Consider the following 56744-nt stretch of genomic DNA (forward strand, 5'->3'; position numbering starts at 1 on the left):
ACCACGCGGTCGTCGGGGAAGAGCACGTAGACCTCGGTGACCTTGGAGCCCTTGTTCTCGACGGCCAGCTCGACGTGCCCGGCCGGGAACTCCTTCTTCGACACCTGGCACTTGTCGTCGGTCGCCGTCACGTTGATCACGTGGTCGCCGTCCTTGCCGTCGCTCTTCTCCGTGCACCCGGTGACGGCGGCCAGCGCCGCGGCCACGGCGATCGCGCTGGCGGCGTGGAGAGGTCTGACGGGTCGCATACGGGCTCCAAGGCGTGGCCGAAAACAGTTCGTGGTGCACCCTAATACAGGGTAGGTGAGGCTCACCTAACGCCCATAAGGATGACCTAAGTAGGGCAAAAGCAATGCCATGAATTGGTCAAGGAGGGGTCAAGGGGTGGCGTGTGCGCGCGCCTCCCCAGCGATGTTTGAATTTCCCCCGTGACTGACTACGACGTGCTGCGCGTCTTCTGCGGGCCGAACGGCGGGTACGGCAACGAGCTCGGGGTCGTGCGCGAAGGGTCCGTGATGCCCGAGCGGGACGAACGGCAGGCGTTCGCCGCGAAGGTCGGGTTCAGCGAGACGGTGTTCGTCGACGACCCCGAGCGCGGGGTGATCGACATCTACACGCCCACCCTGAGGCTGCCCTTCGCCGGGCACCCCTGTGTCGGGGCGGCCTGGCTGCTCGACGTGCCCGAGCTGGTCGCGCCCGCCGGCGTGATCGGGGCCCGGCAGGACGGGGAGTTCTGCTGGATCGAGGCCCGGGCGGAGTGGGTGCCGCCGCGGACGCTGCGGCAGTACGGCAGCGCCGCCGAGGTCGACGACCTGGTGGTGCCGCCGCCGGGGGAGTGGGTGTACGCCTGGGCGTGGGAGGACGAGCCCGCTGGGCGGATCCGGGCCCGGGCCTTCCCCGGCCGGGGCGACGGCGTCGACGAGGACGAGGCGACCGGGGCCGCCGCACTGCTGCTCACCGACCGGCTGGGCCGGGCCCTCAACATCACGCAGGGGGCGGGGTCCCAGATCCTCACCGCCCCCCAGCCGGGCGGATGGACCGAGGTCGGCGGCCGGGTGCGTCTGGAACGCTGAGCCGGGCGGCGCACGCCCATCGGGTGGGGCGTCGCGGCACGGCGGGCCGTCGTCGTCGGCGGAGTGGGTGGAGTCGGCGGAGCGCCCGGGGCCCCTGGTCGCGGGCGAGGGAGCCCCGTCCGTTCACGCCGTCAGGGGGAACTCCCCACCCAGCGCCTCGAACATCCCGTTGTTCAGCCCGTAGGCCCGCTTGCACTCGGCCACGGTCCGCTGCCGCTCCAGCTCGTCACCGGGCAGCGCGTCCAGCAGCTCGCAGTAGGTCCGCTTGAAGGCGGCAGGGTTGGGGATGTCCTCGAAGACGTAGAAGCGGACACCGTCGCCCTTCTTCGGGAAGCCCCACGTCTTCTCGGCCGTGTCCCGGATGATCTGCCCGCCGGAGAGGTCGCCCATGTAGCGGGTGTAGTGGTGGGCGACGTACCCGGCAGGCCAGGTGCGGGCGCACGCACTGATCCGCTCCGCGTACTCCAGGGTGGCCGGCAGCGCACTGACCGTCGTCCGCCAGCCGGGGCCGCGCAGATGCTCCAGGTCCCGCTCCAGCGCCGCCATGCGGAACAGCTCCGGGCGGACGAAGGGGCCGGCCACCGGGTCCGCGGCCAGGTGCCGGGCGCCGGACTCCAGCGCCCCGTACACGAACCACAGCTGCTCCGTGTAGCGCGCGAACGCCTCCACCCCCAGCTTGCGCCCCAGCAGGTCGCCGATGAAGGACGAGCCCCTGACCTCCTCGTGCTGCTCGCGGGAAGCCGTCCGAAGAAGCGTCGAGAAGGATTCCATGGGCCCACTTTTCCCGACGGGATGTCGGTAAAAACCCCCGTGCCGAAACTAGGGCGGCCCGCCCTCGAAGGAGAGCGGGCCGTGCGGGAGTGTGCCCGGGGTGCGGCTACGGGAGAGTGAGGATCTCCGCGCCCGAGTCCGTGACCACCAGCGTGTGCTCGAACTGGGCCGTCCGCTTCCGGTCCTTCGTGACGACCGTCCAGCCGTCGTCCCACATGTCGTACTCGTGCGTGCCGAGCGTCAGCATCGGCTCGATGGTGAAGGTCATGCCGGGCTGGATGACCGTCGTCGCGTGCGGGCTGTCGTAGTGCGGGATGATCAGGCCCGAGTGGAAGGACGAGTTGATGCCGTGCCCGGTGAAGTCCCGGACGACCCCGTAGCCGAAGCGCTTGGCGTACGACTCGATGACCCGCCCGATGATGTTGATCTGCCGGCCCGGCTTGACCGCCTTGATCGCCCGTTCCAGCGACTCCCGGGTCCGCTCGACCAGCAGCCGCGACTCCTCGTCGACGTCACCCACCAGGTAGGTGGCGTTGTTGTCGCCGTGCACCCCACCGATGTACGCCGTCACGTCGAGGTTGACGATGTCGCCGTCGCGCAGGACCGTCGAGTCCGGGATGCCGTGGCAGATGACCTCGTTGACGCTCGTGCACAGCGACTTCGGGAAGCCGCGGTAGCCCAGCGTCGAGGGGTAGGCGCCGTGGTCGCACATGTACTCGTGCGCCACCTTGTCCAGCTCGTCCGTGGTCACCCCGGGTGCGATCAGCTTCGCCGCCTCCGCCATCGCCCGGGCCGCGATCCGGCCGGCGAGCCGCATCGCCTCGACCGTCTCGGGCGTCTGCACCTCCGGTCCGGTGTACGGCGTCGGCGCGGGCTTGCCGACGTACTCGGGGCGGCGGATGTTTCCGGGCACGGAACGGATGGGGGACAGCTCCCCCGGTACGAGCAGCGACTGGCCAGACATGCCAGCGAGTCTAACCAGCGGGCATGGGGGAACATGACGATGGCGAGAGGAGCTGGTCATGGCCCTGTTCAAGAAGCGCACGGTCGGCAAACCGGGTGAGTGGTACTACTGCCTGGAGCACAAGAAGGTCGAAGAGGGGCCGGAGTGCCCCAACAAGGACCGGTTCGGGCCGTACGCCTCCCGCACGGAGGCCGAACACGCGATGGCTACCGCCCGCGAGCGCAACCTCCAGTGGGAGAACGACCCCAAGTGGCACGACGCTCCGGCGGGCAGCCGGGACGAGGAGAACTGATCGCCACGGATGCCCCGGGCCGCGACCGCGCGGCCCGGGGCATCCGTGCCGTCCGGGAGCCGGCGTTCCCGACCGCACGCCCCGGTGTCACCAGCGGGCCGGTGGCGGTGCCGTCAGATGCTCCGCCAGCCGCGCCACCCGGTCCCGCAGCCGGCGCCGCCCGCGCGGGGCCGGCAGGAAGTTCTCCCCGGCCGCCGCGCTGACCAGGTGCTGCACCGTGTCGAGGTCCAGTTCCGAGCCGTCGGGGACGGCCAGGGTCTCGTGCGCCATGGACGGGAGCTCACCCTCGCCCGGTCCGAGGGCCAGGACCGTCGCTCCCGCCCGCCGGGCGTCGGACACCCGTTCCAGGAGTGGCGGCGCCGGCCCCTCGGGGGCGACCACCAGCAGCGTCTCGCCCCGCCGTGCCGCCTCCAGCCGGCCCAGGCCGACCGCCAGATGCGCCGGATCGGAAGGGCGCGCATCGTGCCGTACCAGCGTCGGGGCCAGCTCCGGCGTGCCCGACCACGCGGCCTCGTCCACCAGGTGCGCGGCCAGGTGCCACGGCTCGTACTCCCGCGTGCCGACGAGCAGCAGTCCGCCGCCGTGCGACACAGCCGAGCCGCGCAGCGCCCCGGCGAACCGCCGCGTGGCGCCCAGCCACTCCGTCCCGGCGAGCACTTCCCGCAGCAGCGCGACCCGTACCGCATCCATGGGATCGCATCCTGCCCCGAGCGCTCCCCGGTGACGCGGGGTTCGCCGCGCGTTCGCCCGGCCCGGGGAGGCCGACCGGTCACCTGTGCCGCCGTCGAACGACCGGCCGGTCCCGGCACGACGGCGCGGCCGTAGAGTCGGGGCCATGACCTCTACCGACAGTGCTGCCACCGACAACACCCAGAAGGCGCCCGCCAAGGACCCCTGGGACCTGCCCGACGTCTCCGGACTCGTGGTCGGGGTGCTCGGCGGAACCGGGCCGCAGGGCAAGGGCCTGGCCTACCGGCTCGCCAAGGCCGGCCAGAAGGTGATCATCGGCTCGCGGGCGGCCGAGCGCGCGCAGGCCGCCGCGGAGGAACTCGGCCACGGAGTCGAGGGCGCCGACAACGCCGAGACCGCGCGCCGCAGCGACATCGTGATCGTCGCCGTGCCGTGGGACGGCCACGGCAAGACCCTCGAGTCCCTGCGCGAGGAACTGACGGGCAAGCTCGTCGTCGACTGCGTCAACCCGCTCGGCTTCGACAAGAAGGGCGCCTACGCCCTCAAGCCGGAGGAGGGCAGCGCCGCCGAGCAGGCCGCCGCCCTGCTGCCGGACTCCCGGGTCACGGCCGCCTTCCACCATCTGTCGGCCGTCCTGCTCCAGGACCCGGAGATCGACGCGATCGACACCGACGTGATGGTGCTCGGCGAGGCCCGGGCGGACGTGGAGATCGTCCAGGCCCTGGCCGGCCGCATCCCCGGCATGCGCGGCGTCTTCGCCGGACGACTGCGCAACGCCCACCAGGTGGAGTCGCTGGTGGCCAACCTGATCTCCGTGAACCGCCGGTACAAGGCGCACGCGGGACTCCGCGTCACCGACGTGTGAGCCGCTGAGACAGATGGGGGACACTGGACGGCACCAGCAGTGCCAGCAGTGTCCCCCGGACAGGAGCCGACCCCCATGCCCCGCCTCGCCGTCTACGCCCTGATCGTCTGCGTCCTCTCCGTGGCCGCTGCCGTGGTCTCCTTCGTGCGCGGAAGCTTCCTCGGGGTCGTCTGGGTGCTGCTCGCCGGGTTGTCGTCGAACATGGCCTGGTACTACCTCAAGCGCGCCAAGGCGCAGAGGTCGGCCACGCCCTGACCGCTTCCGTCACGGTGCCGCCTGGCAGAACTCGTTCGAACCCTGCCAGAAGCGATACAGCTCCTGACCGCAGTACGTCTCGAAGTCACTGATCCCGAGAGACTTCAGGATCGTGTCGATCACGTCGAAGAAGACGCCGTTGACCGCCGGCAGCCACAGCAGCGCGAACACGAACAGCAGGCCGAACGGCGCGAACGGCTCCACCTGGCGCCGGATGTCGTACGACAGCCACGGCTCGATCACGCCGTAGCCGTCCAGGCCCGGCACCGGCAGGAAGTTCAGCAGCGCGGCCGTCACCTGGAGCAGCGCGAGGAAGGCGAGGGCGAACCGGAAGTCGTTCGGCACGCCGTCCAGCGCGCCCAGCCAGAACGGGGCGGTGCAGACCACGGCGAACAGCACGTTCGTCAGCGGGCCCGCCGCCGAGATCAGACTGTGCTTCCAGCGGCCCCGGATCCGTCCCCGCTCGATGAACACGGCCCCGCCGGGCAGGCCGATGCCACCCATGATCACGAAGATCACCGGGAGCACGATGCTGAGCAGCGCGTGCGTGTACTTCAGCGGATTCAGGGTCAGATAGCCCTTCGCGCCGACCGAGATGTCGCCGCTGTGCAGGGCGGTGCGCGCGTGCGCGTACTCGTGCAGGCACAGGGAGACGATCCACGCCGCCGTCACGAACAGGAACACGGCGACGCCGGGCTGCTCGGCGAACCCGGTCCAGGTCGCCCAGCCCGTGACCGCCGTCACGGCGAGGATCCCGACGAACACGGGACTGATCCGCCGCTCGCTGTGGCGGGTGGTGGCGGTGGTCATGGGGCTCCCTGTACTCGTCGACACGGGGTGGGACGGCCCGACGGTACCGGGCGCAGGTGAAAAACGTCTCGCGCGGGGCGGTCGGTTCCGGGGAGGGTGGGGGAATGGGGCTGTGGCACGTGATCTACGAAGACTGGCAGATGGAGTGCTGCGGCACGCCGTTCTCGGTGGGGGACGAGGTGAGCTGGCCCCTGCTCCTGGAGGACGCCGACCAGGTGTTCGGCGGCGGCTGGCACGACCAGCTCAGCAAGGTGTGCGGGCCGGTGGAGGACATCGGCGGCGTCCGGGTCGTGCGGGAGGAGACCGGCCTCACGGTCGCCCTGGGCGGGGACCCCGACGACGAGGAGGACCGGCGACCGCAGCCGGGTGACCGGATCCGGTCGGTCGGGCTGCTGTCCGTCGAGCGGCACGGCGCACGGTGGCAGGAGACCGGCGGGTGGGTGCGGGCCGTGCAGGTGCTCAGGCAGGCCTACGCGGAGACCGTGCCCGGCTCGCGCACGTGGCAGCCGGTGGCGGGGGAGCGGCGGCTGCGCCCGGTGGAGCGGTGCCCCAAGCGGTTCACCGAGGGACCAAAGGAACAGGGGCGGCAGTGGAGGGAGTCGGGCGTGGTGGTGACCCTGGAGGTGCCGGGCACGGACTCCTGGCTCTCCCACGCCCTGCGCGAGGCGCGGGGCATCCCGCACCGGGGAGCCTCGCCCGGCACGGAGACGGAGGGCCTGCCCGCCGCGGAGCTGGCGCTCCTGCTGGAGAAACTGAGCACGGCGGCGACCCCGCCGAAGCACCGCGACCGGCCCCGGCGCCGGCATGGGTGAACACGCCGTTCCGTCGTCTCCCGTCGCTCCCGGCGCCCCCGCCGGCCGGACCCGCCCACCCCTGCACTCCGGCCAACGGCCGTCCGCCGCACGCCCCCACCAGCCGTCGCCGCACCGTCGGGTCGTCGTGACCGGCCTCATGTCACCGGAGACAATGGACCCCGTGCGCTACCGCATCCTCGGCACCACGCAAGCGCTCCGCAGTGACGGGACGGCCGCTCCGGTCGGCGGGGCGCGGTTGCGTGCGCTGCTGACCGTGCTCGCGCTGCGGGCCGGACGGACCGTGCCCGCGGCGCTGCTCGTCGACGAGGTGTGGGGCGGGCAGCCGCCCGCCGACGCACCGGGAGCGCTGCAAGCGCTCGTCGGGCGGCTGCGCAGGGCGCTCGGCGCCGACGCGGTCGCCTCCGTCGAGGGCGGATACCGGCTCACCGCCGCGCCCGACGACGTGGACCTGCACCGGTTCGAGCGGCTGGCCGCCGAGGGACTGCGGACGCTGGCCGACGGCGACCCCGCCAAGGCGGCCGAGGTCCTCGACGGCGCCCTCGCCCTCTGGCACGGCCCGGCCCTCGCCGACCTGCCCGACCGCACCGCCGAGGCGGCCCGCAGAGACACCCGCCGCCTGGACGTGCTGCGCGCCCGTCACACCGCCGCCCTCGCCCTCGGCCAGGCCGAGCAGTCGCTGCCGGAACTGACCGCCCTGTGCGACCTCCACCCCCTGGACGAGCCCCTCCAGACCCTGCGGCTGCGCGCCCTGCGGGACGCCGGCCGTACGGCGGAGGCGCTGGACGCCTACGAGGACGTGCGGCGCCTCCTCGCCGACCGTCTCGGCGCCGACCCGGGGCCGGAACTGCGTTCCCTGTACGCGGATTTGCTCCGTCTCGGCGACACTCCGGCGCCTGGGCCCGCCGCCCCGGGGCGCGGCGGCCCCACCGGGAACCTCCGGGCCCGCCTCACCTCGTTCATCGGTCGGGAGACCGACATCGAGACCATCCGCGGGGATCTCGCGGCGGCCCGGCTGGTCACCCTGCTGGGGCCCGGCGGAGCCGGGAAGACCCGCCTGTCGCAGGAGGCCGCCGAGTCCGTGCGCGAGACCATGCCCGGCGGCGTGTGGCTGGCCGAACTCGCCCCGGTCGACGACCCCGACGCGGTTCCCGAGGCCGTACTCACCGCCCTCGGCGCCCGCGAGACCGTGCTGTACGGAGCCGGTGCCGAGGGCATCCGCGCCGCCGTCGCCGACCGGCTGGACGACCCCGTCGAGCGGCTCACCGAACACTGCTCCCGGCCCCGCATGCTGCTGATCCTCGACAACTGCGAGCACGTCGCCGACGCCGCCGCCCGCCTCGCCGAGGAACTGCTGGCGCGCTGCCCCGACCTCACCGTCCTGGCCACCAGCCGTGAACCCCTCGGCGTTCCCGGGGAGTTGCTGCGCCCGGTGGATCCGCTGCCCGAGCCGGTCGCGCTGCGGCTGCTCGCCGACCGGGGCGCGGCGGCCCGGCCCGGCTTCCGGACCGAGGAGGACCCGGGGGCGTGCGCCGAGATCTGCCGGCGTCTCGACGGCCTGCCGCTGGCCATCGAACTCGCCGCCGCTCGGCTGCGGATGCTGACCCCCCGCCAGATCGCCGACCGGCTCGACGACCGCTTCCGCCTCCTCACCTCAGGCAGCCGTACCGTCCTGCCCCGCCAGCAGACCCTCAGAGCCGTCGTCGACTGGTCCTGGGAGCTGCTCGACGAGGACGAACGGGACGTCCTGCGGCGGCTGTCGGTGTTCGCCGGCGGCTGCGACCTGCCCGCCGCCGAGGCCGTGTGCGGACCGGCCGCGCTTCAGGCGCTCGGCTCCCTCGTCGACCGCTCCCTGGTCGTGGCCGCCCCGCCCCGCGAGTCCGCCGACGGGGAGATGCGCTACCGGCTCCTGGAGACCGTCGCCGAGTACGCCGCCGAACGGCTGGACGAGTCCGGGCAGCGCGCCGACACCGAGCGCGCCCATCTGACGTACTACCGCGAACTCGCCCGCACCACAGACCCCTTGCTGCGCGGCCGGGACCAGCTCACCGCCATCCGCCGGCTGGAGCGCGAGTACGAGAACCTGCGCACCGCGCTGCGCCACGCCGTCGTCCTGCGCGACGAGCAGGAGGCGCTGTGCCTGGCGCTGTCCCTCGTCTGGTACTGGCAGATGCGCGACCTGCGCATCGAGGCCCGCAACTGGTGCCGCGAGGTCATGGCGCTCGGCCCCGACCCCTTCACCGAGCCCGTCCGCCCCGCCGCCGCGGTGTGGCAGCGCTGCACCGACGCCCCGCCCCCGATGACCGGCGAGGTCCTCGCGGAGGCCCGGCGCGGCGTCCACCTGGCCCATCTGGCCTGCATGGACACCGAGCTGGACGCCTGGCAGAACGACCGGTCCCAGCAGAAGCTACGGACGATCGCCGCCACGTACGAGCCCGGCCTGCCGCAGAACTGCCGCATGCCCGGCCTGCTCTGGTTCTTCGCCGTGATGCTGACCGGAGACATGGACCGGCTGCGCGTCATCATGGATGCCTCCATCCGGACCTGCCGGCAGGCCCCGGGCTTCGACTGGGAGCTGGCCTCCGGCCTCCAGATGCGGGCCAACTTCCTCGCCAACCGATCCGACTGGGCGGGCGACGCCGCCCGGGACGCCGACGAGGCGCTGGAGATCCACCGGCGCCTCGGAGACGCCTGGGGCACCGCCGAGGCGCTCTCCGCCCGCGCCGAGGCCCGCGAACGCAAGGGCCACTACGCGATGGCCGCCGCCGACTACGAGGCGGCCATCGCGCACGCGGAGCAGCTGGGCGCCCGCGCCCAGGTGGCGGTGCTCAGCGCGAGGCTGGGCAGCGCGCTGCTGGAGGCGGGTGAGGGCGAACGCGGCGAGCGGCTGCTGCGCGAGGTGATCGCCCAGCGGGAGGACTCACACAGCGAGGCCATGCCCGCCGCCCGGCTGTTCCTCGCGGGCCGGCTCGGCACAACAGGCCGCTTCGCCGAGGCCCGCGAGCAACTGAGGCGGCTGCGCCAGGACTTCCGTATCGCCAACTTCGTCGTCTTCGACGCGTTCATCCTCGGTGCGGAGGCCTGGCTGGACGCCGCCGAGGAACGCTACGACGCGTGCCTGGACCGGGTTCGCCGGGCGCTGGAGCGTGCCGCCGACCCGATGTCCGCGGCCATCGCACCCTATATGCGCGCCGTGTACCTGACCGTCGGGGCCGGAGCACTGGCCGCCGTCGAGGGCGGGCGCCGCGCCGCGGACGCGGCCCGCTGCCTCGGCGCCGCCGACGCCCTGCTGCCTCCCGGCCACGTCGCCCCGCTCCAGGAGCGCGAGGCCCGCGAGCGGGCGGAACGAAGGGCGCGTGCCGTCCTCGGCGACCCGGCGTACGAGACCGCGTACGCGCAGGGCGGCGGCCTCTCCCCCGAGGAGGCCGCCGCCCTGCTGTGACGCGCACCGGGCGCGTCCGGTCAGCTCTTGGTCCGGAACTTGTGGATCGCGACGGGCGCCATCACCGCCGTGATGGCCACCGACCAGCCGAGCGTCACCCACAGGTCGTGGGCGACCGGCCCGCCCACCATCAGTCCGCGCGCGGCGTCCGCGAGCGTGGACAGCGGGTTGTAGTCGGTGAACGTCTGCAGCCAGCCCGGCATCGACGTCGTCGGAGCGAAGATCGACGAGCCGAACTGGAGCGGGAACAGCACCAGGAAGCCCATCGCCTGAACGGACTGGGCGCTCTTCATCATCACGCCCAGGGTGAGGAACACCCACATGATCGACGAGGCGAACGCCGTGGACAGCGCGACGGCAGCGAACAGCCCGGGCCAGTTGGTGATCTCGAATCCGACCGCCACGGAGACGATCATCAGGACCGCGGTCGCGAACAGCATCCGCAGCAGTTCCACGGAGATCTTCGCGAACAGCACCGAGCCGCGCCCGATGGGCAGGGACCGGAAGCGGTCCATGACACCGGAGTTGAAGTCCTGGCTGAAGCCGGTGCCGACGCCCTGGGACAGCGTCATGCTCATCATCGCGATCATGCCGGGGATCACGTACTGCACGTACCGGTCCTGCCCGCCGCCCAGGGCCTGCCCGATCGAGCCGCCGAAGACGAACACGAACAGCAGGGTGAAGATGACCGGCATCAGCAGCGCGTCGGCCATCGACTCCGGGTCCTGGCGGATCCACAGCAGGTTGCGGCGGACGAGGGCACTGGTGTGCCGCAGGTGCCCGCGCAGCGAGATGCGCGCGTCGTCGGTGGTCGCGGGGCTGGGAAGGGTGGTGGTGGCGCTCATACGGCGACCTCCTCGCGGTCCTCGGTGGGCGTGGTGTCCTGCGGGGCACTGGCACGGTGGCCGGTGAGGGACAGGAACACCTCGTCCAGGCTGGGCAGTTCGGTGGTGACGGCGGCGAGCGTGATGCCGCGGGCGGTGACGGCGCCGACGACGGCGGTCAGTTGCTCGTCGCTGAGGATCGGGACGAGGAGGGTGCCGGAGTCGATGTCCACGGTGGTGGCCGCGAGTCCGGTGATGCCGAGATCGTCGAGGTGCGCGGCGAGCGGCCGCAGGTGGAGGGCGTCGGCCGGCCGGATCCGCAGGGTCCGCCCGCCGACCCTGGCCTTGAGCTCCTCGATGCCGCCGCCCGCGACGACCCTGCCCTTGTCCACGACCGTGAGCTCGGAGGCGAGCTGCTCGGCCTCCTCCATGTACTGCGTGGTCAGCAGGACGGTCACACCGTCGCCGACCATGGCCTTGACCTCGTCCCACACCTCGTTGCGGGTGCGCGGGTCGAGCCCGGTGGTCGGTTCGTCGAGGAACAGCACGTCGGGCCGCCCGATCATGGAGGCCGCCAGGTCGAGGCGGCGTCGCATGCCGCCGGAGTAGGTACTGGCGGGCCGTTTGGCGGCCTCGGTCAGCGAGAACCGCTCCAGCAGTTCGTCGGCCCGCGCGCGGGCCTCCTTGCGGGGCAGGTCGAGCAGCCGGCCGATCATGTACAGGTTCTCCCAGCCGGGCAGCTTCTCGTCGACGGAGGCGTACTGGCCGGTGAGCCCTATCACCCGCCGCAGCTGCCGCGGCTGCCGCACGACGTCGTACCCGGCCACCGTGGCCTGCCCCGCGTCGGGCGCGAGCAGTGTGGACAGGATCCGCACGAGGGTGGTCTTCCCGGCCCCGTTCGGCCCGAGCACCCCCATCACGGTGCCTTCCCGCACGTCAAGGTCGACCCCGTCCAGGGCCTTGGTCTCCCCGTAGTGCTTCACCAGCCCCCGCACGGTGACTGCGGCGCCGCCGGTTCGTGTGTCGATTCGCGTCATGGGACAGACGGTCCCAGTGCCCACCGACAAATCACCGACAGCCCGCCGACACCTCGACGACACACCGCAACCATCGATTGAGCAACCACGACGACGAGCAACCACGTCCGCGAGAGCGGCGCCGGCTCAGGCGTACAAAGGGGACAGCCCGTCGGCTGGGGGAAGGCCGACGGGCTGTCGTGGTACCGCTGTGGCTCTCTAGTGGACGGAGTTCTCCTCCTGCGGGAACGTTCCGCCGACGACCTCGTCCGCGAACGCCTTCACCGCGTCGCCCATGACCTCACGCAGGTTGGCGTACTGCTGCACGAACTTCGGCACCCGCCCGCCGGTCAGGCCCAGCATGTCGGTCCACACCAGCACCTGCGCGTCGGTCTCGGGGCCCGCCCCGATGCCGACGGTCGGGATGTGCAGCACCCGTGTCACCTCGGCGGCCAGCTCCGCGGGAACCAGCTCCAGCACCACCGCGAACGCCCCCGCGTCCTGCACGGCCTTCGCGTCCCGCAGCAGCTGCTGTGCGGCCTCCTCGCCCCGCCCCTGCACGCGGTAGCCCATGGCGTTGACCGACTGCGGGGTCAGCCCGATGTGGGCCATGACCGGGATGCCGGACTCGACGAGCAGCCGGATCTGCTCGTGGGACCGCTCGCCCCCTTCCAGCTTCACGGCCTGCACGCCCGCCTCCTTCACCAGCCGGGTCGCCGAGCGCAGCGCCTGCACCGGACCTTCCTGGTAGGAACCGAAGGGCAGGTCGCCGACGATCAGGGCCCGGGAGGTGCCCCGTACGACCGCCGCCGACAGCATCGTCATCTCGTCGAGGGTGACGGGCACGGTCGTCTCGTACCCGAGGTGGCAGTTGCCCGCCGAGTCGCCGACGAGCATCACCGGGATGCCGGCCTCGTCGAACACGGAGGCGGTCATCGCGTCGTACGCGGTGAGCATGGGCCACTTCTCGCCGCGCTCCTTGGCGGCGGCGATGTCGCGCACGGTGATGCGGCGCGTGCCCTTGCCCCCGTACAGCGCCTTGCCGCTGTCGGAGGACTTCTTCTGAGCAGTCTGGGCAGCCGGAAGCTGCGTCATTGCACGGCTCCTATCACGTCATCTCGAGGCGCCCTGACGGCGTCCCCGGACCACGTCCATGGTGGCACCTCGTGCCACCGAGGGCTAGGGGAGCCCTTGTGAGTTCCGCCCCGGGCACGGACGGGACGGGGTCGGATCACGCCCCGGGCGCGCGGGGCCGCGATCCGGGCCGCGGTCCTCCGGAGCCCGCGACGCGTGAGCAGCGTAAGATCTCGGTAAGAGAATTCCGATACGAGACGGTCTCGTATCGAAAAGGTTCTAGGCTCGCCCCCATGACTAATCCTGCCGATCCGGCCGCCCCCACCGGCCCGCGCGTACCGGAAGCGGTGCACCGGCGCCGCTGGGCGATCCTCGGCGTGCTGATGCTGAGCCTGCTGATCGTCGTGCTCGACAACTCGATCCTGAACGTCGCCATCAAGACGATCTCCACCCCGGCCCCCACCGGCCTGGGCGCCACGCAGAGCGAACTTGAATGGGCGATCAACGCCTACACCCTCGTCTTCGCGGGGCTGCTCTTCACCGCCGGGCTCCTCGGTGACCGGCTGGGCCGCAAGAAGGTCCTGCTCGGCGGTCTCGCCGTGTTCGGCCTCGGCTCGGCGTTCGCCGCGTTCTCCGGCTCGCCGGGCGAGCTGATCACCTTCCGGGCGGTGATGGGCCTGGGTGCGGCGTTCGTGATGCCCGCCACCCTCGCCGTCCTCATGAACGTCTTCGAACGCGAGGAGCAGCCCAAGGCCATCGGCATCTGGGCGGGCGGCGTCGGACTCGCCATCGCCATCGGCCCGATCACCGGCGGTGTACTGCTCGACCACTTCTGGTGGGGCTCGGTCTTCCTCATCAATGTGCCGATCGTGCTGCTCGCGCTCGCGCTGATGCTCTGGCTGGTGCCCGACTCGCGCGACCCGCACCCCGGCCGGGTCGACCCCGTCGGCGTGGTGCTGTCGGTCGTCGGCCTGGTCCTGCTCGTCTACGGCATCATCAAGGGCGGCCAGCTCGCCGACTTCACCGACGTCACCGTGCTGTCCACCGTCGGTGCCGGTCTCGCCGTGCTCGTCGCGTTCGTCGTCTTCGAGAAGCGCAGCGACCACCCGTCGATAGACGTCACGTACTTCAGGAACAAGGTCTTCTCGGCCGCCATCGCCGCCATCGCGCTGGTCTTCTTCGCCCTGATGGGCGTGACCTTCTTCTCCGTCTTCTACACCCAGAGCGTGCGCGGCTACTCGCCGCTGCAGACCGGTCTGCTGATGCTGCCGCTGGCCGCCGCCCAGATGATCTTCGCGCCGCGTGCCCGGCTGGTCGTGGACCGCTTCGGCAACAAGGCCACGACCACGGCCGGTCTGCTCGTCATCGCCGCCATGCTGGCCGCCTTCGCCGCCCTGGACGCGGACACCCCCATCTGGATCCTGGAAGTGATCTTCTTCCTGATGGGCACCGGCATGGCCCACATCATGACGCCGGTCAGCGTCGTCATCATGCAGGCCCTGCCCCGCGAGAAGGCCGGCTCCGCCTCCGCGCTCAGCAACACCTTCCGGCAGCTCGGCGGCGCCCTCGGTATCGCCGTCCTCGGCTCGGTGCTGTCCACGGCGTACCGCACGGGCATCGACGACAAGCTCGGCGCGCTCCCCCCGGGGCTGCGGCACACCGCGGGCGAGTCCATCGAGGCCACCCTCGGCATCGCGGACAAGCTGGGCCCGCGGGGCGCGTCCCTGGTCGCCCCGGCGCACGACGCGTTCCTGCACGCCATGCACATCACGGCCCTGTGGGGCGCGGGTGTCGCCGTGCTCGGCGCTGTCGTCGTGGCGCTGTTCCTCCCGGGCAGGCCCCCGGCGGCCCAGGGGACGCAGGACGACCAGGAGTTGTCGCACACCAGATCGTAGGCCTGGGGGACGATGGACCTCCCGCCCGTCTGGGACGGCCGACACGGTTCAGGAAAGGAAGCAGCGACGTGAGCCTCGCCGAACGGCAGCCCCACGAGGGTCCCGCCAGGGGACGTCCCAGAAGCGAGGCCGTCGAGCGCGCCATCATCGAGGGCGTGATGAAGCTCCTGGAGGAGGGCGTGCCCCTCGCGGAGCTGTCCATCGAGCGCATCGCCCGCACCGCGGGCGTCGGCAAGGCCACCATCTACCGCCGCTGGAGCGGCAAGGAGGAACTCTTCGTCGACGTCGTGCGCGCCGCCGAGCCCGAGGACCCGCCGCTGCCCGGCACCTCCATGCGCGACGACCTCGTCGTCCTGCTGGAACAGGTGCGCCGGCGCGGCCTGGCCAACCGCTCCTCGGCGATCCTGCACAGCGTCCAGGCCCAGATGAAGACCAGTCCGAAACTCTGGGCGGCGTACCACGCCACCGTCGTCGCGCCGCGACGGCGGCTCGGTCTGGAGGTCCTCCGCCGCGGCCGGCAGAACGGCGAACTGCGCACGGACCTCGACCTGGAACTGCTCAACGACCTGTTCGTCGGCCCGATGCTGGTGCGGGCCGTGCTGCGCACCGACGCCGACCTCCCCGACGACCTCGCCGAACAGGTCGTCGACACCCTGCTCGAAGGGCTCCGGCCCACCGGCTCACCCTCTGTCAGTTCGGCACCGCACGGCCTCTAGTGTGCGCGTTTCGTCACAGAGGGCGCTTTCGCCGCGGGTGATCGGAACTCGTCGCGGGGACTCGAACGTCATCGCCCCCGTACGGCCGTCGAAGGACGGCGGGAACGGAACGGATCATCCCCTAGGGTCGTAAGGACACGGGGGCGATGGTGTGCACGGCAGGCAGTGAGGCGACGGTATGGCGCAGCAGGCGTACATGACGGAGACGGACAACGGCGGCTCGGGGCCCGAGCACCGGGGGACCCGGCTTCGGCGCCTGTTCGACCGGCTGGCGGGCCCCTGGCGGGGCGACCCACGGATCTGGCGGCGCGGACTGGTCGTCGCGACGTGCGCGGTGCTGCTGGCCCTGGTCATGGTGCTGCACTCGCACATCCCGAACACCATCGGCAACCTGGGCAGCCTCACCGAGACGTTCCTGCCCTGGCTGGGCCTCCTCGTCCCGGTGCTGCTCGCCCTCGCCCTGGTCCGCAGGTCCGCGACCGCGCTGATCGCGGTGGTGCTGCCGTCCGTGGTCTGGCTGAACCTCTTCGGCGGCCAGCTCAGCGACAAGACCGCGGCCGGCGGCGACCTCACGGTGGTCACGCACAACGTCAACGCCGAGAACCCGGACCCGTCCGGCACCGCCCGTGACGTGGCCGCCTCCGGGGCGGACGTGCTGGCGCTGGAGGAGCTGACGCCGGCCGCCGTGCCCACCTACGAGAGGGCGCTGGCGTCGACGTACCGCTACCACTCGGTGCAGGGCACGGTCGGGGTCTGGAGCAAGTACCCGCTGACCGGGGTGCGCGACGTCGACCTCGACATGGGCTGGACCCGCGCGATGCGCGCCACCGTGACCGCCCCGTCCGGGCAGGTCGCCGTCTACGTCGCCCATCTGCCGTCGGTGCGCGTGAAGATGGAGGCCGGCTTCACGGCCCGGCAGCGCGACCGCAGCGCCGACTACCTGGGCGAGGCCATCGCCCGTGAACCGCTCAAGAACGTCGTCCTGCTGGGCGACCTGAACGGCACGATGAACGACCGCGCGCTCAACGCCGTCACCTCACAGATGCGTTCCACGCAGGGTGCGGCCGGCAGCGGCTTCGGCTTCAGCTGGCCCGCGTCGTTCCCGATGGCCCGCATCGACCAGATCATGGTGCGGGGCCTGAAGCCGGAGAGCTCGTGGACCCTCCCACAGACGGGAAGCGACCATCTGCCGGTCGCGGCCCGTGTGAGTGTCACCACAAGCGGTTCCTGAAACCCCCTGGTCACAGCCCTGCCGCCAGAAAGGCGCGCCGGAGGCGGCAGGGCGTGGAATAGTGCGCCTGAGAGACTTTGTTCCGTACTTGAACATACGCGTACGGATCTCCAAGCAAGTCTCGAAAGGCTCACTCATGCCCCTGGCCCTGCTCGCCCTTGCCGTGGGCGCCTTCGGCATCGGTACGACCGAGTTCGTGATGATGGGGCTGCTGCCCGACGTCGCGGACGACCTGAACATCTCGATACCCGGTGCCGGCCATCTGGTGTCGGCGTACGCGCTGGGCGTCGTCATCGGCGCCCCGCTGCTGGCCGCGGTCACCGCCAAGATGTCCCGGCGCACGGTCCTGATCGGCCTGATGGGACTGTTCGTCGTGGGCAACGCCCTGTCGGCCCTCGCGCCCGACAACGGCTGGCTGCTGGCCGCCCGCTTCCTGAGCGGCCTGCCGCACGGCGCCTTCTTCGGTGTGGGCGCCGTCGTCGCGACGAACATGGTCGCCCCCGAACGCAAGGCGCGCTCGGTCTCCCTGATGTTCCTCGGCCTGACGGTCGCGAACGTGGCGGGTGTGCCGGTCGCGACCCTGATGGGCCAGCACCTCGGCTGGAGGGCGACCTTCCTCGGCGTCAGCGCCATCGGCCTGGCGGCCATCGCCGCGCTCGCGTTCCTCATCCCGCACGACCACGAGCACACCACCGCCAAGGGCCTGCGCGGCGAACTCGCCGCCCTGCGCTCGCTGCCGGTCTGGCTGTCGCTCGGCACGACCGTGGCGGGCTTCGGTGCCCTCTTCGCGGCCTACAGCTACATCACGCCGATGCTCACGGACGCCGCCGGTTACGCCGACGCCAGCGTCACCCTGCTGCTGGCGCTGTTCGGCGTCGGCGCGACCGCGGGGAACCTGCTGGGCGGCCGCCTGGCCGACCACTCCCTGCGCGGCACGCTGTTCGGCGGCCTGACCTCGCTGGTGGCGGTCCTGGCGTTGTTCCCGCTGCTGATGCGCACGGAGGTCACGGCCGCGGTGGCCGTGATCCTGCTCGGCATGGCGGCCTTCGCCACCGGCTCCCCGCTCCAGCTGATGGTCATGGAGAAGGCGTCCTCGGCCCCGTCCCTGGCCTCCTCGGCCAACCAGGCCGCCTTCAACCTGGCCAACGCGGGCGGCGCCTGGATCGGCGGCCTCGCCCTGGCCGCGGGCTTCGGCGTCACCTCCCCGGCCCTGGCCGGTGTGGCCCTGGCCGTCCTCGGCCTGGCCGTGGCGTCGCTCGCCTACGCGGTGGACCGGCGCCGGGCTCCCGTGGGCGGGCACGAGCGGATCGTCGCGAGCCATGTCCCGCAGGAGGCGGAAGCGGTGCGCCACTGACGCGTTCCGGCATGCGGCAGCCCGTGGGTCACCGACCCGCGGGCTGCCGTTCTTTCGTCCACCGGGGCCCCTGGCGCCGCGCCGCGACGACCGCCGAACTGGTGGGCGCGGTGAGGACCTCGGACGCGTCCAGGTCCGGATGGGTCAGGTAGAACAGGCGCAGCTCGTCCACCTCGCCCTCGAACCGGGGCGGCCACTCGGCCGAGGGGGTGAAGTCGTCCAGGACGAGGATCCCGCCGGGGGCGAGCAGTTCGACGACCCGGCGCGGATCGTCCCGCTTGCCGCCGCCGTCGCAGAAGAACACGTCGAAGGGGGCGTGCCGTTCGAGCAGCCGCCAGTCCCCGGTCAGCACGCTGACGCGACCGTCGTCGGCGAAGATCCCGGCCACGCGACGGGCCAGCTCCTCGTCCCGCTCGACCGTGATCAGCCGCGCACCGTCCCCGAGGCCGCTGTGCAGCCAGGCGGTCCCCACCCCCGACCCGGTGCCGCTCTCGGCGACGACCCCACCGGGCTTGGCGGCGGCGGCCGTCCTCAGCAGCCTGCCGACCTCGGCGATGCAGCTCTTCTCGAACCCCGTCTCGACGGCGAGGCGTTCGGCGGCGAGAACACGCGCCGGAACAACGCGCTCACTCATGATCAACCCCCTCCACGGTGGGCCCGACGCTATCTGACCACCCGTCAGTACGTCAGCGGATTGATCGAGTCCGCGCAACCGCCGAGCGCGCGGCCTACTCCCTCGGCTGGGTCGCCAGCTGGATCAGGTTGCCGCAGGTGTCGTCGAAGACGGCCGTGGTCACCGGGCCCATGTCCACGGGCTCCTGGGTGAAGCGGACGCCGAGGCCGCTCAGGCGCCGGTACTCCGCGCGGACGTCGTCGACGGCGAACTGGGCCACCGGGATGCCGTCGGCGGCGAGTGCGTCGCGGTAGGGCTTGACGGCCGGGTGACCGGCGGGCTCCAGGAGCAGCTCCGTACCGCCCGGGTTCTCGGGGGAGACGACGGTCAGCCAGCGGTCCGTCTCGCCCACCGGGACGTCGTACTTCTTCACGAAGCCGAGGATCTCGGTGTAGAAGCGAAGGGCCTTGGCCTGGTCGTCGACGAAGACACTGGTCAGGTGGATCCTCATGGCGGGCTCCCGGGTAGCGGTCGTGGAGGCCGGGGCCCGGCGAGCGCGGCGGTCCCCCGCACCGTGAGGCGCGGGGGACCGCCGGAGGGGCATGCCGGGCCGGTGGCCGTCACTGACGACCCTGGCCCGTCAGAGCGACTCGCGCCACCCGTTCGTGATCGGCAGCCGCCGGTCCTTGCCGAAGCCCTTCGGGGAGATCTTCGTGCCCGGCGGGTACTGGCGCCGCTTGTACTCGGCCGTGTCGACCATGCGCAGCGTCCTGGCGACCAGCTCCGCGTCGAACCCGGCCGCCACGATCTCGTCCGCGCCGCGGTCCCGGTCGACGTACAGCTCCAGGATCGCGTCCAGCACGGGGTAGTCGGGCAGCGAGTCCGTGTCGACCTGGCCCGGGCGCAGTTCCGCGCTCGGGGGCTTGGTGATGGAGTTCTCCGGGATCGGCGGGGTCTGGCCCCGTTCCCGGGCGGCCCGGTTGCGCCACTCGGAGAGGCGGAAGACCGACGTCTTGTACACGTCCTTGATGGGCCCGTACGCCCCGACCGAGTCGCCGTACAGCGTCGAGTAGCCGACCGCCAGTTCCGACTTGTTGCCCGGGGCCAGGACGATGTGGCCCTCCTGGTTGGAGATCGCCATGAGCAGTGTGCCGCGCAGACGCGACTGGAGGTTCTCCTCCGCCAGGCCGGTCAGGCCCAGCGCGCCCATGTACGCGTCGAACATCGGCTCGATCGCCACGGTCCGGTAGTTCAGACCCGTACGGCGGGCCAGTTCGGCCGCGTCGTCCTTGGAGTGGTCCGAGGAGTACTTCGAGGGCATCGACACGCCGTACACGTTCTGCGCGCCCACCGCGTCACACGCGATCGCCGCCACCAGCGAGGAGTCGATGCCGCCCGACAGGCCGATCAGGACCGACGAGAAGCCGTTCTTCGCGACGTACGCCCGCAGGCCCACGACCAGCGCCGAGTAGACCTCCTCGTCGTCGTCCAGCCGGTCCGCGTAGCCGCCCGTGAGCTCGGGCTCGTACGCGGGCAGCGGTTCCTCCGACAGCACCACGCGGTCGATGCGCAGCCCGTCGTCGACCACGCCGGTGGGGGCGTCCGGCGACGCCGCCGGCAGGTCCAGGTCCAGGACCACGCAGCCCTCGGAGAACTGCGGGGCCCGCGCCACGACCTCGCCGTCCTTGTCGACCACGATCGAGTCTCCGTCGAACACCAGCTCGTCCTGGCCGCCGATCATGGCCAGGTACGCCGTGGTGCAGCCGGCCTCCTGGGCCCGCTTGCGGACCAGCTCCAGGCGCGTGTCGTCCTTGTTGCGCTCGTAGGGTGAGGCGTTGATCGAGACCAGCAGGCCCGCCTGCGCCGAACGGGCGGCGGGGACGCGGCCCCCGTCCTGCCAGAGGTCCTCGCAGATGGCCAGGGCGACGTCCACGCCGTGCACCCGCAGCACCGGCATGCTGTCGCCGGGCACGAAGTAGCGGAACTCGTCGAAGACGCCGTAGTTCGGCAGGTGGTGCTTGGCGAAGTTCAGGACCACCTCGCCGCGGTGCAGCACCGCCCCGGCGTTCTGCGGCGCACCGGCCGGCTGGCCGTACTTCGGCTGGGCCGTGGCGCTGCGGTCGAGATAGCCGACGATCACCGGCAGTTCTCCGAAGCCCTCCGCGGCCAGACGCTCGGCGAGAGCGCGCAGCGCCGCGCGGGAGGCCTCCACGAAGGACGACCTGAGCGCCAGGTCCTCGACGGGATACCCGGTCAGCACCATCTCCGGGAACGCCACGAGATGCGCTCCCTGTTCGGCGGAGTGCCGGGTCCAGCGGACGATCGACTCGGTGTTGCCGGCGAGGTCGCCGACGCCGGCGTCGATCTGGTTCAGGGCGAGACGTAGTTGAGGCACGCCCCCCAGTGTAATCGTCAGTGCGACACAATGGGGTGGTGTGGGTCACCCCACACCACCCCCTGTCCCCTTGCGGAGGTCAGCGGCGCCGGTACGACTCGACGTAGCCGTTCGCGGGCGATCCCACGCCGGTGACGTCGTCATAGCCCTTCACGGCCGCGAGCGAGCTGTCCTTGCCGAGGCTGCGCACGGACGTGGACAGACCGCCGGTGGCGTCGTAGCCGTTCACGAAGTCGACCCGGGCCACGGCGAGGCCGGAGCCCGTCGGGTCGTCGGTGACGTCGTGGTAGACCTTCGAGCCGTACTTCGCGTAGATCGCCGGGTTGGCGAAGCCGAGCGCCCTGCCCCGGGCCTCCTGGGCCAGGGCCTGGACGGCCGCGATCGTCGGGGCCGCGAGCGAGGTGCCGCCGATGCGGTACTCGCCGTACGCCTGCGTCTTCCCGTCCGGCTGGGTCTGCGTCTGGCCGACCAGGAAACCGGTGTTCGGGTCGGCGATCGCCGCGATGTCCGGGACGACCCGGTTGCCGTCCGCGCCGTTGGCCTTCGCCAGCGTGTCCGGCACGACGCCCCGCTGGTAGGAGGGCTCGGCGACGGTCCTGCTGGTACCGCCGCCCGCGCCGGAGGTGAAGGCACCGGGGAAGTCGGTCCAGCTCTTGCCGTCGGCCGACAGGTTCGCCTTGTCGGTGCCCCAGCCGGTCTCCCACAGGTACGTGTCGTTCTTGCCGACGGCCAGCGAGGTGCCGCCGACCGCGGTCACCCATGCCGAGTCGGCCGGGGAGTCGACCTGCTTCGTCCCGGAGCTCGCGACCTCGTCACCGTCGTCGCCGGAGGAGAAGTAGAAGCCGATGCCCTCGACCGCGCCCAGCTGGAAGACCTGGTCGTAGGCGGCCGCGAGGTCGGGGGTCTGCGCGGCCTCGACCTCGCCCCACGAGTCGGAGACGATGTCGGCCAGGTGCTGGTCGACGACCTTGCCGAGCGCGTCGAGCAGATCGTCGTCCGCGCAGGAGGCGGCCCCGACGTACGTGACGTCCGCCGCGGGTGCGACCGCGTGCACGGCCTCGACGTCCAGGGTCTCCTCGCCGTACCAGCCGGAGGCCTGGCAGTCCTCGGTGTTCGTGTACTTCTCGGGCAGCACCTGGTGCAGCTGCCCCGTCTTCCACGCGGCGTCGCCCTGCCGCTTGGCGTAGGTGCCCGCGTCGTAGGCGATCGTCGGGGAGGCGTACGCGTCCGTGATGGCGACCCGGACACCCTTGCCGGTGCGCGTGCCCGCGCCGTAGGCGGCCCGCAGCTGCCTGCCCGTGTAGCCCTTCACGGCGTACGGGATCTTCCGGCCGTAGGCGCTCGGGAGTGTGCTCGCGGTGTCGGAGCCGTAGTACGAGGAGAACGGCCCGGCGTTGCGGAACACGGTGTCCGGCGGCGGCAGTCGATCGTCGTGCGTGGCCATGTGCGGCGCGTTGTCCAGCCCGGTCACGGTCAGGACGGCGTCCGCCAGGTTCTGCGGGACGGAGGCGGTGCTCGCCGGGGCGCGGTAGGTGTTCGAGCCCTTGGCGAAGTTGTGCAGCCGGGTGCCGAACGCCTTCTCCACGGCTGCCGCGTCACCGCTGACGGAGACGTAGTGCGCCGAGACGCCGGTGACCTTCAGACCGGCCGCCGTCAGCCAGGACTTCACGGCCGCCACCTGGGCCGCGGTCGCACCGAAACGGGCTCGCGCCTGCCTGGCCGTCAGGTACCTGCCGTACGACGCCGAGTCCGGGTCGGAGACGGCCTTGGCGTAGGCGGCGAGGCCCGCGGCGTCCCGGCCGGCGAGGTAGACCCGGGCCGAGACGCGGGTGGCGTCGGAGGTGGCGCCCTTGTCCGCCTTGGCCGTGGCCCATGCGGGCCGGGTCCCGGCCAGCGGGTCGCGGCCCGGGTGGTCGGCGGCGTGTGCCGCCGGTATGCCGAGCGCCAGCACACCGGCGAGCATCGGCAGTGCCGCCGCCAAGCTCACCCCGGCGCGCACGGTGGCGCGGTTCGATCTCATGGAACCCCCTGTGCGGTTCGTCGCGAGTGGATCACTCGACGGTCGCCACTCTCGCGATGAACCGTTCATGCCAGGGAATGGCGCAGCCCAAGAACCGCCCCACGCAGGCCAAGAAGAGCCCAAGAACAAGGTGAGCAGGGCGATTTGAGGCTTACGCGCCGGGTGTCCTCAGGGGTGCGGGCCGGGTGTCACCAGGGGACGTCCGCACAGTCGCGGGGCAGGCGGGACCGTGCGGATCCTGCCTAGGACCGCGGCGTCGCGCCCCGCTCCTTGAGCATGTCCGCCATCAAGGAGATCTCCGACTGCTGAGCGTCCACCATGCCCTGGGCCAGCCGCTTCTCGACGCCGACCGTGCACCTGTCCACACACCCCTCGGCCATGTGGATGCCGCCTTGGTGATGGTCCGTCATCAATTGGAGGTAGAAGACCTCCGCCCGCTTCCCGCTGAGCTCGCCGAGCTTCTTCATCTCGGAGTTGGTCGCCATGCCCGGCATCAGCGCGCCGTCCTTGCCGGAGGCCATGCCGCCCATGTCCATCCAGGTCATCGGCGGTTCGGAGGAAACCTTGGGCAGGCCCCACAGGTCGAGCCAGCCGAGCAGCATGCCGCGCTGGTTGGCCTGTGTCTGTGCGATGTCGTACGCGAGGCGCCGGACCGCCTCGTCCTTCGTGCGGTCGCGCACGACGTACGACATCTCCACGGCCTGCTGGTGGTGCACCGCCATGTCCCGCGCGAAACCGGCGTCCGCGGACTCGGCGGACGGCGTCCTGCCGCCGCCGTCGTCCCCCGCGACGGCGTAGGTGATCGCACCGGCGGCGGCCAGCGCCGCCGCCGCGGCCCCGGCGATCAGGCCGACATGCCTCACTTGGACAGCCCGTTCGTGCAGGCGGCCCCCGGCTCGGGGGTCTGCGCGCCCTGGACGAACTTCTCGAAGAACGCGTCCACGTTCGGGTCCTTCGCACCCGTCACCGAGCGCTGGTGGCCCCACGCCGACAGCATGATCGGCTCCTTCTGGTCGTCCATCGGGCTCATCAGCGTGTACGGCGTCTTCTTGACCTTCGCCGCGAGCGCGTCGACGTCGGACTTCTTCGCGTCGGCGTTGTACGTCACCCACACCGCGCCGTGCTCCAGCGAGTGCACGGCGTTGGTATTCTTCAGCGGCTCGGTGTAGACGTCGCCGTTGCAGTTCATCCAGACCGGGTTGTGGTCCCCGCCGACCGGCGGTTCGGAGGCGTACTTCACGGCCTTGGTGACGTGGTTGCGGGCCAGCTTGCCCTCCCACGTCCGCACGCCGTCCTTGCCCGTCACGAACTTGCCCTTGCCCGAGGAGTCGCTCGCCGCGGTGGTACTGCCCTTGTCGTCCTGGGACCGCACCAGCACGACGCCGCCGGCCACGAGTCCGGCGACGACCACCACACTCGCCCCGATGACGAGAACCCGGTTGCGGCGCTCACGGGCCTGCTCGGCACGCCGCATCTCCTCTATCCGCGCCTTGCGTGCCGTGCTGCTCTTGTTGGCAGAGCCCATGAGGTGTCCTTCGTGGGAAAGGTGACGGTCGGGTGAGCTGATCGTAATGGGGGAGACGGGGCGCCTCGTAGAGCAGGAGAGGAATGGACCGAATCGATACGGCACCGACGGCTCGACGACAGCTCAGGCGGCCCCGGCGCCGGTCTCCGACCCGGCGGCCCGCTTCTCCATCAGCGATCAATGGCCCGCTTCTCGATCAGTGATAGCCGGCCCGCTTCTCGATCAGTGACGAATGGCCGGCTCCGCGATCAGCACTGAACGGCCCGCTTCTCGATCAGCGATAATTTGAACCCCGCATGCGCATTATCTACGCTGCCCGCATGCGGCTGCTGCGCTCCACCGACCTCGCCCTGCGGGTCCTGATGCGGCTCGCCGTCGCGGGCGGGCCGAGTCCGACGACCCGGGACGTCGCGGACGGCATGGACGTGCCGTACACCCACCTGGCGAAGGTCGTCGCCGAGCTTCAGCGCATGGGCCTGCTGGAGGCCCGCCGAGGACGCGGCGGCGGCCTCACGCTCACCGAGCAGGGCCGTACGGCCTCGGTGGGTGCCGTGGTCCGCGCCTTCGAGGGCGGCGGCGACGTCGTCGACTGCGAGGGCCCGACGCCCTGCCCCCTCAACTCCGCCTGCCGCCTGCGCGGCGCCCTGCGCCGGGCCCAGGAGGCCTTCTTCAGCTCACTGGACCCGGTGACGGTGGAGGACATCGTCGCGGAACCGACCGGTGCGCTGCTCCTGGGGATCTCCCGGCCCCCCGGTCGCCCCGCTCCCTAGTCCTGCCCCGCCAGCCACAGGTCCGGGCCGAACACCTCGTAGTGGACGTCGGCGGGGGCCACGCCCTTCGCGATCAGCTGGGTCCGTACCGCCCGCATGAACGGGAGCGGGCCGCACAGATACGCGTGCGTGCCCGGGGCGACCGCGACGCCGGTCAGGTCGACCAGCCCGGAGTGCGCGTCCGCCGGGGCGTCGTGCTCGTACCAGAAGTGGACGGCCGCGTCGGGCAGCTTGCCGGCGTAGGCCTGGTGGTCCGCGCGCAGGGCGTGCGCGGCGGGTGAGCGGTCGCCGTGCACGACGGTGACCGGGGCGCGGTGCCCGGAGTCGGCCAGGTGCGCGAGCATCGCGGTCATCGGGGTCACGCCGATACCGGCCGAGGCCAGCAGCAGCGGCGTGTCGGAAGCGGCGTCCAGAACCAGGTCGCCGTACGGCTCGGACAGCTCCAGGACGTCACCCACCCGCACGTGCGCGTGCAGGTGGTTCGAGACCTCGCCGGCGGGGGCGCCGGACTCGCGTACGCGCTTGACGCTGATCTGCCGCAGGCCCGGGCCGGGCACCCCGGACAGGCTGTACTGCCGTATCTGCCGGGCGCCGTCGGCGAGGGCGACGCGGACGGAGACGTACTGCCCGGCGAGGAACTCGCGCACCGGGCCGCCGTCGGCCGGCCGCAGCCGGAACGTCGCGACGTCCTCGGTCTCGGCGACCCGCTCGACGACCTCCCAGGTCCGCCAGGTGTGCCCGCCGCGCTCCTCGCGCAGCCGCTGCTCCACGGCGATCAGGGCGTTCGCCATCAGCCAGTAGACCTCGTCCCAGGCGGCGGCGACCTCGGGCGTGACGGCGTCCCCGAGCACCTCGGCGATCGCGGCGAACAGGTGCTCGTGGACGACGGCGTACTGCTCCGGCGCGACCCCGAGCGAGGCGTGCTTGTGGGCGATGCGCCGCAGCATCGCGTCCGGCCGCTGCCCGGGGTGCTCCAGCAGGTGGGTCGCGAACGCGGCGACGGACCCGGCGAGCGCCTGGCGCTGGGTGCCGGCGGCCTGGTTGCCCCGGTTGAACAGGTCCCGCAGCAGCTCCGGGTGGGCCGCGAACAGCCCGGCGTAGAAGCGCTCGGTGATCGTGCCGAGGGCACCCCCGACGGCGGGGAGCGTGGCACGGACGGTGGCGGTGGACTGCTCGGACAGCATCAGGCCTCCTCAAGGCTCGGCTGCGCGCACGTTATTAAAACTTGCATTTGAGATGCAAATTAAGTGGCGGGCGACGCCGGGGAACCGGCCGTTACGGATGTCGGTGCGAGCAGGCACTATGGGCGGCAGAGCAGTTCACCCGCCGGACGCGAGGCGTTCGACCCCGGATCAGCCGGGCGATCATGGTCCGCAACGCGTTCGAAACGGTGGTGTGGTGGGATGCTCAGGTGCCCGACCGCCTCCCGTGGTACGGAAGACAGGCGGCCTGACCAGCAAGGATGGGGAAGCGGAAGATGGACAAGCAGCAGGAGTTCGTGCTCCGGACATTGGAGGAGCGCGACATCCGGTTCGTACGCCTGTGGTTCACGGACGTGCTGGGCTTCCTCAAGTCCGTCGCCGTGGCCCCGGCCGAGCTGGAGCAGGCCTTCGACGAGGGCATCGGCTTCGACGGCTCCGCGATCGAGGGCTTCGCCCGGGTCTACGAGTCCGACATGATCGCCAAGCCGGACCCGTCGACCTTCCAGATCCTGCCGTGGCGCGCGGAGGCCCCGGGCACGGCCCGGATGTTCTGCGACATCCTCATGCCGGACGGCTCCCCGTCCTTCGCGGACCCGCGCTACGTCCTGAAGCGCGCCCTGGCCCGTACGAGCGACCTGGGCTTCACCTTCTACACGCACCCGGAGATCGAGTTCTTCCTGCTGAAGGACCGGCCGCTCGACGGCAGCCGCCCGACGCCCGCGGACAACTCCGGCTACTTCGACCACACCCCGACCAACGTCGGCATGGACTTCCGCCGCCAGGCGATCACCATGCTGGAGTCGATGGGCATCTCGGTGGAGTTCTCCCACCACGAGGGCGCGCCGGGCCAGCAGGAGATCGACCTCCGCTACGCCGACGCGCTCTCCACGGCCGACAACGTCATGACGTTCCGCCTCGTCATGAAGCAGGTGGCCCTGGAGCAGGGCGTGCACGCCACGTTCATGCCGAAGCCCTTCTCCGAGCACCCGGGCAGCGGCATGCACACCCACCTCTCCCTCTTCGAGGGCGACCGCAACGCCTTCTACGAGTCGGGCTCGGAGTACCAGCTCTCCAAGGTGGGCCGCTCCTTCATCGCGGGCCTGCTGCGGCACGCGGCGGAGATCTCCGCGGTCACCAACCAGTGGGTCAACTCCTACAAGCGCATCTGGGGCGGCGCGGAGCGCACGGCGGGCGCGGGCGGCGAGGCCCCCTCCTACATCTGCTGGGGCCACAACAACCGCTCGGCGCTGGTCCGCGTCCCGATGTACAAGCCCGGCAAGACGGGCTCCGCACGGGTCGAGGTCCGCTCCCTCGACTCCGGCGCGAACCCCTACCTCGCGTACGCGCTCCTCCTCGCCGCCGGCCTCAAGGGCATCGAGGAGGGCTACGAACTCCCTCCGGGTGCCGAGGACGACGTCTGGGCCCTCTCCGACGCGGAGCGCCGCGCGATGGGCATCGAACCCCTCCCGCAGAACCTGGGCGAGGCCCTGACCCTGATGGAACGCAGCGACCTGGTGGCCGAGACCCTCGGCGAGCACGTCTTCGACTTCTTCCTGCGCAACAAGCGCCAGGAGTGGGAGGAGTACCGCTCGGAGGTCACGGCGTTCGAGCTGCGGAAGAACCTGCCGGCGCTGTAAGGGCAGATGGGAGGGGTTCCCCGTCCCGCCATTGCGTGAGGGTCGACGATGACGGCTGTCGACCCTCACGGCATCTGCTGGATGCTTCGCTGCCGTGCTCAAGGCGTTCCGTGAGTCGTGCCGCTGGGCAGGGAACGCGAGTGAGGGCATCCGGAAACCGGTTGTGGCCTTCGTATGCCAGTGCGACAGGATGTGCGCATGATGCGAACCACGCGTGCGCTGCTCCCCCTCCTCCTGCTGCCCGTGCTCCTCACAGGATGCGACGCGGACGAGAACGGCGGGGCGCAAGGGGCGGCAGCGGACAGTGCCGACCTGGACGCCGCCGCGCGTGCCTGGGGAGTGGCGCCGGACCTCGTCCGTGTCACCGAGATCCCCGGTTACACCGTGCTCCAGCAGTCGGTCGGCGAGTACAACGGTGAGTTCGCCGCCGCGTATGAATCCGGGAAGGGCGCCTCCAAATTCGGCCTGTTCGTAGGCCGCGGCACGATGACAGCGGAGAACTGCCCCAAGCAGCCGTTGGGCGAGGTGTCGGACAAACAGGTCGTTTGCGAGCACGACGGCGACGCCTGGTACCGCAAGGCCGGTGGCAGTCACGAATACGCCGTGCCCGACGACGGCGTGGTGATTCATCTGATCGCCGACGCGGACAAGGTCGACCGGGCCGTTCTGCGTCATGCGGCCGAGGCGGCCCATCGTCCGGATGACGCCGAACTGGCTGCACTCCTGCCGGCGGCGGGCGGTACGGACACCTGAGCGGATGACACGAAGGTCCGTTTGACGGACTGAGGCTCCTCGCCGGCGGGTCTCAGGAAGCGGGTGGAGCCCCAAGCAGCGGCTTGATGATGAGCGCATCGCCTCTAGGGTTACCGGCCGCACCTGAGGCGCAGTCCGGGCAGTCGGCTCGGCAGCCGGTGCACAGCGGCCGCCCTCGCGACGAAGCTGCCTGGGGTCACGAGGAATGCGCCCGGGCAGAGATGGTTCACCCAGCACGGCTGCCACTCGCAGAGGACGGCTCCCGCCCGGAGTGTACGTTCGTACCTTCCGGAGCGTACGATCGTACGCATGGCCACCGACCACTTCGCCGACGACCCCCGGACCAACATCGAGCGCATGCTCGCCGGTGATCTCTACATCGCCGACGATCCCGAGATCGCCCGGCGGCAGCAGCGGGCGATGCGGCTTGCCGCGCGGTATCTGGCCGCCTATACCGAGGACGCCGAGTCGGCGCGCGCGATGCTGCACGAGCTGTTCGGTGCCGTGGGGGAGGGGGTCGACCTGCGGCCGCCGGTGTACGTCGACTACGGGAGCAACATCTCCATCGGCGCCCGGACCTTCGTCAACTACAACCTGACCGCGCTGGACGTCGCCCGGATCACCATCGGCGAGGACTGCCAGATCGGGCCCAACGTCCAACTCCTCACGCCCACCCACCCGGTGGAGCCGGAGCCCCGCCGGGACAAGCTGGAGGCCGCGCGGCCGATCGTGATCGGGGACAACGTCTGGCTGGGAGGCGGGGTCATCGTGTGTCCGGGCGTCACCATCGGCGCCAACGCCGTCGTCGGCGCGGGCGCTGTCGTCACCAGGGACGTCCCCGCCGACGTCGTGGCCGTCGGCAATCCCGCCAAGCCCGTCCGCAACCTCTGACCCGCCGGAGAAGTCCGCCATGGCCACCGGGCATGCCGATCCGCAGCGCCGCGAGCGCATTCTCGCCGCCACGCTCGACCACATCGCCGACGAGGGAGTCGCCGGTGTCTCCCACCGCAGGGTCGCCGCCCGGGCCGGGGTGCCGCTCGGCTCGATGACCTACCACTTCAGCGGCATCGACGAGCTGCTGCGGGAGGCCTTCACCCGGTTCGCCGATCACATCGTGGCCGAGTTCGAGCGCTACCTCGGCCGTGCCGAGACACCCGAGCAGGTCGGTGAAGCCGTCACGGACCTCGTCCACGCCCTGTCCGAGGGACCCCGGCGTGACCTCGTCCTGGCCCACGAGCTGTACACCCTGGCCGCCAGGCGGCCCGAGTACCGCGAGCTGACACAGGCCTGGATGCGCCGCAGCCGCCTGCTCCTGGAGCAGCACTTCGACCCGGTCACGGCACGTCAGCTGGACGCGCTGATCGAAGGGCTGACCCTGCACCGCTCCCTCGACGGCGAGCCGCACAGCCGCGAGCTGACGCGGCTGGCGGTGACCCGCCTGACGGCGGTGCCGTCCTGAGGCCCGCCTCCGTCACACCGACGCGCTCTGCGAAGCGGTCGTCCATGTGAAGCCGTCCGGGTCGGTGAACGGCCCGGCGTCGCCGTCGACGGTGAGGCGGTGGGAGCCCGTGCCGTCGGGAGCGACGCCCGCGACCTTGGCGAGGCCGCGGCGCTTGTACAGGGCCAGTTTGACGGGGCCGTCGGCGGCGAACTCCACGTACTTGGAGCCGAAGCTCTTGCCCACGGCCAAGCCGTGATCGACGTAGAACTGCTTGCTGGCCTTCACGTCCTCCACGCCGAGCAGGAGCACGAAGTCGTCGACCCGCCCGGTCGCCGGGCCGGTGTTCTTCTTCGACGACGACGCCAGTTGCCAGATCGTGCCGTCAGGGGCCTGCACGACACCCCCGTAGCCCCACAGCGACTTGGCGGCGGGCTTCAGCGTCGTCGCGCCCGCCCGTACCGCCGCCTCCACGAGGGCGTCCACGTCGGCCGGCTGGGGGACCACGAGCGACAGCGTGAACCCGCGGAAGCCGGAGGTCGGTGCCTCCGACGCCCGCAGGCGCAGCCGGTCGCCCAGACCGAAGGCGGCGGAGTAGAAGCGGTCGGCGGCTGCGGGGTCGGCCACCTCGAGGGTGACGGATGCGATGGAAGTCATGACAACGACGCTAATCGCGCCCCGCGAGACGTGCTTCTTGATTCCTGACCGGGTTCTCTGCTGGCCCTCAGGCCTGCTTCCGCTTCAGGTCCGCCAGCAGCTGGTGCAGCGGCTCGGTGGCCCGGCGCCGGTACTCCTGCACGGCCCAGCCGTTGCCGTCCGGGTCCTGGAAGTGCATGAACGTGGCACCGTCGTCGGGGGAGTACTGGACCGGCTCCGAGACGTCGAGCCCGCGGGCGACCAGCTCCGCGTGGGCCGCCTTGATGTCGGCGACGCACAGCTGCAGGCCCTGATAGGTACCGGGTGCCGGGGTGGGGCCGGGCGTCATCTCCCAGATCGACGCGCCCAGGGCGATCGAGCAGCCGGAGCCCGGAGGGGTCAGCTGCACGATCCGCATCCCGGGCATGACCTCCTGGTCGATGTCCACGTGGAAGCCGACCTTGTCCCGGTAGAAGTCCCGGGCACGGTCGATGTCGGAGACGGGCAGCGGGATGACTTCGAGGGTGATGTCCATGGCATGACTCCTTCGTCCGGCCTGATGAGAACCGCCACCTCGTCCGGCCGCAGCCGACGGACCCGCTTGACGCCGGGCTCGTCGACCGATGCCGGACGGTAGATGGCGACCGAGGCCGGCCGAAGGCGACGGGCGCCGGCCGAAGCCGGCTGAACGGCTCCCCCTCACCGAAGCCGAAAACGCCCGGCGGCGCCACCGAGTAGACGGCTGCCGGACCCGTGCCGTGGCGGAAATGGCCCTCGCGTCCCCGAGCACGCCGCCAATCGCCGTACCCGCGCCACCCCCAGCGGCCGGCCCACGTAGCCACGCCCGTCCCCGCCCGCCCCCTGCGCCCCGCCGCGCAGCCGCACCCGCCACACACCCGGCCGGCCCAAGGCAGCCACGCGCCCGCCCCGTCCGTCCGCCGTACCCCCGGCACGCCTCAGCGCCGGCCCCGTCCGCCCGCCGTCCCCCCGGCCCCGTCCACCCGTCGTACCCGGGCACGCCTCAGCCCCAGCCCCGTCCGCACCTCCGAGCCCCCCCCCGCATCGCCCAGCCCGCGCGACCCGGTCCGCACCCCCGTCCGCCTGCCGAACTCCCCGGCGCTTCCCCCGGCCCGGGCGGTTAGGCTCAAAGCCGTACGACCTTGATCCGATGCATGTCCGAGGAACAGTGCGAGGGAGGCCCGGATGACGGCGGTGCCGGGGCGCAGGAGCAGCACCTTCACACGACTGCTGCGGCACGGCTTCACCGACGCCTCCGCCGCCGAGCGGCTCCTGGACAGCCCCGAGCTGGCCCCCCTGCGCGACGACCCGGTCCTCCTGGAGGCGCTGGGCGCCACCGCCGACCCCGATCTCGCCCTGCTCGGACTGGTCCGGCTGCTGGAGGCCCAGCAGGGCTCCGGCGCCCGCCGGGAACTGCTCGACACGCTGATCTCCTCCAAGCCGCTGCGCGACCGTCTCCTCGGTGTCCTCGGCGCCTCCACCGCCCTGGCCGACCACCTCGCCCGGCACCCGGACGACTGGCAGGCCCTCGTCATGTACGAGGCGTACGACCTGCACCCCGGGGTGGAGGAGTTCGAAGCCGGGCTCGCGGAGGCCACCGACCCGGTCTCCCTGCGCGTCGCCTACCGGCGCTGCCTGCTGTCCATCGCCGCCCGGGACGTGTGCGGCACCACCGGCGTCGCCGAATCCGCCGCCGAGCTGGCCGACCTCGCCACCGCCACGCTGCGCGCCGCCCTAGGGATCGCCGAGGCGGCCGCGCCCGAGGACGCCGCCCTGTGCCGCCTGGCGGTCATCGCCATGGGCAAGTGCGGCGGCCACGAGCTGAACTACGTCTCGGACGTGGACGTCATCTTCGTCGGGGAGGCCATCGAAGGGGCCGACGAGACCAAGGCCGTACGCGCCGCGACCCGGCTCGCCTCGCACATGATGCGGATCTGCTCCGAGACCACCGTCGAGGGCTCCATCTGGCCCGTCGACGCCAACCTCCGGCCCGAGGGCCGCAACGGCCCCCTCGTACGGACCCTCTCCAGTCACCTCGCCTACTACCAGCGCTGGGCCAAGACCTGGGAGTTCCAGGCGCTGCTCAAGGCCCGCCCGGTGGCCGGCGACCTCGACCTCGGCGAGGAGTACGTCGCCGCCGTCCAGCCCCTGGTGTGGAAGGCCGCCGAGCGCGAGAACTTCGTCCCCGACGTGCAGAAGATGCGCCGCCGGGTCGTGGAGAACATTCCCGCCGGCGAGGTCGACCGCCAGCTGAAACTGGGACCGGGCGGCCTCAGGGACGTCGAGTTCGCCGTGCAGCTGCTCCAGCTGGTGCACGGCCGGGCCGACACCTCGCTGCGCAGCGGCACCACCCTGGACGCGCTCGAGGCCCTCGCCGCCGGGGGCTACGTCGGCCGGGCCGACGCGGCCCAGCTCGACGACGCCTACCGGTTCCTGCGCTCGATGGAGCACCGCATCCAGCTGTTCCGGCTGCGCCGCACCCACCTCGTCCCCGAGGACGAGGCCGAGCTGCGCCGGATCGGCCGTTCCCTCGGCATGCGCAAGGACCCGGTCGCCGACCTGCACCGCGAGTGGCGGCGGCACGCGGGCGTCGTGCGCCGTCTGCACGAGAAGCTCTTCTACCGGCCGCTGCTCGACGCGGTCGCCCAGCTCGCCACCGGGGAGGCCCGGCTGAGCACCGAGGCGGCCCGGGAACGCATGGTCGCCCTCGGCTACGCCGACCCCGCCTCCGCGCTGCGCCACCTGGAGGCCCTGGCCTCCGGCGTCACCCGCAAGGCCGCCATCCAGCGCACCCTGCTCCCGGTGCTGCTCGGCTGGTTCGCCGACTCGGCCGACCCGGACGCGGGCCTGCTGGGCTTCCGCAAGGTCTCGGACGCGCTCGGCAAGACCCCCTGGTACCTGCGGCTGCTGCGGGACGAGGGCGCCGCCGCGCAGAACCTCGCCCGGGTGCTGTCCGCCGGCCGGCTCGCGCCCGACCTGCTGATGCGCGCACCGGAGGCGGTGGCGCTGCTCGGCGACGGGGACGGCGGCGGACTGGAGCCCCGGCCGCGCGACCACCTGGAGCAGGAGATACTCGCCGCGGTGCGGCGCGCCGACGGTGTCACCCAGGCGGTCACGGCCGCCCGCGGCGTGCGCCGCCGCGAGCTGTTCCGCACGGCCGCCGCGGACATCGTCGGCTCCTACGGCACCGAGGAGCAGCCCGCGGAGGCCGACCAGGGCGCCCTGGTGGACCGGGTCGGCGGCGCGATCTCGGACCTGACAGCCGCGACCCTGGCCGGCACGCTCCGCGCGGTCGTGCGGGACGGCTGGGGCGACGACCTGCCCACCCGCTTCGCGATCATCGGCATGGGCCGGTTCGGCGGCCACGAGCTGGGCTACGGCTCCGACGCGGACGTGCTGTTCGTGCACGAACCGCGCGACGGCGTCGACGAGCGGGAAGCGTCCCGGGCGGCCAACAAGGTCGTCTCCGAGATGCGCCGCCTGCTGCAGATCCCCAGCGCCGACCCGCCCCTGCTCATCGACGCCGACCTGCGCCCCGAGGGCAAGTCGGGGGCGCTGGTGCGCACCCTCACCTCGTACGAGGCCTACTACCGCCGGTGGGCCCAGACCTGGGAGTCACAGGCGCTGCTGCGGGCCGAGCCCGTCGCCGGCGACGAGGACCTGGGCCGTCGCTTCATCGAGCTGATCGACCCGCTGCGCTATCCGGCGGCCGGGCTGGCCGACGAGGCCGTGCGCGAGATCCGGCGGCTGAAGGCCCGTATGGAGTCCGAGCGGCTGCCGCGCGGCGCCGACCCCAAGCTGCACGCCAAGCTCGGGCCGGGTGGCCTGTCCGACGTGGAGTGGACCGTGCAGCTCATGCAGCTGCGGCACGGCTCGTCGGAGCCGGGTCTGCGCACCACCCGCACCCGTGAGGCCCTGGCCGCCGCCCGTGCCGCCGGGCTCATCACGGACGAGGACGCGGCGACCCTGGACGAGGCCTGGGTCCTCGCGACCCGGGTCCGCAACGCGGTGATGCTGGTCCGCGGCCGGGCCGGCGACACCTTCCCGACGGAGCCCCGGGAGCTGGCCGCCGTCGGCAGGTACCTGGGGTTCGGCCCGGGGCACGCGGGCGACATGCTGGACGCGTACCGGCGCACGGCCCGCCGGGCGCGTGCCGTGGTGGAGGAACGGTTCTACGGCACCAGCGAGCGCTAGGGGGTTTCTGACCGTCGAGACGCCCGGCAGAAGCCCCAGGCCCCCGAGGGGCCGGAGGCTCATGCCCTGGCCGGGGACTTGGACCGGCCGCGCCCGCGCTCCGGTGCCGTCCTCGGCAGCGCGTACGGCTGCCGCCCGTACCAGAGCCGTGCGACCGCGAACCCGAAGGCCAGGCACAGCACACCGCCCACCGCGTCCAGCCAGAAGTGGTTGGCCGTCGCGACGATGACCACCAGCGTCAGCGCCGGGTACAGCAGGCCCAGCACCCGCACCCAGGGGACGGTGGCCAGGGCGAAGATCGTCAGGCCGCACCACACGGACCAGCCGATGTGCATCGAGGGCATCGCGGCGTACTGGTTGGACATGTGCTTCAGGTCGCCCGATGCCATCGAGCCCCAGGTCTGGTGGACCATGACCGTGTCGACGAAGTCGCCGCCGTTCATCAGCCGCGGGGGCGCCAGCGGGTACAGGTAGTAGCCGAGCAGGGCGACCGCGGTCGTCGCGAACAGCACCAGGCGCGTCGCCGCGTAACGCCCCGGGTGGCGACGGAAAAGCCACACCAGCACACTCAGCGTCACCACGAAGTGCAGCGTCGCGTAGTAGTAGTTCATCCCGACGATGAGCCAATGCACCGAGTTCACCGTGTGGTTGACGGTCTCCTCGACGGCGATGCCCAGCTGGTGCTCGACCCGCCAGATCCAGTCGGCGTTGTGCAGCGCCTCGGCCTTCTGCTCGGGGACGGCGTTGCGGATGAGCGAGTACGTCCAGTAACTCACCGCGATCAGCAGGATCTCGAACCAGAACCGGGGCCGGCGCGGAGTGCGCAGCCGGCGCAGCGGGCCACTCCCCGCATCGGCCGCAACGGGGTCCGGGAGGGCCGCTTCCAGGCCCTCCGGCTGCGTTACGGTCGTTTCACCCATAGGCGCAAAGTCTGCCAGAAAAGGACTTCTCCACCGATCATCCCGCGGCTCCGTCCGGGCCGCATGTCCTACGGCGACTTCAGGCCGCGAACCTCAGAAACGACCACGTTCCCCGGGGGCCGAAGCGGTCGAACCGCGCACCACCAGTTCGGGCATGAACACGAACTCGCTGTGCGGCGCGGGCGTCCCGCCGATCTCCTCCAGCAGCGTGCGCACGGCCGCCTGCCCCATGGCCGGGACCGGCTTGCGGATCGTGGTGAGGGGCGGGTCGGTGAAGGCGATCAGCGGGGAGTCGTCGAAGCCGACCACGGAGATGTCCTTCGGCACGTCCAGGCCGAGCTGCCGGGCCGCCCGAATCGCGCCCAGCGCCATCATGTCGCTGGCGCACACCACGGCCGTGCAGCGGCGGTCGATCAACGCCGTGGCCGCCGCCTGACCACCCTCAAGGGTGTACAGCGAGTGCTGCACCAGCTCCGACTCGACGGTCTCGGCGCTCAGACCCAACTGGTCCTGCATCGTGCGCACGAACCCCTCGATCTTGCGCTGCACCGGCACGAACCGCTTGGGTCCGAGGGCCAGACCGATGCGGGTGTGCCCCAGGGACGCCAGGTGCGTGACCGCCAGGCTCATCGCCGCGCGGTCGTCGGGGGAGATGAACGGCGCCTGCACCTTCGGCGAGAAGCCGTCGACCAGCACGTAGGGCACGCCCTGGGCGCGCAGCCGGTCGTAGCGCTGCATGTCGGCGGTGGTGTCGGCGTGCAGCCCGGAGACGTAGATGATGCCGGCGACCCCGCGGTCGACGAGCATCTCGGTGAGTTCGTCCTCGGTCGAGCCGCCCGGGGTCTGGGTGGCCAGCACGGGCGTGTAGCCCTGCCGTGTCAGCGCCTGGCCGATGACCTGCGCCAGGGCCGGGAAGATCGGGTTCTCCAGCTCCGGGGTGATCAGGCCGACCAGGCCCTCGCTGCGCTGGCGCAGGCGCACCGGGCGTTCGTAGCCCAGGACGTCGAGAGCGGCCAGTACGGACTGGCGGGTGGTGGCGGCGACGCCCGGCTTCCCGTTGAGGACGCGGCTGACGGTCGCTTCGCTCACCCCCGCCTGCAACGCGATGTCCGCAAGCCGTGTGGTCACAGCACTGGACTGTAGCGGCCGGGGTTGCCCTTGCACACCGACGGGACGCCTGATGCGCGCCGTCGCACGGCCCGCTGCGGGTGGCTTGGTCATCGCGGTCCCTCAAAACTCGTGGTCGGCGTCCGATCCGCAACGGATGATCCCCCCGGCGGATACGGATGGCAAGTGCTTGCAGAGTCTTGCACAGCCGTCCGACTGCCCGCCCGGCAGGCGGAAATCAAGGCCTCGGGCCGGTCGAGGGGAGGTCACGGCGGGATAACCATCCGCACCCCTTGCAACTTTTTGCTGCAAGGTCTTTCGCAACTCGTTGCAGCGCGGCTAATGTCACCGACGCCCGGCGGCCAACGGCGCAGTCGGCAGCACGAAACGGGCTTCACCCTCAAGGAGAACTCATGCGGCGTGGCATAGCGGCCACCGCGCTGGTGGCGTCCCTCGCCCTGGCAGCGACGGCGTGCGGCGGAAGCGACAGCGGCGACAAGGCCGACGGTCCCGTCACCATCACCTGGTGGGACACCTCCAACGCCACCAACGAGGCGCCGACCTACAAGGCCCTCGTCAAGGAGTTCGAGGCCGCCAACAAGGACGTCAAGGTCAAGTACGTCAACGTCCCCTTCGACCAGGCGCAGAACAAGTTCGACACCGCCGCCGGTTCCAAGGGTGCTCCCGACGTGCTGCGCTCCGAGGTCGGCTGGACGCCCGCCTTCGCCAAGAAGGGCTTCTTCCTGCCGCTGGACGGCACCGACGCCCTCGCCGAGCAGGACAAGTTCAAGCCGAACCTGATCAAGCAGGCCCAGTACGAGGGCAAGACCTACGGCGCGCCGTTCACCACGGACACCCTCGCCCTGGTCTACAACAAGGCCCTGTTCAAGAAGGCCGGCGTCGAGGCTCCCAAGACCTGGGGCGACCTGAAGAAGGCCGCGGCCACCATCAAGAGCAAGACCGGCGTCGACGGCTACTGGGGTTCGACCCAGTCCTACTACGCCCACTCCTTCCTCTACGGCGAGGGCGCCGACACCGTCGACGTCGACGCCAAGAAGATCACGGTCACCTCGCCCGCGGCCAAGAAGGCCTACGGCACCTGGCTGAGCCTGTTCAAGGGCAAGGGCCTGCACAAGGCCGACACCACCGCCGACGCCTACGCCCACATCCAGGAGGCGTTCGTCAGCGGCAAGGTGGCCTCGATCATCCAGGGGCCGTGGGAGATCACGAACTTCTACAAGGGCTCGGCCTTCAAGGACAAGGCCAACCTGGGCATCGCCACCGTCCCGGCCGGCTCCTCCGGCAAGGCGGGCGCCCCGACCGGCGGCCACAACCTCTCGGTGTACGCGGGCTCGGACAAGGCCCACCAGGAGGCCTCGCTGAAGTTCGTGAAGTTCATGACCTCGGCCAAGGCCCAGGAGACCATCGCGCTGAAGAACAACACGCTGCCGACGCGCGACGACGCCTACACCGGCCAGGTCAAGGCCGACCCGGGCATCGCCGGCTACCAGGGCGTGCTCGCCGCCGCCCAGCCGCGGCCGGAGCTGCCCGAGTACAGCTCGCTGTGGACGCCGCTGGACGACGAGCTGCTCGCGATCGCCGGTGGCAAGAAGTCCCTGGACCAGGGGCTGAGCAGCGCCGAGACCTCCATCGCCAAGCTGCTCCCGGACTACAGCAAGTAGGCCCGTGTGGCCGCCGGATCCTCCAGTACAGAGGGGGAAGGATCCGGCGGCCATCGGCCTGTGTGCCGTACCCCCTGATCTCCAGCTGATCTCCAGTTCGCGAAGAAGGTTGTCGAACATGACAGTCGCCATCGACCGAGCGACCGGCAAGCGGAGCGGTGACCGCGGTCCCCGGTCCGGGCTGGGCCGGCGTCTCAAGCACAGCTACCAGAAGCACTGGTACGCCTACGCGATGATCGCGCCCGTGGCCGTCGTGCTCGGCGTCCTCGTGCTGTACCCCCTGGCCTACGGCCTCTATCTGACGCTGACCGACGCGACCAGCCTCAACACGGCCCGGACGATCGGCGTCAACGAGATCGAGGCCACCTACAAGTTCATCGGCTTCGACAACTACGCCGACATTCTGTGGGGCGAGACCGCCTACGACCGCTTCTGGTCGCACTTCATCTGGACGATCGTGTGGACGGCCCTGTGCGTCGCCCTGCACTACTCCATCGGCCTGGGCCTGGCGCTGCTGCTCAACCAGAAGCTGCGCGGGCGCACCTTCTACCGGCTGATCCTCATCCTGCCGTGGGCCGTGCCGACCTTCGTCACCGTCTTCGGCTGGCGCTTCATGCTCGCCGACTCCGGCATCATCAACTCCGGCCTGGAGATGCTGCACCTGCCCAGCCCGGCGTGGCTGGAGGACACCTTCTGGCAGCGCTTCGCCGCGATCATGGTCAACACCTGGTGCGGTGTGCCGTTCATGATGGTCTCCCTGCTCGGCGGTCTGCAGTCCATCGACTCCTCCCTCTACGAGGCCGCCGAGATGGACGGCGCCAGCCGCTGGCAGCAGTTCCGCTACGTCACCCTGCCGGGCCTGAGGTCGGTCAGCTCCACCGTGGTGCTGCTCGGCGTGATCTGGACGTTCAACCAGTTCGCCATCATCTTCCTGCTGTTCGGCAACACCGCCCCGGACGCGCAGATCCTCGTCACCTGGGCCTACCAGCTCGGCTTCGGGCAGCAGCCGCGTGACTTCGCGCAGTCGGCCGCCTACGGGATCCTGCTGCTCGGCATCCTGATCGTCTTCACCTCCTTCTACCGCCGCTGGCTGAACCGCGATGAGCAGCAGCTCGCGATCTGAGGCAGGAGTCCCCATGAGCACCACGACCGTCCAGCAGACCGCGGGCGGGGCTCCGGCCCCCGCCGCCGCCCCCGCGTCCGCCCCCGCGCGCCGCCGCAACCGGCGCGGCGCGGCCGGGAGCATCGTCTCCCATGGCCTGCTGATCCTCGCGAGCCTGATCGCGCTCTTCCCGATCGCCTGGCTGATCTTCCTGTCCCTCGGCCCGGACAAGGACGACTACCTGCACCCCGGTGGCATCTGGTCGAAGATGACCCTGGACAACTACAGCTTCGTGCTCCAGGAGACCGCCTTCTTCCACTGGCTGCAGAGCACGCTGATCGTGTCCCTGGGGACCACGGTCGTCGGAGTGGTCATCGCCGCCACGACCGGGTACGCGGTGTCCCGCATGCGCTTCCCGGGCTACAAGAAGTTCATGTGGGTGCTGCTGTGCACGCAGATGTTCCCCATCGCCGTGCTGATCGTGCCGATGTACCAGATCCTGTCGAGCCTGCAGCTCGTCGACACCTACGTCGGCCTGATCCTGGTCTACTGCTCGACCGCGGTGCCCTACTGCGCCTGGCTGCTGAAGGGCTACTTCGACACCATCCCGTTCGAGATCGACGAGGCCGGCCGCGTCGACGGACTGACGCCCTTCGGCACGTTCTTCCGGCTGATCCTGCCGCTCGCCCGGCCGGGTCTGGCGGTGGCTGCCTTCTACAGTTTCATCACCGCCTTCGGCGAGGTCGCCTTCGCCACCGTTTTCATGCTGGACGACGAGAAGTACACCTTCGCCGTCGGCCTGCAGAGTTTCATCAGCGAGCACGACGCCCAGCGCAACCTGATGGCCGCGACCGCGGTGCTCATCGCGATACCCGTCTCCGTGTTCTTCTACCTGGTGCAGAAGAACCTGGTGACCGGGCTCACCGCCGGTGGCACGAAGGGCTGACCCTCGCCGGGCGAACGGCCGCGGCGCCGCCGTGGTCGCTCGCGCCACGCGGCTCAGCCGCAGATCGATAGAGTCCCGCGCCCCTCGGGGCGCGGGTGTGGCGGCCGCGGTGCCCATCCGACCCCGCTGTACCGCGGCCGCCGCCATCTCCCCACCCACGCTTCCATGACCGACATCCTGTTACGCATCAAGGACGACATGAGCCAGCACTCAGCTGCACCTGCCCCCACCCCCGCGTCCGCCGTCGCCGTCGCCAAGCGCCGCGACTGGTGGCGGGACGCGGTGATCTACCAGGTGTACCCGCGCAGCTTCGCCGACAGCAACGGCGACGGCATGGGCGACCTGGAGGGTGTCCGCACCCGTCTTCCGTACCTGCGCGACCTCGGCGTGGACGCCGTGTGGCTCAGCCCCTTCTACGCTTCGCCGCAGGCCGACGCCGGCTACGACGTCGCCGACTACCGTGCCGTCGACCCCATGTTCGGCAACCTCCTGGACGCCGACGCGCTGATCCGCGACGCCCACACGCTGGGCCTGCGCATCATCGTGGACCTGGTGCCCAACCACTCCTCCGACCAGCACGAATGGTTCAAGCGGGCCGTCGCCGAGGGCCCGGGCTCCTCGCTGCGGGACCGCTACCACTTCCGCCCCGGCAAGGGCGAGAACGGCGAACTGCCGCCCAACGACTGGGAGTCGATCTTCGGCGGCCCGGCCTGGACCCGCGTGACCGAACCCGACGGCACGCCCGGCGAGTGGTACCTGCACCTCTTCGCCCCCGAGCAGCCCGACTTCAACTGGGAGCACCCGGCGGTCGGCGACGAGTTCCGCTCGATCCTGCGCTTCTGGCTGGACATGGGCGTCGACGGCTTCCGCATCGACGTCGCCCACGGCCTGGTGAAGGCCGAGGGGCTGCCCGACCTTGGATCCCACGACCAGGTGAAGCTGCTGGGCAACGATGTCATGCCGTTCTTCGACCAGGACGGCGTGCACGAGATCTACCGGCAGTGGCGGCTGATCCTCGACGAGTACGCGGGCGAAAGGATCTTCGTCGCCGAGGCCTGGACCCCGACCATCGAGCGCACCGCGCACTACGTGCGTCCCGACGAGCTGCACCAGGCCTTCAACTTCCAGTACCTCAGCACCCACTGGGACGCCGAGGAGATGCGCGAGGTCATCGACCGCACCCTGGAGGCCATGCGGCCGGTCGGCGCCCCCGCCACCTGGGTGCTGTCCAACCACGACGTGACCCGCCACGCCACTCGCTTCGCCAACCCGGCCGGCCTCGGCACTCAGATCCGCCTGGCCGGCGACCGCGAACTGGGGCTGCGCAGGGCCCGGGCCGCGAGCCTGCTCATGCTGGCGCTGCCCGGCTCGGCATACGTCTACCAGGGCGAGGAGCTCGGCTTGCCCGACGTCGTCGACCTGCCGGACGAGGTGCGCCAGGACCCGGCGTACTTCCGGGGCGCCGGCCAGGACGGCTTCCGCGACGGGTGCCGGGTGCCGATCCCGTGGACCCGGACGGGGTCGTCGTACGGCTTCGGCGACGGCGGCAGCTGGCTGCCGCAGCCCGAGGGCTGGGGCGAGCTGAGCGTCGAAGCGCAGAGCGGCGAGGCCGGTTCGACCCTGGAGCTGTACCGGGCCGCGCTCCGCGTGCGGCGCGAGCAGCCCGACCTCGGCGCCGGCACCTCCGTGGAGTGGCTGCGCGCGCCCGAGGGCGTGCTCGCCTTCCGCCGCGGGGAGTTCGTGTGCGTCGCCAACACCACCGGGGAGTCGGTGGCGATGCCGGCGTACGGCCGGATGCTGGTCGCGAGCGGCGAGATCGTGCTGGTCGACGACGAGGCGAAGGTGCCGGCCGACACCACGGTGTGGTGGACCACCGCGACCGCGGAGGCCCGCGCCTGACTTTCCTTTGAATTTCGTACGGCCCGCTGCCCATTCGGGCGGCGGGCCTCTACTATCTGCGTCACCGCAAGGTTTCTGAACCTTGCAGCAAGAACCTTCAACGAAGAAGGAAACCCCACATGGCACGCAGATACCTCGCCACCGCCGCGGCGCTCGCCGCGGCTTCGATTGTCATGAACCCGACCGGTGCGCAGGCCTCCCCACCTGGCACCAAGGACGTCACCGCCGTCCTCTTCGAATGGAACTTCGCCTCGGTCGCCCGCGAGTGCACCACCACCCTCGGACCCGCCGGGTACGGCTACGTCCAGGTCTCCCCGCCCGCCGAGCACATACAGGGCCCGCAGTGGTGGACCTCGTATCAGCCGGTCAGCTACAAGATCGCAGGGCGGCTCGGTGACCGGACGGCCTTCCGGAACATGGTGAACACCTGCCACGCGGCCGGGGTGAAGGTCGTCGTCGACACCGTCGTCAACCACATGGCGGCCGGCGGCGGCACCGGCACCGGCGGCTCGTCGTACACGAAGTACAACTATCCGGGCCTCTACTCCGCCCCCGACTTCGACGACTGTACGGGCCAGATCAGCAACTACCAGGACCGCTGGAACGTCCAGCACTGCGAACTGGTCGGGCTCTCCGACCTCGACACGGGCGAGAACTACGTCCGCGGCGCGATCGCCGGGTACATGAACGACCTGCTCTCCCTCGGCGTCGACGGCTTCCGCATCGACGCGGCCAAGCACATCGACACCGCCGACCTCGCCAACATCAAGTCCCGGCTGAGCAGCCCGTCGGTGTACTGGAAGCAGGAGGTCATCCACGGCTCCGGCGAGGCGGTCCAGCCCACCGAATACACGAGTAACGGCGACGTCCAGGAGTTCCGCTACGCCTACGACCTCAAACGGGTCTTCAACAACGAGAACCTCGCCTACCTGAAGAACTACGGCGAGGGCTGGGGCTACATGAACAGCGGCGTCTCCGGCGTGTTCGTCGACAACCACGACACCGAGCGCAACGGCTCGACCCTCAGCTACAAGGACAACGCCACCTACACCCTGGCCAACGTCTTCATGCTGGCCTGGCCCTACGGCGCCCCCGACATCAACTCCGGGTACGAGTTCAGCGACCACGACGCCGGACCGCCCAACGGGGGCCAGGTGAACGCCTGCTGGCAGGACGGCTGGAAGTGCCAGCACAACTGGCCCGAGATCAAGTCCATGGTCGGCTTCCGCAACGCCACCCGGGGCCAGGCCGTCACCAACTGGTGGGACAACGGCGGCGACGCCATCGCCTTCGGCCGGGGCAGCAAGGGCTTCGTGGCCATCAACCACGAGCCGGGTTCGCTGAGCCGTACGTATCAGACGTCGCTGCCTGCGGGGACGTACTGCGATGTGCAGGGCAACAGGACCGTGACGGTGAACTCCAGCGGGCAGTTCACGGCCACCCTGGGCGCGAACACCGCCCTGGCGGTCCACGCGGGCAAGTCGGGCTGCTGACCGGCCTCCTGAAAGTTTTTGCCGATGGTTTCAAGCCTCTTGCTGTAAGTGTTGCGGCGGCGATACGGTCACGCGGGGTCGGACCCGAAGAGCCGTAATCGCAAGGAGCCCATCTGTGATACCGAGATGGCCGACGCCGTCGAGGCGCCGAACCACCCATGCCGGACGGGTCGCTGCGGTCACCGTGACCGCGCTGGCCGCAGCGCTCGTCCAGCCCCTCGCGGCGCGGGCCGACACACCGCCTCCGCCCCCCTCCGACGCCAAGCTGGCCGCCCAGCCCGCCCGGCACGACGCCACCCGTGAGCAGTTCTACTTCGTCCTGCCGGACCGTTTCGCCAACGGCGACCCGCGCAACGACAAGGGTGGCCTGACCGGTTCACGCCTGTCGACCGGCTACGACCCGACCGACAAGGGCTTCTACCAGGGCGGCGACCTCAAGGGGCTGACCAAGCGGCTCGACTACATCAAGGGCCTGGGCACCACCGCCCTGTGGATGGCCCCCATCTTCAAGAACCAGCCCGTGCAGGGCACCGGGGCCAACGCCTCGGCCGGCTACCACGGGTACTGGATCACGGACTTCACCCAGGTCGACCCGCACTTCGGCACCAACGAGGACCTCGAGACCCTCATCGACAAGGCCCACGACAAGGGCATGAAGGTCTTCTTCGACGTCATCACCAATCACACCGCCGACGTCGTCGACTACGAGGAGAAGTCCTACGACTACCTCTCCAAGGGCGCCTTCCCGTACCTGACGAAGGACGGCGTGCCCTTCGACGACGCCGACTACGCCGACGGGCGGCGCGCCTTCCCCGCCGTCGACCGGGACTCCTTCCCGCGCACACCGGTCGTCACCAGGAAGAACAAGGTGCCGTCGTGGCTCAACGACCCGACGATGTACCACAACCGCGGCGACTCCACCTTCGCCGGTGAGAGCTCCACCCACGGCGACTTCTCCGGCCTCGACGACCTGTGGACCGAGCGGCCCGAGGTCGTCGACGGCATGGAGAAGATCTACCAGCGCTGGGTGCGGGACTTCGACGTCGACGGCTTCCGGATCGACACCGTGAAGCACGTCAACATGGAGTTCTGGACCCAGTGGGCCACCGCCCTCGACGCCTACGCCGCCAAGCGCGGCCGCGACGACTTCTTCATGTTCGGCGAGGTCTACTCGGCCGACACGAACATCACGGCCCCGTACGTCACCCAGGGCCGGCTCGACGCCACCCTCGACTTCCCCTTCCAGGAGGCGGCCCGCCAGTACGCCTCGCAGGGCGGCAGCGCCCGCAAGCTCGCAGGCGTCTTCGGGGACGACTACAAGTACACGACCGGCAAGGCCAATGCGTACGAGCAGGTCACCTTCCTCGGCAACCACGACATGGGCCGCATCGGGTCGTTCCTCAAGCAGGACGACCCCAAGGCCACCGACGCCGAGATCCTCGCCAAGGACGAGCTCGCCAACGAGCTGATGTTCCTCAGCCGCGGCAACCCCGTCGTCTACTACGGCGACGAGCAGGGCTTCACCGGCCCGGGCGGCGACAAGGACGCCCGGCAGAGCATGTTCGCCTCGCGCACCGCCGACTACCTCGACGACGACCGCATCGGCACCGACCGCACCCACGCCGACGACGCCTACGACACCAAGGCGCCCCTCTACCGCCACATCAGCGCCCTCGCCAAGCTGCGCAAGGCCAACCCGGCGCTGACCGACGGCGTCCAGCAGGAGCGGTACGCGGCCGACGGCCCGGGCGTCTACGCCTTCTCCCGCACGGACGCCAGGACCGGCACCGAGTACGTCGTCGCCTTCAACAACGCCGGTGAGAAGAAGACCGCGACGTTCCCGGCCGGCTCGGCCGGCATGACCTTCAAGGGCATCCACGGCACCGCCGCGACCCTGAAGAGCGGCAGCGACAAGAAGCTCACGGTCACCGTCCCGGCCGGCTCGGCGATCGTCCTCAAGGCCACCGGAAGGCTCGCCGAGCCCGCCACCGCTCCCACGCTCACCCTCAAGGCCCCGGCGGCCGGCGCGACCGGCACGGTAGAGGTCACCGCCGACGTCGACGGGGGACAGCTCAACAGGGTCGTGTTCGCCGCGCAGACCGGCGGCGGCAAGTGGCGGGTCCTCGGCTCCGCCGACCACGCCCCCTACAAGGTCACCCACACCGTCGCCAAGGACGTGGCACCGGGCACGGCCCTGCGCTACAAGGCCGTCGTGGTCGACTCGGCAGGCCGCACCGCGAGCGCGGTGGCCGCCTCCACCACCGGCACCCCGCCCGCCCCGCAGCCGCCCACCGCGTCCTCCCGCGACTACGCGATCGTCCACTACAAGCGCACCGACGGCGACTACGCCGACTGGGGCCTGTACGCCTGGGGCGACCTCGCCGAGGGCGAGGCCACCGAATGGCCGGGGAGCCACCCCTTCACCGGCCGGGACGCCTACGGCGCCTTCGCCTGGGTCAAGCTCAAGCCCGGCGCCTCGAACGTCGGCTTCCTCGTCATCGACAAGGACGGCACCAAGGACGTCGCCGCCGACCGCACGATCGACGTCACCAAGACCGGCGAGATCTGGATCGAGCAGGGCAAGGACACCGTCACCACCGAGCGGCCCGACTCCCCGGCGCCCGACAAGACCAAGGCGGTCCTGCACTACCACCGGGCCGACGGGAACCACGACGGCTGGGGACTGCACGTCTGGACCGGCGCCGCGAACCCCACCGACTGGTCGAACCCCCTGAAGCCGGTCAAGACTGACAGTTATGGCGCAGTCTTCGAGGTACCGCTCAGCGACGGAGCCACCAGCCTCAGCTACATCCTCCACAAGGGCGACGAGAAGGACCTTCCCACCGACCAGTCGCTCGACCTCAAGGCGAACGGCCACGAGGTGTGGCTCGTGAACGGCCAGGAGAAGTACCTGCTCCCGCAGCCCGCGGGCAGTGCCGCCGCCCTCGACCTGACGACGTCAAAGGCCGTCTGGATCGACCGGAACACCCTCGCCTGGAACGGCTCCGACGCCGCCGCGTCCACCCAGCTGCTGTACTCCCGCGACGGCTCGATCAAGGCCGAGGACGGCGCCCTGACCGGCGACGCCACGTGGCTGCGCCTGTCGAAGAGCGAGCTCACCGACGCCCAGAAGGTGAAGTTCCCGCACCTCAAGGCGTACGACGCCTGGACCGTCGACCCCCGTGACCGCGACCGGGTCCGTGCTGCCCTGCGCGGCCAGGTGGTCGCCACCCAGCACGCGGCCAACGGAGCCGTGCTCGCGGCGACCGGCGTCCAGATCGCCGGAATCCTCGACGACCTGTACCCCGGCGCGACCAAGGCCGACCTCGGACCGACGTTCGCCGAGGGCCGTCCCACCCTGTCGGTGTGGGCACCGACCGCGCAGTCCGTCGCCCTGGAACTCGACGGCAAGGCCGTCCCCATGCGCCGCGACAGCGCCACCGGCGTCTGGTCCGTCACCGGCCCGCCCTCCTGGAAGGGCAAGCCCTACCGCTACGCCGTGAAGGTCTGGGCGCCCGGCGTCCGCAAGGTCGTCACCAACAAGGTCACCGACCCCTACGCACTCGCCCTCACCACCGACTCGAAGCGCAGCCTGGTCGTCGACCTGGACGACAAGGCCCTCAAGCCCGCCGGCTGGTCGTCGTACACCAAGCCCAGGGCCGTACCGCTGAAGGACGCGCAGATCCAGGAGCTGCACATCCGGGACTTCTCCGTCGAGGACCGCACGGCCGAGCACCCCGGCACCTACCTCGCCTTCACCGACAGGACCAGCGACGGCAGCAAGCACCTGCGCAAGCTGGCGAAGGCGGGCACCTCCTACGTCCACCTCCTGCCCGCGTTCGACATCGCCACCATCCCGGAGAAGAAGGCCGACCAGGCGAAGACCGACTGCGACCTGGCGTCCTTCCCGGCCGACTCGGACAAGCAGCAGGAGTGCGTCGGCAAGATCGCCGCCAAGGACGCCTACAACTGGGGTTACGACCCGTACCACTACACGGTCCCCGAAGGCTCCTACGCCACCGACCCGGACGGCACCGCCCGCACGGTCGAGTTCCGCAGGATGGTGAAGGCCCTCAACGACGACGGGCTGCGGGTCGTCATGGACGTCGTCTACAACCACACCGCCGCGAGCGGCCAGGAGAAGACGAGCGTCCTCGACCGGATCGTGCCCGGCTACTATCAGCGGCTCCTCGCCGACGGCTCGGTCGCCAACAGCACCTGCTGCGCCAACACCGCCACCGAGAACGCCATGATGGGCAAGCTGGTCGTCGACTCGATCGTCACCTGGGCGAAGGAGTACAAGGTCGACGGCTTCCGCTTCGACCTCATGGGCCACCACCCGAAGGCCAACATCCTCGCGGTCCGCGAGGCCCTCGACGCGCTGACCCCCGCCAAGGACGGCGTCGACGGCAAGAAGATCATCCTGTACGGCGAGGGCTGGAACTTCGGCGAGGTCGCCGACGACGCCCGGTTCGTCCAGGCCACGCAGAAGAACATGGCCGGCACCGGCGTCGCCACCTTCTCCGACCGCGCCCGTGACGCGGTCCGCGGCGGCGGCCCCTTCGACGAGGACCCCGGCGTCCAGGGCTTCGCGTCCGGCCTGTACACCGACCCCAACTCCTCCCAGAACAACGGCACGCCCGCCGAGCAGAAGGCCCGGCTCCTGCACTACCAGGACCTGATCAAGGTCGGCCTCTCCGGCAACCTCGCCGGCTACCGGTTCACCGACACCGGCGGCAAGGAGGTCAAGGGCTCCGACGTCGACTACAACGGCGCCCCCGCCGGATACGCCGACGCCCCGGGCGACGCCCTCGCCTACGCCGACGCGCACGACAACGAGTCCCTGTTCGACGCCCTGGCCTTCAAACTGCCCGCCACGACCGGTGCGTCCGACCGGGCCAGGATGCAGGTCCTCGCCATGGCGACGGCCACCCTCTCCCAGGGCCCGGCCCTCTCCCAGGCGGGCAGCGACCTGCTGCGCTCCAAGTCCCTGGACCGCAACTCCTACGACAGCGGCGACTGGTTCAACGCCGTCCACTGGCGGTGCGCGGACGGCAACGGCTTCGGTCGTGGACTGCCCATGGCGGCCGACAACACCGACAAGTGGCCGTACGCCAAGCCCCTGCTGACCACCGTCAAGGTGGGCTGCGAGCAGATCGAGGGCACCTCGGCCGCCTACCGCGACCTGCTGCGGATCCGGAGCACCGAGAAGGACTTCTCCCTCGGCACGGCCGCACAGGTGCAGTCCCGGCTCTCCTTCCCGCTGTCCGGCACGGACGAGACACCCGGCGTGATCACCATGCGCCTCGGTGACCTGGTCGTCGTGTTCAACGCCACGCCCGAGCGGCAGGAGCAGCGCGTGTCCGCACTCGCCGGGACCGGCTACCGGCTGCACCCGGTGCAGGCGGCGGGCGCGGACGCCACCGTGAAGTCCTCCGCCTACGCGCAGGAGTCCGGCACCTTCGCCGTGCCGGCGCGCACGGTCGCGGTCTTCACCCGGACCGCGGGGTAACGCACCCGCTGCGGGCGGGGTGGACCGCGACCGGCGGCCCGCCCCGCCCGCGGCTAGGGTGAGCACACCGACCTGGAACAGGAGTGCTGATGCCGCAGATCACCGTCGACTATTCCGCCGACCTCGCCGGCGGCTTCGACCGGCCCGGATTCGCCAAGGCGCTGCACGAGGCGACGGTCGAGATCGCGGCCGCCAAGCCGCCCGCGTGCAAGACCCGGTTCCGCCCGACCGAGGACATCGTGGTCGGCCCCGACACCGAGGGGCACGCCCACGTCCACATCCACATCGCGCTGCTCGCCGGCCGCACCGACGAGACCAAGGCCCGGCTGACCGAGGCCGCGCTGGAGCTGCTGCGGACGTATCTGAAGCAGCCCGAGAGCCTCGCCCTGCACGCCTCCGCCGAGGTCCGCGACCTCGACGCGTCGTACGCGAAGTACGAAGGCTGAGACCGCTCAGCTCGCCAGGGCGATGAGCCGGCCGACCAGGTGCGCGAACGGGCCGTCGGCCGGTTCGTCCTTGAGGGCGCCGCGCAGCAGCTCCGCCATCTCCTCGTCGTAGGCGGCGCTGACGGCGGCGAGCGCGGCGAAGTCGTTGACGAGCTGGGGCTCCAGCTCGTCGCGCGGGATGCGCCGGCCGTCCAGCCAGATCAGCGCCGTCGACTCGGCCAGCGAGATCCAGGACCGGACGACCAGTTCGAGACGCGGGGGCGGATCGGTCACGCCCAGGTGCGAAAGGATCTGGACATACGCGGCCTGCCGTACGGAGTCGACGAGCGCGTTGGTCGTCGAGGAACCGACCGCCGGACCGCCGCGCATCAGGGCGGAGAAACCCGGCCCGTGCTCGTCCACAAAGTCGAAGTAGCGGCGCATCACGCGCAGCAGCCGCGCCCCCAGCGGACCCTCGTGGGGCTCCACGAAGCGGGCCGCCAGATCGTCCGAAGCCCGCTGCAACGCGGCCTCGTACAGGCTGAGTTTGCCGGGGAAGTAGTGGTAGACCAGCGGACGCGAGATGCCCGCGGCCGACGCTATCTCGTCGATGGACACGTCGTCGGGGGAGCGGCGGCTGAACAGTTCGAGGGCGACGCCGATCAACTGCTGCCGCCGCTCCTCGACTCCCATTCTGCGGCGAACCCCGGTAGTCATACGAACACCTTACCGATCGATTCCAGCCGCGAACGGTCCGGATCGATCACCGGATTCCGCCGAGCGCAGCGGACGGGCCCGGGACCCGCCCCGGTCAGCGCAGCCCGCGAAGCGAACGCCCGTCCTTCAGCGACCCCTTGAGCTGAGCCTGCGCCCCCTGCTCGGCCGGCACGGTCAGCAGACTGCTCCGCGCCTGCCCGTTCACTCCACCCGTCGCGCGGACCGACGCCGTGTCCCGGCCGCCGGCGGCGAGCAGGTACCAGTCGCCGGCCTTCGACTTCCACAACACCCCGGCCAGCACATGCGGGTCACGCGCCCCGCAGGCGGGCACGTTCTCCGCCTGCGCCGCGGCCGCCCCGTACGCCCCGCCCGGCGTGTGGAACTGCGCCAGCACCCGGGCCCCGCCGCCCCGCCAGGTCTCGGCCCGGGTGCACACCCACGCCGCCGAGCCGCTCCCGTCGGGCAGCGGCTGTTCGTTGAACGCCCACGCGTTCACGCTGCGCACGCCCGCCGAACGCATCGTGCCCAGCGAACAGGCGAACGGCTGCCAGGCGTGCAGCGCCGAAGCCCCCGCCACCTCGCCCGGGGAGCCCGGCCGTCCGGTGGTGAGCGTGGCCGGGACCAGCTCGCCGAGGTCGGTCAGCATCCGGGTCCGGCCGCCGTCGGTCACCTCCAGCACGTTCCACGAGGTGCAGGGGCCGGACCGCAGGGCCGGGCTTGCCAGCGGCGCGGTCACACCGCCGGTGAGCGTGAGGTCCATCGCGCCGGAGCCCGGCTTCACCAGGTCCCGCTCGGCGGCCTGCTCCACCCAGGGGGCCATCAGGTAGCGGACATTGCCGTCGGACCGGCCCAGGACCACCGCGGTCGCCTCGGCCCGGCCGGCCCCGTCGACCCGGGCGAAGTCGAGGGCGGCGCCCTGCGTGCCGTCCTTCGGCTCCGCGTACCGGGCGATGCGCAGACCGTCGTAGAGGATCACCACGCGGGCCGCGTCGAGCGTCCCCGCGTACAGCAGCTGGGGTGGTCCGGCCGGGCCGCCGGAGAGGGTGCCGGGGGTCACCGACACCTGGACCGTCTCACCGGGGCGGGCCCACACGGCCAGGGCGCGGCGCAGCAGGGCCCGGTCGTCGGTGAGGTCGCCGCGGGCCGGCCACACGGAGAAGTCGGTGCGCGCCGAGCTGCGCCACGCGGTGGGCGGCACCCGGGTCAGCTTCGTCGGGTCCAGGGCGGCCTGCGCGGCCGGGTTCCGGGCGTACGGGGGTGCCGCGGCGCCCTCCGGTCCCCAGCCCTCACCGGGCAGGCCGAGGAGTGCCCCGCACACCAGCAGGGCGGCACCGGCGGTCAGCGCGGCCTTCAGGTGCTGGCGGCGGCGCATCAGATCGGTGGGCCGGGCCTGGAGCGAGCAGGGGTCGAACTCGGGGGAGCCGAGCAGCCCGTACTGGGCGGGGATCCCGCCGGCCTCCAGCACCGCGCCCTCCGGGTCGGCGACGCCCGCCGCGGCGAGGACCTCGCACACCCCGTCGTCCGTGAGTCGCTCCAGGCCGCGCAGCGCGTAGGCGGCCCGGGCCGGGCCGGACAGGGTGGACAGCCGCTGGTCCAGGGCGAGTTCGTCCGCACCGCCGGAGCGCGGGAAAAGCTTCAGGCCCCACACGTGCGGCAGCAGCGGCGGCAGCTGGGCCCGCTTGGGCCAGACCTTCGCCTTCAGCGGCAGCCCCGCCTCCAGCGCCGTGCGCAGCACCTTCAGACGGACCAGTGCGTAGCCGGGGTCGCCGTCCCGTCCGGTGGACTGCGCCGGGATCACCGGGGCCGGGGTGCGGTTGCGGGGGAGCGCCCGCTGGGCGAGGGAGTGTGCGGTCAGGACGCGGCGGCTGCGGCCCAGCCCGGGTGGCAGGACCAGGTAGGCCAGCCGGACGAGCCGCGGGTAGTGCTCGACGAGCGCGGCCTCGGCCTGCTCGACGTCGACGACCGGGCCGGCGGAGGAGCGGGGTGCGGGGCGCTGGGCGACATCCTGTGACTGCACGTTCAGCAGAACGAGCGAATCGTGGGTTGGTCACCTGGCCCCGGAGTCTCACGCCCCCGGGTGCACCCCGGGCTCCACGAGCAGCCGGGCGTAGTTCGCCATGGACCGCTGGTAGCGCGGCAGGTGCGGCGCCAGGGCGCCCAGGGCCAGTGCCAGCGCCTCCCGGTCACGGCCGAGGCTCGACAGGCACAGCGCGAGGCAGGCACGTACGGGGTCGTCCAGCTCGTCGGAGGGGGCTAGCAGCTCGGGAGTCAGCAGCGCGACGCCCTCCTCGGCCCGGCCGACGTTCCGCAGCGAGCTGGCCAGCTGGATCTTCGCCCGGCGGGCCTTGTAGGGGGAGGCGCCGGCGAGGCCGTTCCCCAGCGCCTCCCGGTAGAGGGGGACCGCCTTGTCGCTGTGGCCCGTGGAGTCCCACGCGCAGGCCCGCTCGAAGGCGCCGAGCGGGCTGCCCTCGGGCAGCTCGGCGACGAGGGCGTCGACCTCGGCGCGGAAGCGGGCCTCGTCCTCCTCCGTCTCGGCGTAGTCGTCGAAACGGTCCCACAGGGCGGCCACACGGTCTTCCCAGTCCTGATCCACCTGCCCACCCTCGCACAGGAGTGCCCACCGGGGCAGCGGGATTTGAGCACGGCGGGCTCCGCAGCCGTATCGAAGGCGAGAGCCTCTTGCCGGGGCTCCGTGCGGCATGCGTCCGGATCGTGCCGTGACAGGGACCGTGCCGACAAGGACCGGAGGAACAGATGAGGGTGACCCGACCGATGCTCGCGCTGAGCGGCGCGGTGGCGATACTGGCGCTGGCCGGCTGCGGCGGATCCGGCGGCAAGGACGAGGCGGCCGTTCCTAAGGAGGTGAGCGGCAGCCTCGAGCACATCGCGGCCGAGGCCGACTGCAAGCCGAACATGCAGACCGACGCGGACACCATCCGCCAGGCGCTGTGCAAGAAGGGCAAGGACAAGTACGTCCTCGCGACCTTCTCCACGGACCGCGGCCAGCGCGAATGGCTGAACAGCGCCAAGGACTACGGCGGTTACTACCTCGTCGGCCGCAAGTGGGTCGCCGTCGGCCAGCAGAAGACGGTCACGGCACTGCAGGGCGCCCTCGGCGGCACCATGGAAGAGGGTTCCGAGCACATGAACCCCGGCGGCAGCCACAACAAGAACGGTCACGGCGGCAGCGGCCACCACGGCTGAGCACGAAGGCCCGAGCAGCAGAAGGCCGGCGGTGGGAATTCCCACCGCCAGCCTTCCGCACTACCGGTTCAGGACTACTGGCAGTCCTGGCCCTCGTTGATGCACTGGACCATCTCGTTCATCACGTTCTCGTCGAAGAAGTTGATGAAGTCGTTGTGGTCGGTGATCGCCTTGTGCAGCTGCTCCGGGAAGGAGTCGACCGCGAAGGCGTTCTGCACCTGCCCGTTCTCGATCTGCGGCGCCTGTACGTCGTAGACCAGCCGGACCTGGAGCTGCGGGATGGCCTTGAAGCCGTTCGAGCAGCTGCCGTCCGCCTCCACGAAGTCCACGTGGGTGCGGTGGTTGGCGCTGTCGATGTTCTGCCCGTCCCAGCAGCTCTGGAAGTTGGACGTCCGCACCACGGAGCTGCCCTCGGGGCAGAGCGGGTACTTGTCCGTCACCTGACGGTCCTCGAAGCCGGTGCAGCTCCAGGAGGTGTTGGCGTTGTTCAGGCCGTTGGTGGTGGACTTGGCGTCACCGGTGATGATGCGCAGGGCCTTCGGCATCGCGACGACGTCGCTGGTGCGGTTGCCGACGAACTTCAGCTGCGCCTGGGCCGGCTCGACGATCTTGCCGACGTTGCCGTCCTGGCCACCGCCGGGCTGACCCGCGTCGATGTCGTCCGAGCCGTCCTGGATCCGGAGGACCGGCCAGAAGTACGAGGACTTGTCGCCCTGGTTCTGGCAGGACGTCTCGGCGTTGGCCAGGTCCTCGTCGCTCGCGAAGGCGTTGTTGCTCTGGTTGCCGACGTAGTCGTGCTGGTGCTGCGCACCGTTGGACACGCCGGGCGCCACGATCACGTTGTCCGAGTTGCGGTTCTCGTTCTCGTTGGTGCCGCACTGCGTGGTGAACGTACCGGTCGAGCCGCCGTCGCCGTTCGCGGCGAGGCCGTTCGGCAGGTTGCGGGAGTTGGGCTGGACGTCCTCGATGTTGATGAAGTCGCCCGCCGCCGGGCCGTTGCCGGCCTGCCCGCCGTTGCCGCCCTGCCCGTTGTCCTGGCCGCCGTTGTCCTGGCCCTGGTCCTGACCGCCGTCGTTGTTCTGACCGCCGTCGTTCTGACCGTCGTTGTTCTGGCCGTCGTTGTTCTGGCCGTCGTTGTTCTGGCCATCGCCGGCCTGGCCGTCGTTGGTGTTGGCGTCGGCGGCCATGCCCTGGCACGAGGCCAGCTGCTCGAGGTTGGCCGGGGCCTTTCCGCCGACCCGCCGGATGTTGATGCCGATCCGGTCGATGACCGCGGTCCGCTTCGACTTCAGCGGGCCGAGGATGGCGTTGTCGACGAAGCCCGCGTCACCGGCCTGAGCCTGGCGGGTGGAGGCGAGCCGGGTGTAGGCCTCGCTGATCTGCTTGTCGAGGTTGGCCAGCTCCTTGTCCACCCCCTGGCGGGCGCCGTCCGGCACATCGGTCAGCTTCTGTCCGACGTCCGGGCACTGGATCGTGGCGATCTGTGCGCCCGCGGACTTCGTCTGGTTCGCCGAGTTCTCCTCGTGCGCCGAGGCGTAGAAGTTTGCCCAGATCAGCCCGCCCCCACCGAGCGCTAGGGCCGCCGATGCGGCAATGGCCTTGGTGGCCAGCGGCGTACGGCGTTTTCTTGTGTTGCGTCCCATGGAACTCCTCTGACTTCCTTTTTCGGGGGCATCGAGGCGCCCGACAGGAGTGAAGCGGCTCCCTTCCATACGGAGCGCGTCCCACGGGTGTTCAGAGGTCTCGGAAATTGATGCGAGATTCGTGAGGACTCTGTGTTCTCAACAGCCGCTCAGGTACCGGGAGTTGTTGATCCCCCACGAGGGGTGAAGGCCATCGTCCGGTTTCACCGGCCGTGGTCGAGATACGCGAGAACCGCCAGCACGCGACGGTTGTCGTCGTCCGAGACCTCCAGCCCCAGTTTGGCGAAGATGTTGGCGGTGTGCTTGGCGATCGCCCGTTCCGTCACGAGCAGTTTCCCCGCGATCGCCGCGTTGGACCGGCCCTGCGCCATCAGCTCCAGCACCTCCGTCTCCCGGGGCGTCAGCCGCGCCGGCGGCAGGTCGTCACCCGAACGGCGGGCCAGCAGCTGCTGGATGACCTGCGGGTCCATCGCCGTGCCCCCGGCGGCGACCCGCCGTACCGCGTCCACGAACTGCTCGGCGTCGAACACCCGGTCCTTCAGCAGATACCCGACCCCGCCGGTGCCGTCGGCGAGGAGCTCACGCGCGTACAGCTGCTCCACGTGCTGGGAGAGCACCAGCACCGGCAGTCCGGGCCGCTTCCGGCGGGCGTCGAGCGCGCACTGCAGGCCTTCGTCGGTATGCGTGGGCGGCAGGCGCACGTCGACCACGGCGACGTCCGGGTCCAGCTCCTCCAACGCGGCGGCCAGTTCGGGTCCCGTCTCGACGGCCGCCGCGATCTCGAAGCCGTGCGCCCGAAGCAGCCGGAC

General features: G+C 71.1%; 48 protein-coding genes (2 of these 48 only partly in view). 24 read left to right on the forward strand and 24 right to left on the reverse strand.

Annotation, left to right across the window (positions count from 1 at the left end; translation table 11 throughout):
• On the reverse strand, window positions 1–248 hold the start of the coding sequence (gene efeO / locus ACIQU3_RS27970; RefSeq protein ID WP_403732102.1) for an iron uptake system protein EfeO. 907 nt of this gene lie to the left of the window's left edge; 248 of the gene's 1155 nt are visible here — the first part of the coding sequence; its start codon is at window positions 246–248; its stop codon lies off the left edge, out of view.
• Between the two features lie 180 nt (window positions 249–428).
• Between efeO and ACIQU3_RS27975 the strand changes: the two genes are divergently transcribed.
• Window positions 429–1073, forward strand: a complete 645-nt coding sequence (locus ACIQU3_RS27975) for a PhzF family phenazine biosynthesis protein (protein WP_403732105.1) — start codon at window positions 429–431, stop codon at window positions 1071–1073.
• Window positions 1074–1196: 123 nt separating this feature from the next.
• On the opposite strand, the gene ACIQU3_RS27980 is transcribed toward ACIQU3_RS27975, so the two are convergent.
• The gene (locus ACIQU3_RS27980; RefSeq protein ID WP_403732108.1) at window positions 1197–1844 is read right to left on the reverse strand and encodes a heme oxygenase (biliverdin-producing); all 648 of its coding nucleotides are present in this window, start codon (window positions 1842–1844) and stop codon (window positions 1197–1199) included.
• A 106-nt stretch (window positions 1845–1950) separates the two neighbouring features.
• The gene (map, locus tag ACIQU3_RS27985) at window positions 1951–2808 is read right to left on the reverse strand and encodes a type I methionyl aminopeptidase (protein WP_403732112.1); all 858 of its coding nucleotides are present in this window, start codon (window positions 2806–2808) and stop codon (window positions 1951–1953) included.
• Window positions 2809–2866: 58 nt separating this feature from the next.
• Between map and ACIQU3_RS27990 the strand changes: the two genes are divergently transcribed.
• Complete coding sequence (locus tag ACIQU3_RS27990) at window positions 2867–3100, forward strand: hypothetical protein (RefSeq protein ID WP_234848603.1); 234 nt, start codon at window positions 2867–2869, stop codon at window positions 3098–3100.
• An 87-nt stretch (window positions 3101–3187) separates the two neighbouring features.
• Here ACIQU3_RS27990 and ACIQU3_RS27995 read toward each other — a convergent pair whose 3' ends face one another.
• Window positions 3188–3790 carry a hypothetical protein gene (locus ACIQU3_RS27995; RefSeq protein ID WP_403732115.1) on the reverse strand — a complete coding sequence of 201 codons (603 nt, stop codon included), beginning with the start codon at window positions 3788–3790 and terminating at the stop codon, window positions 3188–3190.
• A gap of 145 nt (window positions 3791–3935) precedes the next feature.
• On the opposite strand from ACIQU3_RS27995, the gene npdG reads away from it, so the two are divergent.
• Together npdG and ACIQU3_RS28005 are read left to right on the forward strand one after the other, a co-directional pair.
• A complete protein-coding gene (gene npdG / locus ACIQU3_RS28000) occupies window positions 3936–4655 on the forward strand; it encodes an NADPH-dependent F420 reductase (RefSeq protein ID WP_403928268.1) in 720 nt (239 codons plus the stop codon).
• Window positions 4656–4730: 75 nt separating this feature from the next.
• The gene (locus tag ACIQU3_RS28005; RefSeq protein WP_366713349.1) at window positions 4731–4910 is read left to right on the forward strand and encodes a hypothetical protein; all 180 of its coding nucleotides are present in this window, start codon (window positions 4731–4733) and stop codon (window positions 4908–4910) included.
• A 9-nt stretch (window positions 4911–4919) separates the two neighbouring features.
• Here the strand turns inward: ACIQU3_RS28005 and ACIQU3_RS28010 are convergent, their stop codons facing one another.
• Window positions 4920–5720 (reverse strand): site-2 protease family protein, encoded by an 801-nt coding sequence (locus tag ACIQU3_RS28010; protein WP_403732123.1) that lies wholly within the window; start codon window positions 5718–5720, stop codon window positions 4920–4922.
• A 104-nt stretch (window positions 5721–5824) separates the two neighbouring features.
• Here ACIQU3_RS28010 and ACIQU3_RS28015 point away from each other — a divergent pair, with 104 nt between their 5' ends.
• Window positions 5825–6532, forward strand: a complete 708-nt coding sequence (locus ACIQU3_RS28015; protein ID WP_403732126.1) for a DUF6578 domain-containing protein — start codon at window positions 5825–5827, stop codon at window positions 6530–6532.
• A 154-nt stretch (window positions 6533–6686) separates the two neighbouring features.
• Window positions 6687–9974: a BTAD domain-containing putative transcriptional regulator gene (locus ACIQU3_RS28020; protein ID WP_403928340.1), complete on the forward strand. Its 3288-nt coding sequence runs from the start codon at window positions 6687–6689 to the stop codon at window positions 9972–9974.
• 20 nt (window positions 9975–9994) lie between these two features.
• Here ACIQU3_RS28020 and ACIQU3_RS28025 read toward each other — a convergent pair whose 3' ends face one another.
• The 3 genes from ACIQU3_RS28025 to panB all read right to left on the reverse strand — a co-directional run bounded on the left by ACIQU3_RS28025 (window position 9995) and on the right by panB (window position 12909).
• Window positions 9995–10819, reverse strand: coding sequence for an ABC transporter permease (locus ACIQU3_RS28025; protein WP_403732129.1), 825 nt, complete (start codon window positions 10817–10819; stop codon window positions 9995–9997).
• Complete coding sequence (locus ACIQU3_RS28030) at window positions 10816–11835, reverse strand: ATP-binding cassette domain-containing protein (RefSeq protein WP_403732131.1); 1020 nt, start codon at window positions 11833–11835, stop codon at window positions 10816–10818. The genes ACIQU3_RS28025 and ACIQU3_RS28030 overlap by 4 nt, the downstream gene beginning before the upstream one ends.
• Before the next feature lie 198 nt (window positions 11836–12033).
• Window positions 12034–12909, reverse strand: a complete 876-nt coding sequence (gene panB / locus ACIQU3_RS28035) for a 3-methyl-2-oxobutanoate hydroxymethyltransferase (protein ID WP_403928270.1) — start codon at window positions 12907–12909, stop codon at window positions 12034–12036.
• 272 nt (window positions 12910–13181) lie between these two features.
• Between panB and ACIQU3_RS28040 the strand changes: the two genes are divergently transcribed.
• The 4 genes from ACIQU3_RS28040 to ACIQU3_RS28055 all read left to right on the forward strand — a co-directional run bounded on the left by ACIQU3_RS28040 (window position 13182) and on the right by ACIQU3_RS28055 (window position 18084).
• Window positions 13182–14783: an MFS transporter gene (locus ACIQU3_RS28040; protein ID WP_403928273.1), complete on the forward strand. Its 1602-nt coding sequence runs from the start codon at window positions 13182–13184 to the stop codon at window positions 14781–14783.
• A gap of 68 nt (window positions 14784–14851) precedes the next feature.
• Window positions 14852–15499 (forward strand): TetR/AcrR family transcriptional regulator, encoded by a 648-nt coding sequence (locus tag ACIQU3_RS28045; RefSeq protein ID WP_403732137.1) that lies wholly within the window; start codon window positions 14852–14854, stop codon window positions 15497–15499.
• 178 nt (window positions 15500–15677) lie between these two features.
• Complete coding sequence (locus tag ACIQU3_RS28050; protein WP_403928275.1) at window positions 15678–16730, forward strand: endonuclease/exonuclease/phosphatase family protein; 1053 nt, start codon at window positions 15678–15680, stop codon at window positions 16728–16730.
• Between the two features lie 136 nt (window positions 16731–16866).
• The gene (locus ACIQU3_RS28055) at window positions 16867–18084 is read left to right on the forward strand and encodes an MFS transporter (protein ID WP_403732144.1); all 1218 of its coding nucleotides are present in this window, start codon (window positions 16867–16869) and stop codon (window positions 18082–18084) included.
• Between the two features lie 28 nt (window positions 18085–18112).
• On the opposite strand, the gene ACIQU3_RS28060 is transcribed toward ACIQU3_RS28055, so the two are convergent.
• The 6 genes from ACIQU3_RS28060 to ACIQU3_RS28085 all read right to left on the reverse strand — a co-directional run bounded on the left by ACIQU3_RS28060 (window position 18113) and on the right by ACIQU3_RS28085 (window position 24637).
• Complete coding sequence (locus ACIQU3_RS28060) at window positions 18113–18718, reverse strand: O-methyltransferase (protein WP_403928277.1); 606 nt, start codon at window positions 18716–18718, stop codon at window positions 18113–18115.
• Window positions 18719–18812: 94 nt separating this feature from the next.
• Window positions 18813–19208, reverse strand: a complete 396-nt coding sequence (locus tag ACIQU3_RS28065) for a VOC family protein (RefSeq protein ID WP_403732150.1) — start codon at window positions 19206–19208, stop codon at window positions 18813–18815.
• A gap of 129 nt (window positions 19209–19337) precedes the next feature.
• Window positions 19338–21092 (reverse strand): NAD+ synthase, encoded by a 1755-nt coding sequence (locus tag ACIQU3_RS28070; protein ID WP_403732153.1) that lies wholly within the window; start codon window positions 21090–21092, stop codon window positions 19338–19340.
• Between the two features lie 79 nt (window positions 21093–21171).
• Entirely contained in the window at window positions 21172–23112 is a 1941-nt protein-coding gene (locus ACIQU3_RS28075) for a protease pro-enzyme activation domain-containing protein (RefSeq protein WP_403732158.1), read from the reverse strand.
• A gap of 242 nt (window positions 23113–23354) precedes the next feature.
• Complete coding sequence (locus ACIQU3_RS28080) at window positions 23355–23975, reverse strand: DUF305 domain-containing protein (RefSeq protein WP_403732161.1); 621 nt, start codon at window positions 23973–23975, stop codon at window positions 23355–23357.
• Window positions 23972–24637: a DUF3105 domain-containing protein gene (locus ACIQU3_RS28085; protein ID WP_403732165.1), complete on the reverse strand. Its 666-nt coding sequence runs from the start codon at window positions 24635–24637 to the stop codon at window positions 23972–23974. The genes ACIQU3_RS28080 and ACIQU3_RS28085 overlap by 4 nt, the downstream gene beginning before the upstream one ends.
• A 320-nt stretch (window positions 24638–24957) precedes the next feature.
• On the opposite strand from ACIQU3_RS28085, the gene ACIQU3_RS28090 reads away from it, so the two are divergent.
• The gene (locus tag ACIQU3_RS28090) at window positions 24958–25407 is read left to right on the forward strand and encodes an RrF2 family transcriptional regulator (RefSeq protein ID WP_403732475.1); all 450 of its coding nucleotides are present in this window, start codon (window positions 24958–24960) and stop codon (window positions 25405–25407) included.
• On the opposite strand, the gene ACIQU3_RS28095 is transcribed toward ACIQU3_RS28090, so the two are convergent.
• Window positions 25404–26591: a globin domain-containing protein gene (locus tag ACIQU3_RS28095; RefSeq protein ID WP_403928280.1), complete on the reverse strand. Its 1188-nt coding sequence runs from the start codon at window positions 26589–26591 to the stop codon at window positions 25404–25406. The genes ACIQU3_RS28090 and ACIQU3_RS28095 overlap by 4 nt on opposite strands.
• Before the next feature lie 293 nt (window positions 26592–26884).
• Between ACIQU3_RS28095 and glnA the strand changes: the two genes are divergently transcribed.
• From glnA to ACIQU3_RS28115, 4 genes are all read left to right on the forward strand, one after another.
• Entirely contained in the window at window positions 26885–28246 is a 1362-nt protein-coding gene (gene glnA / locus ACIQU3_RS28100; RefSeq protein WP_033312643.1) for a type I glutamate--ammonia ligase, read from the forward strand.
• Window positions 28247–28444: 198 nt separating this feature from the next.
• Window positions 28445–28999: a hypothetical protein gene (locus ACIQU3_RS28105; RefSeq protein WP_403928282.1), complete on the forward strand. Its 555-nt coding sequence runs from the start codon at window positions 28445–28447 to the stop codon at window positions 28997–28999.
• Window positions 29000–29308: 309 nt separating this feature from the next.
• The gene (locus ACIQU3_RS28110) at window positions 29309–29890 is read left to right on the forward strand and encodes a sugar O-acetyltransferase (RefSeq protein ID WP_403732233.1); all 582 of its coding nucleotides are present in this window, start codon (window positions 29309–29311) and stop codon (window positions 29888–29890) included.
• 19 nt (window positions 29891–29909) lie between these two features.
• Window positions 29910–30458: a TetR/AcrR family transcriptional regulator gene (locus ACIQU3_RS28115; protein WP_403732237.1), complete on the forward strand. Its 549-nt coding sequence runs from the start codon at window positions 29910–29912 to the stop codon at window positions 30456–30458.
• Window positions 30459–30470: 12 nt separating this feature from the next.
• Here the strand turns inward: ACIQU3_RS28115 and ACIQU3_RS28120 are convergent, their stop codons facing one another.
• Together ACIQU3_RS28120 and ACIQU3_RS28125 are read right to left on the reverse strand one after the other, a co-directional pair.
• Window positions 30471–31094: a glyoxalase gene (locus tag ACIQU3_RS28120; RefSeq protein ID WP_403732240.1), complete on the reverse strand. Its 624-nt coding sequence runs from the start codon at window positions 31092–31094 to the stop codon at window positions 30471–30473.
• Window positions 31095–31161: 67 nt separating this feature from the next.
• Window positions 31162–31608, reverse strand: coding sequence for a VOC family protein (locus tag ACIQU3_RS28125; RefSeq protein ID WP_366713383.1), 447 nt, complete (start codon window positions 31606–31608; stop codon window positions 31162–31164).
• Between the two features lie 668 nt (window positions 31609–32276).
• Between ACIQU3_RS28125 and ACIQU3_RS28130 the strand changes: the two genes are divergently transcribed.
• Window positions 32277–35285 carry a bifunctional [glutamine synthetase] adenylyltransferase/[glutamine synthetase]-adenylyl-L-tyrosine phosphorylase gene (locus ACIQU3_RS28130; protein ID WP_403732245.1) on the forward strand — a complete coding sequence of 1003 codons (3009 nt, stop codon included), beginning with the start codon at window positions 32277–32279 and terminating at the stop codon, window positions 35283–35285.
• A gap of 59 nt (window positions 35286–35344) precedes the next feature.
• On the opposite strand, the gene ACIQU3_RS28135 is transcribed toward ACIQU3_RS28130, so the two are convergent.
• Together ACIQU3_RS28135 and ACIQU3_RS28140 are read right to left on the reverse strand one after the other, a co-directional pair.
• Window positions 35345–36205 (reverse strand): phosphatase PAP2 family protein, encoded by an 861-nt coding sequence (locus ACIQU3_RS28135; protein WP_403732248.1) that lies wholly within the window; start codon window positions 36203–36205, stop codon window positions 35345–35347.
• Window positions 36206–36298: 93 nt separating this feature from the next.
• Window positions 36299–37333: a LacI family DNA-binding transcriptional regulator gene (locus ACIQU3_RS28140; protein ID WP_403928285.1), complete on the reverse strand. Its 1035-nt coding sequence runs from the start codon at window positions 37331–37333 to the stop codon at window positions 36299–36301.
• Between the two features lie 392 nt (window positions 37334–37725).
• On the opposite strand from ACIQU3_RS28140, the gene ACIQU3_RS28145 reads away from it, so the two are divergent.
• From ACIQU3_RS28145 to ACIQU3_RS28175, 7 genes are all read left to right on the forward strand, one after another.
• Window positions 37726–38994 carry an extracellular solute-binding protein gene (locus ACIQU3_RS28145; RefSeq protein WP_403732256.1) on the forward strand — a complete coding sequence of 423 codons (1269 nt, stop codon included), beginning with the start codon at window positions 37726–37728 and terminating at the stop codon, window positions 38992–38994.
• 118 nt (window positions 38995–39112) lie between these two features.
• The gene (locus ACIQU3_RS28150; protein ID WP_403732264.1) at window positions 39113–40117 is read left to right on the forward strand and encodes a carbohydrate ABC transporter permease; all 1005 of its coding nucleotides are present in this window, start codon (window positions 39113–39115) and stop codon (window positions 40115–40117) included.
• A 13-nt stretch (window positions 40118–40130) separates the two neighbouring features.
• Window positions 40131–41042, forward strand: a complete 912-nt coding sequence (locus ACIQU3_RS28155; RefSeq protein WP_403928287.1) for a sugar ABC transporter permease — start codon at window positions 40131–40133, stop codon at window positions 41040–41042.
• A 198-nt stretch (window positions 41043–41240) separates the two neighbouring features.
• Complete coding sequence (locus ACIQU3_RS28160; protein ID WP_403732478.1) at window positions 41241–42941, forward strand: glycoside hydrolase family 13 protein; 1701 nt, start codon at window positions 41241–41243, stop codon at window positions 42939–42941.
• Window positions 42942–43060: 119 nt separating this feature from the next.
• Window positions 43061–44434 (forward strand): alpha-amylase family protein, encoded by a 1374-nt coding sequence (locus ACIQU3_RS28165; RefSeq protein ID WP_403732270.1) that lies wholly within the window; start codon window positions 43061–43063, stop codon window positions 44432–44434.
• 115 nt (window positions 44435–44549) lie between these two features.
• Entirely contained in the window at window positions 44550–49946 is a 5397-nt protein-coding gene (gene pulA / locus ACIQU3_RS28170; protein WP_403732273.1) for a pullulanase-type alpha-1,6-glucosidase, read from the forward strand.
• A gap of 89 nt (window positions 49947–50035) precedes the next feature.
• Entirely contained in the window at window positions 50036–50392 is a 357-nt protein-coding gene (locus tag ACIQU3_RS28175; RefSeq protein WP_403732276.1) for a 5-carboxymethyl-2-hydroxymuconate Delta-isomerase, read from the forward strand.
• 6 nt (window positions 50393–50398) lie between these two features.
• Here the strand turns inward: ACIQU3_RS28175 and ACIQU3_RS28180 are convergent, their stop codons facing one another.
• The 3 genes from ACIQU3_RS28180 to ACIQU3_RS28190 all read right to left on the reverse strand — a co-directional run bounded on the left by ACIQU3_RS28180 (window position 50399) and on the right by ACIQU3_RS28190 (window position 53681).
• A complete protein-coding gene (locus tag ACIQU3_RS28180; protein WP_403732279.1) occupies window positions 50399–51088 on the reverse strand; it encodes a TetR/AcrR family transcriptional regulator in 690 nt (229 codons plus the stop codon).
• Between the two features lie 94 nt (window positions 51089–51182).
• Window positions 51183–53105, reverse strand: coding sequence for a hypothetical protein (locus tag ACIQU3_RS28185; RefSeq protein ID WP_403732282.1), 1923 nt, complete (start codon window positions 53103–53105; stop codon window positions 51183–51185).
• 48 nt (window positions 53106–53153) lie between these two features.
• Window positions 53154–53681: a tetratricopeptide repeat protein gene (locus ACIQU3_RS28190; RefSeq protein WP_403732285.1), complete on the reverse strand. Its 528-nt coding sequence runs from the start codon at window positions 53679–53681 to the stop codon at window positions 53154–53156.
• Window positions 53682–53842: 161 nt separating this feature from the next.
• On the opposite strand from ACIQU3_RS28190, the gene ACIQU3_RS28195 reads away from it, so the two are divergent.
• Complete coding sequence (locus ACIQU3_RS28195; RefSeq protein WP_403732288.1) at window positions 53843–54292, forward strand: hypothetical protein; 450 nt, start codon at window positions 53843–53845, stop codon at window positions 54290–54292.
• 74 nt (window positions 54293–54366) lie between these two features.
• Here the strand turns inward: ACIQU3_RS28195 and ACIQU3_RS28200 are convergent, their stop codons facing one another.
• Together ACIQU3_RS28200 and ACIQU3_RS28205 are read right to left on the reverse strand one after the other, a co-directional pair.
• Complete coding sequence (locus tag ACIQU3_RS28200) at window positions 54367–55935, reverse strand: DUF1996 domain-containing protein (protein ID WP_403732291.1); 1569 nt, start codon at window positions 55933–55935, stop codon at window positions 54367–54369.
• Window positions 55936–56138: 203 nt separating this feature from the next.
• A protein-coding gene (locus ACIQU3_RS28205; RefSeq protein WP_403732296.1) for a LuxR C-terminal-related transcriptional regulator crosses the window boundary here: on the reverse strand, window positions 56139–56744 show its 3' portion. Its footprint extends 48 nt past the window's final position; 606 of the gene's 654 nt are visible here — the last part of the coding sequence; its start codon lies off the right edge, out of view; the stop codon is at window positions 56139–56141.

Source organism: Streptomyces sp. NPDC101110 (assembly GCF_044759525.1).
Lineage (GTDB): Bacteria > Actinomycetota > Actinomycetes > Streptomycetales > Streptomycetaceae > Streptomyces.

What these genes read in the sequence shown, in the direction of transcription:
- ACIQU3_RS27980 (WP_403732108.1), bottom strand. Translation starts at nt 1,844, where the DNA reads ATGGAATCCTTCTCGACGCTTCTTCGGACGGCTTCCCGCGAGCAGCAC.
- map (WP_403732112.1), bottom strand. Translation starts at nt 2,808, where the DNA reads ATGTCTGGCCAGTCGCTGCTCGTACCGGGGGAGCTGTCCCCCATCCGT.
- ACIQU3_RS27990 (WP_234848603.1), top strand. Translation starts at nt 2,867, where the DNA reads ATGGCCCTGTTCAAGAAGCGCACGGTCGGCAAACCGGGTGAGTGGTAC.
- ACIQU3_RS27995 (WP_403732115.1), bottom strand. Translation starts at nt 3,790, where the DNA reads ATGGATGCGGTACGGGTCGCGCTGCTGCGGGAAGTGCTCGCCGGGACG.
- npdG (WP_403928268.1), top strand. Translation starts at nt 3,936, where the DNA reads ATGACCTCTACCGACAGTGCTGCCACCGACAACACCCAGAAGGCGCCC.
- ACIQU3_RS28005 (WP_366713349.1), top strand. Translation starts at nt 4,731, where the DNA reads ATGCCCCGCCTCGCCGTCTACGCCCTGATCGTCTGCGTCCTCTCCGTG.
- ACIQU3_RS28010 (WP_403732123.1), bottom strand. Translation starts at nt 5,720, where the DNA reads ATGACCACCGCCACCACCCGCCACAGCGAGCGGCGGATCAGTCCCGTG.
- ACIQU3_RS28015 (WP_403732126.1), top strand. Translation starts at nt 5,825, where the DNA reads ATGGGGCTGTGGCACGTGATCTACGAAGACTGGCAGATGGAGTGCTGC.
- ACIQU3_RS28020 (WP_403928340.1), top strand. Translation starts at nt 6,687, where the DNA reads ATGGACCCCGTGCGCTACCGCATCCTCGGCACCACGCAAGCGCTCCGC.
- ACIQU3_RS28025 (WP_403732129.1), bottom strand. Translation starts at nt 10,819, where the DNA reads ATGAGCGCCACCACCACCCTTCCCAGCCCCGCGACCACCGACGACGCG.
- ACIQU3_RS28030 (WP_403732131.1), bottom strand. Translation starts at nt 11,835, where the DNA reads ATGACGCGAATCGACACACGAACCGGCGGCGCCGCAGTCACCGTGCGG.
- panB (WP_403928270.1), bottom strand. Translation starts at nt 12,909, where the DNA reads ATGACGCAGCTTCCGGCTGCCCAGACTGCTCAGAAGAAGTCCTCCGAC.
- ACIQU3_RS28040 (WP_403928273.1), top strand. Translation starts at nt 13,182, where the DNA reads ATGACTAATCCTGCCGATCCGGCCGCCCCCACCGGCCCGCGCGTACCG.
- ACIQU3_RS28050 (WP_403928275.1), top strand. Translation starts at nt 15,678, where the DNA reads ATGGCGCAGCAGGCGTACATGACGGAGACGGACAACGGCGGCTCGGGG.
- ACIQU3_RS28055 (WP_403732144.1), top strand. Translation starts at nt 16,867, where the DNA reads ATGCCCCTGGCCCTGCTCGCCCTTGCCGTGGGCGCCTTCGGCATCGGT.
- ACIQU3_RS28060 (WP_403928277.1), bottom strand. Translation starts at nt 18,718, where the DNA reads ATGAGTGAGCGCGTTGTTCCGGCGCGTGTTCTCGCCGCCGAACGCCTC.
- ACIQU3_RS28065 (WP_403732150.1), bottom strand. Translation starts at nt 19,208, where the DNA reads ATGAGGATCCACCTGACCAGTGTCTTCGTCGACGACCAGGCCAAGGCC.
- ACIQU3_RS28075 (WP_403732158.1), bottom strand. Translation starts at nt 23,112, where the DNA reads ATGAGATCGAACCGCGCCACCGTGCGCGCCGGGGTGAGCTTGGCGGCG.
- ACIQU3_RS28085 (WP_403732165.1), bottom strand. Translation starts at nt 24,637, where the DNA reads ATGGGCTCTGCCAACAAGAGCAGCACGGCACGCAAGGCGCGGATAGAG.
- ACIQU3_RS28090 (WP_403732475.1), top strand. Translation starts at nt 24,958, where the DNA reads ATGCGGCTGCTGCGCTCCACCGACCTCGCCCTGCGGGTCCTGATGCGG.
- ACIQU3_RS28095 (WP_403928280.1), bottom strand. Translation starts at nt 26,591, where the DNA reads ATGCTGTCCGAGCAGTCCACCGCCACCGTCCGTGCCACGCTCCCCGCC.
- glnA (WP_033312643.1), top strand. Translation starts at nt 26,885, where the DNA reads ATGGACAAGCAGCAGGAGTTCGTGCTCCGGACATTGGAGGAGCGCGAC.
- ACIQU3_RS28105 (WP_403928282.1), top strand. Translation starts at nt 28,445, where the DNA reads ATGATGCGAACCACGCGTGCGCTGCTCCCCCTCCTCCTGCTGCCCGTG.
- ACIQU3_RS28110 (WP_403732233.1), top strand. Translation starts at nt 29,309, where the DNA reads ATGGCCACCGACCACTTCGCCGACGACCCCCGGACCAACATCGAGCGC.
- ACIQU3_RS28115 (WP_403732237.1), top strand. Translation starts at nt 29,910, where the DNA reads ATGGCCACCGGGCATGCCGATCCGCAGCGCCGCGAGCGCATTCTCGCC.
- ACIQU3_RS28120 (WP_403732240.1), bottom strand. Translation starts at nt 31,094, where the DNA reads ATGACTTCCATCGCATCCGTCACCCTCGAGGTGGCCGACCCCGCAGCC.
- ACIQU3_RS28125 (WP_366713383.1), bottom strand. Translation starts at nt 31,608, where the DNA reads ATGGACATCACCCTCGAAGTCATCCCGCTGCCCGTCTCCGACATCGAC.
- ACIQU3_RS28130 (WP_403732245.1), top strand. Translation starts at nt 32,277, where the DNA reads ATGACGGCGGTGCCGGGGCGCAGGAGCAGCACCTTCACACGACTGCTG.
- ACIQU3_RS28135 (WP_403732248.1), bottom strand. Translation starts at nt 36,205, where the DNA reads ATGGGTGAAACGACCGTAACGCAGCCGGAGGGCCTGGAAGCGGCCCTC.
- ACIQU3_RS28145 (WP_403732256.1), top strand. Translation starts at nt 37,726, where the DNA reads ATGCGGCGTGGCATAGCGGCCACCGCGCTGGTGGCGTCCCTCGCCCTG.
- ACIQU3_RS28150 (WP_403732264.1), top strand. Translation starts at nt 39,113, where the DNA reads ATGACAGTCGCCATCGACCGAGCGACCGGCAAGCGGAGCGGTGACCGC.
- ACIQU3_RS28155 (WP_403928287.1), top strand. Translation starts at nt 40,131, where the DNA reads ATGAGCACCACGACCGTCCAGCAGACCGCGGGCGGGGCTCCGGCCCCC.
- ACIQU3_RS28160 (WP_403732478.1), top strand. Translation starts at nt 41,241, where the DNA reads ATGAGCCAGCACTCAGCTGCACCTGCCCCCACCCCCGCGTCCGCCGTC.
- ACIQU3_RS28165 (WP_403732270.1), top strand. Translation starts at nt 43,061, where the DNA reads ATGGCACGCAGATACCTCGCCACCGCCGCGGCGCTCGCCGCGGCTTCG.
- ACIQU3_RS28175 (WP_403732276.1), top strand. Translation starts at nt 50,036, where the DNA reads ATGCCGCAGATCACCGTCGACTATTCCGCCGACCTCGCCGGCGGCTTC.
- ACIQU3_RS28180 (WP_403732279.1), bottom strand. Translation starts at nt 51,088, where the DNA reads ATGACTACCGGGGTTCGCCGCAGAATGGGAGTCGAGGAGCGGCGGCAG.
- ACIQU3_RS28195 (WP_403732288.1), top strand. Translation starts at nt 53,843, where the DNA reads ATGAGGGTGACCCGACCGATGCTCGCGCTGAGCGGCGCGGTGGCGATA.
- ACIQU3_RS28200 (WP_403732291.1), bottom strand. Translation starts at nt 55,935, where the DNA reads ATGGGACGCAACACAAGAAAACGCCGTACGCCGCTGGCCACCAAGGCC.